The sequence below is a fragment of the Sphingobium sp. CCH11-B1 genome (assembly GCF_001556865.1).
Classification (GTDB): Bacteria; Pseudomonadota; Alphaproteobacteria; order Sphingomonadales; family Sphingomonadaceae; genus Sphingobium.
Map to the genome: position 1 here is coordinate 1 of NZ_LSJY01000112.1, position 57,060 is coordinate 57,060.

Below are 57,060 nucleotides of genomic sequence, written 5' to 3' on the forward strand. Positions count from 1 at the left end.
CCGATCACGCCTGCACCTCAGACCGTCGAGCCTTACCCGGCGCCGTCCGAACCGGATGTTGCGGAACCGGTGATTGCGGAGCCCGAAACGGCGGCGCAAAATCATCGGTTCGACGACATCTATGCCGGCGTTCGCGGGAGCGCCGAGGACGCGGAGGCATGGACAGATACGCCGCCCCCGGCGAAGCGGCGCCGCAACGTGCTGAAGCTATGGACCTATGCCGCCGCCGCTTTCTGCCTGATCGTCGCGGCGGCGGGCGGGGCGCTTTATTATTTCGGCACACCTGGATGGATGGTGTCGATGGGCCTGCTGTCGGAAGAGGGCGATCCCGACCTGCTATTCTATCTGTCGAAGCCCGCCGAGCGGCGCAAGCTGCCGACCGGGGAGGAATATTTCGCATTCGGCGCGCGGATCGTGAACAGCGGAGCGGAGACATTGCCCGTGCCGCCGGTGCTGGTGCAGTTGCGCGACCGGCAGAATCGCCTGGTGTTCAGCTGGACCACCAAGGCGGACAAGACCCGACTGAAACCCGGCGAGGAAGCGTCGATCAACGAGAGCCGGATCGACATTCCCAAAAATGCCGAAAACCTGTCGCTGACGTTCGTCCAGTAGCGCCATGCCGGGCGGCGTTCAGGGATAGCTGACCGTCTTAGGCCGGCCCTGAGGGATGGGAATGAATTCCTGATCGTCGCCGGGGATGAGGGGAAAGCGCAATGCTTCCCAATCTTCGCGCGCCTGCATCAGGCGGTCGGGGCGCGACGACACGAAATTCCACCAGACGTGGCGTGGCGAGGTGAAGGCGTCACCGCCGCACAGCACGATCCGTCCGCCGTCGACGCTCGACAGCGTCGCCGATATGCCGGGGCGCAACACGTAAAGCGTCTGCGGAGTCAGCATCAGCCCGTCCAGCATCGCGTCGCCACCGGACACATAGAGCGCGCGCTCGTCGGTCGAGGCGTCGATCGCGATGCGGCCGCCAGGCATGAGCTGAATATCGGCATAGATGGTGTGGGCGTAGGTCGTCACCGGCGAAGTCTCGCCCCAGAGCGACCCCATGATGACCCGCGCCCGCGCCGCGCCATCGTCGATCACCGGCAGCGCGTCGGCCGCCACATGCTCGAAGGCGGGGTCCATTTCCTCCACGGCGTCGGGCAGGGCAAGCCAGGTCTGGATCGCGGAGAGCTTGGACGCCTTGGCACGGTCCTCATCAGGTGAGCGCTCGGAATGGACGATGCCCTTCCCGGCCGTCATGAGGTTGACCGCGCCCGGCTCAATGCGTTGCTGCGTGCCCAGCGAGTCCCGGTGCAGGAAGGCGCCCTCGTACATATAGGTGACGGTGGCGAGGTTGATGTGCGGATGCGGGCGTACGTCTATCCCCTGCCCCGGCCCGAACTGCGCCGGCCCGGCCTGGTCGAAGAAGATGAAGGGGCCGACCATGGTGCGTCCCTTGACCGGGAGCGAGCGATGCACCTTGAAGTCGCCAAGGTCATGGGTGGTGGGCGTCACGGTCTGCATGAGGAGGTCGTCGAAGGTCATGGCGCGTCCAGTTCGGGATAGTGGCGGAATAGATCTTCGCCACTGAAGGGAAGCCGCCGGTCACTGCCGAGATAGTCCTGCAATTCAGGCAGGGCCGCAACCCTGTCATGGAGAACGGAGAGTTTCGGAAATGCGTCGCAAAGCGTCGCCATGCGCAGGGGGAATGCGTAGCGCAGCCCGGCCAGGAGATGGAAGAGCGAGAAGTCCGCATAGCTCCAGCGCCCGCCGCCCAGCCAGTCGCCTGGCTGGGCGGCAAGAGCGCGTTCGAACCAGTCCAGATATTTGGGGATGCGCCGGTTGCGAAACTCCTCCGTCCGGCGCAACGCTTCGGCCTTCTGGTCCTCATAATAGAGATCGACGCCGACCGGATGGTGCGCGTCATGCGCTTCGGCCACCATGTCCATGATGGTGAGTTGCACCTGTGCCAGCCAGTAGCGCGCCTTCATGCCGGAAGGGCCACATTCGTGCCGTTCCGACAGGTAGAAGAGGATGTTCGCGGTCTGGGACACCGTTGCGCCGTCGATCGACAGATAGGGCGGCGCGAAAGCCGGCCCACGATCATGACGCGCCATGTCGGCAATGAGGGCTTCGGCCCCCTGCTCTCGCGCGCAATCATGATAGGGGATGCCGCAGGCTTCGAGCGTCAGCCGGACGAATTCGCCCCGCCCCGTGATGCTCGGCCAGTACCAGAAATCATAGGCCATGGCTGTCATGCTCCTTGTCGGGGAGCAGAACCCGCGAGCGCGCCCGAAAGTCTCACGCCTCGCCGGGTGCGCGGGCTTTGATGGCGAGGGCGTGGACCTTGTCGCGCAGCAGGTCGGCAAGCGCGCTGTTCACCAACCGCTGGCGGGCGACCCGGCTCTCTCCGATGAACCGGCTGGCGGTGATGTCGACGGTGAAATGGCTTTCCCCCGATCCGTCATGCCCGGCATGGCCGCGATGCTTTTCGCTGTCGTCGATGACCGCGAGTTGCTCCGGCGACAGGGCAGCGCGCAGCCGCGCCTCGATTTCAGTGGCGATCGGGCCTGCCATTGGGCCTTTGAGGTCGGTGGTCATCTTTCCTATATAGACGGTTTGCCCAGACTTTCATCAGGACCATCTTGTCTACCGATCCTTTTTCGACCCGTCGCTTCAACCGTTTCCACGGGCGCGTGGAAAGCGACCGCCCCTGCGCGGTCGAGGGCTGCCCGGAACCCGGCGAGTTCCGGGCGCCGCCGCTGGAAGACGGCCCATCCCATCGGGAAGGGCCGCGCTGGCGCTGGCTGTGCCTGGACCATGTGCGCGCATTCAATCAGGGCTATAATTTCTTCACCGGCATGAGCCCGGAGGAGATCGCCGCAGCCCAGCGACCCTATGCGGGGTGGGAGAGGGAAACCCGCGCCTTCTCCTCCAACGCCACCAGCCCGCCACCCAAATGGTCGGACTTTCAGGATCCGCTCGACGCCATCGGCGCGAAGTTCCGCGAGCGGGTGGCCAAGGCGCGCGAGGCGAACCAGATGCGGCAGGATGGCAAGTTTCTGTCGGGCGAAGATCGCAAGCAACTGGCCGTCATGGGTCTGTCCATCGACGCGGACCGCAAGGCGCTGCGCACCCGCTACACCGAATTACTGCGGCGGTATCACCCCGATCATAATGGCGGCGACCGCAGCCATGAAGGCGCCTTGCAGGATGTAATCGAGGCCTATGGCCATCTGCGCAAGGCAGCCGCTTTCGCTTAACTTCGCATATTTCCCGCAGAATTCGACATTTCATTACGGGAATAGGATATTTTCTGTCCAATCGCCCCTGACCATCATCGTGGGGATCATGGCGAAAAAGCAGTGGATAGGACAGGAACAGGCCAGTTCGTGCCGAAGGGCCGCTTGATCGGTACGACCCGAGGCCCCACTCTATCGACACGCCCCGAATGGATCGGATAGGGGCGGATGACAGACTCGCAGAAAGATGATGTGCCGATGACCGACATTTCCAACGTCCAGCCGGACGCCCGCGCCGATACGCTGCTGGACGCGCCAGACCGCGAGGTGGACGCGCGGGAGGTTTTCGGCGTCGATGTGGATATGAAAATCCCCGCCTTTTCCCAGGCCGACGAGCGGGTGCCGGACCTCGACCCCGCCTATGTGTTCGATCCCGACACCACGCTCGCGATCCTGGCGGGTTTCGCGTTCAACCGCCGCGTGATGGTGCAGGGCTATCACGGCACCGGCAAGTCGAGCCATATCGAGCAGGTCGCCGCCCGCCTGAAATGGCCCTGTATCCGTATCAACCTCGACGCGCATATCAGCCGCATCGACCTGGTCGGCCGCGACGCCATCGTGCTTAAAGAAGGCCAGCAGGTGACGGAATTCCGCGAAGGATTGCTCCCCTGGGCGTTGCAGCGGCCGGTCGCGCTCGTGTTCGACGAATATGATGCGGGACGGCCCGACGTCATGTTCGTGATCCAACGCGTGCTGGAGACGGACGGCAAGATGACGCTGCTCGACCAGAACCGGGTGATCCGCCCCAACCCGCATTTCCGCCTGTTCGCGACCGCCAACACGGTGGGACTGGGCGACACGACCGGGCTTTATCACGGCACGCAGCAGATCAATCAGGGCCAGATGGACCGCTGGAACCTCGTGGTGGCGCTCAACTATCTGCCCGCCGCGACCGAAGCGCAGGTGGTGCTGGCGAAGTCGGGCGAATATGATCATGAGGGCGGCCGCAAGGAAGTCGAGAATATGATCAAGGTCGCCGAACTGACGCGGCAGGGCTTCATCAACGGCGACATCTCCACCGTCATGTCGCCGCGTACCGTGATCAGCTGGGCGCAGAATGCGCTCATCTTCAAGAATGTGGGCTTCGCCTTCCGCCTGTCCTTCCTCAACAAATGCGATGAGGCGGAACGGGCGCTGGTGGCCGAATATTATCAGCGGGTATTCGGGACGGACCTTCCCGAAAGCGTGGCGAGCCGGGCGAACTGAGGGTTCGCCCCGGCACTTCAACGGTCGGGAGATGAAAGCATGATCGTCGTCGAGCGGATCGATTCCACGGGCGGCACCGCGCACCGCGTCAGTATCCGCGGGCATGAGATCGTGGCGGATATGTCTGCGCCCGACGGCGATGACGCCGGGCCGGATCCGCATGACCTTTACGATTCGGCACTCGGCGCGTGCAAGGCGATGACGATGCTGTGGTATGCGCAGCGCAACGGCATTCCCGTGGAGGACATCCATGTCGGTGTCGTCCGCGACGCGAGCGGGGAGCGGCAGGGCGTCTACAAGCTGACGACCCGGATCGCCGTCACCGGCGCGATCACCGACGAACAGCATGACAAGCTGATCGCGGTCGCCGCCAAATGCCCGGTCCACAAGCTGATGAGCGAAGTGGAGACGCAGATCGAGACAATCGCCGTGCCGCGGGTCGGCGACCCGGAGCGGATATGAGCGTGGCCGCCGCAGCCGTCCTGCCGCTGGCCAGCGGGTTCAATCTGCGTGACTTCGGCGGGCACGCGACCCGTGACGGGCGGCGCGTTCGCCACGGGATGCTCTATCGGTCCGGCACCATGGCCTTGCTGACCGACACGGATGCGCAGACGCTTCGCACGCTGGGCATCCGCGCGATCTGCGATTTCCGTCGCCCCAGCGAGCGGCGCGAGGAGCCGACCTCCTGGCACGGCCCGGACGTCGATTATTATTGCCGGGACTATAGCGAGACGAGTGGGGTTCTTGGCGAGGTCCTGCGCGCAGAGAACGTCACCGCGGACGACATGCATGCCACGATGGTCGCCATCTACCGCACCATCGCGACCGATCACGCGGAATCCTACCGCGCCATGTTCCGTCAGGTGCTGGACGGGCGGCTGCCGATCCTCATCAACTGCGCTGCGGGCAAGGACCGGACCGGCGTGGGAGCGATGCTGATGCTCGCCGCTCTCGACGTGCCGAGGGAGACGATCCTCGCCGACTATCTCGCCACGAACGAGCATGCCGACTGGCACTGGCGGCTGGCGCAGAATGATTCCCGGCTGGCCCGGGCGCTGCGCGAACGGGCGGACGTGGTCGGGCCTGTTTTGCGCGCGGACGCCGCCTATCTGGAGGCGCTGTTCGATGCGCTGGATGCGCGCTACGGCGGCGTGGAGAAGTATCTGCGCGACATGCTGGGCGTCGATGAGGACGCTCGTTCGACCCTTCGCGCCCAGTTGCTGACGCCGTGACCGAACGATCCCCCCTCGACGCGTTCAAGGATGTGCTGGCCGGCGCGGCGCGGGCGATCACCCGTGACGCGGAGGTGGAGGTCGGCTTCACCGCCGACACCCCACATGCAGCGGGCAAGGCAATCAAGGTGCCGACCCCCGGCCGGGCGCTGCCCGCTGATCAGGTGGCGCTGGCGCGCGGTTTTGCCGACGCGTCGGCGCTGAAGCTGCGCCATCACGACGCGCGCGCCCATGCCGCCTCCGCGCCTGGCGAGGCCGTCGCGCGGGCTGTGTTCGACGCGGTCGAACAGGCACGCGTGGAGGCGATCGGGTCGCGGTCCATGGCGGGCGTGCGCGACAACCTCAACCATGCGCTCGACCTGCGCCTCAAGTCCGATGCGATCCGCCGCGCGCGCGCCGCCGACGAAGTGCCGCTGTCCACCGCGCTGGCCCTGAAAGTGCGCGAGCGGCTTACCGGACAGGCGATCCCCAAGGAGGCGGCGGCCGGCGTCGCCATGGTCGACCAGTGGATCGAGGACAAGGCCGGCGGCGATCTCGATTCGCTGATGCTGGCGATCGACGACCAGCGCGCCTTCCAGAAGCTGACGACCGCGATGCTGGAACATCTTCAGCTGATCGACGCCGACGTGCCGCCTGACACGGACGAGCCGGAGAGCGAAGACGAGGGCGAGGATCAGGAAGACCAGCAGGAGGAAGGCGAGAGCGGCCAGGAAGAGGCCGGCGACAGCGATATGAACGCCGAGGCCCGCGCCGAGGACAAGGGCGGCGATACAGAGGAAGGCGAAACCGACTATAGCGACGAGTTCGACGCTGACAGCGACGCGGGCGCGGACGACATGGGCGAAGAGGGCATGATGCCGGTTCGGCCCAACCGGCCGATGTCGGACCTGCCGCCCGGTTTCGATTATAAGCCCTATACGACGAAGTTCGACGAGGTGGTCGCGCCGGAGGACCTGTGCGACGAGGACGAATTGGTGCGGCTGCGCGGCTTCCTGGACCAGCAGCTCGTCAGCTTGCAAGGCGCGGTGACGAAGCTCGCCAACCGGCTCCAGCGCCGCCTGATGGCGCAGCAATCGCGGTCCTGGGATTTCGATCAGGAGGAAGGGCTGCTGGACGCGGCACGGCTGGCGCGGATCGTGATCGATCCGACCCGCTCGCTCTCCTACAAGATCGAGCGGGATACCGAATTCCGCGACACCGTCGTCACGCTGCTGATCGACAATAGCGGCTCCATGCGCGGTCGGCCGATCAGCATCGCGGCGATCAGCGCGGACATCATGGCGCGCACGCTGGAGCGCTGCGGAGTCAAGACCGAGATATTGGGCTTCACCACCCGCGCATGGAAAGGCGGACAGGCGCGCGAGGAATGGCTCGCCGCCGGACGGCCACCGATGCCGGGGCGTCTCAACGACCTGCGCCACATCATCTACAAGAAGGCGGACGACCCGTGGCGGCGCGCGCGCAAGAATCTCGGCCTCATGATGCGCGAGGGGCTGCTCAAGGAGAATATCGACGGCGAGGCGCTGCTGTGGGCGCATGCGCGGCTGATCGCGCGGCAGGAGGAACGGCGCATCCTGATGGTCATTTCCGATGGCGCGCCGGTGGATGATTCGACGCTGTCGGTCAACAGCGGAACCTATCTGGAGCGGCACTTGCGACAGGTGATCGAATGGATCGAGAACCGGTCGCCGGTGCAGCTCGTCGCGATCGGCATCGGTCATGACGTGACCCGCTATTATCGCCGCGCCGTGACCATCATGGATGCGGAACAACTGGGCGGCACGATGGTCGAGCAGCTTGCCGGGTTGTTCGACGAGGATTGACCGGCCCGTCGGCCGCTGTGCCCGCCATGTCAGGAGAGGACGATGAGCGTCGCCTTTCGTCGCGAGAGCGATGATGAGCATATGGAGCCCAAATTCGAGCTGCCGATCCCGCCCGGTCCCAACTGGGTGACGGCGCGGGGATTGCGGCTGACGCGGGAGAAGGTCGCGGCGCTGGAGGCGGTCGACACGGCCGCCATGGAAGAAGAAGCGGCCAAGAAGCATAAGCGGCTGCTGCGCTACTGGCGGACGCGGCTGGCGACGGCCCAGTTGCGGGCCGTGCCCGATGCCGCGGCGGTAGCGTTCGGGACGCGCGTCACATACCGGCTGAACGGGCAGGAAAAAACCGTCAGCTTGGTGGGAGATGATGAGGCGGACCCCAATGAGGGGCGGATCAGCTTCTCCTCTCCCCTCGCCCGCGCAATGATGGATGCCGAGGTCGGGGAACGGCTGGACTTTGCAGGGAAGCCCGAGGCGCTGGAGATCGTCGCGATCGACGTGGCGGAGGAGAACTGATCGTCTTGCCTTCGCTTCGAGCGCGGTCGAGGAATAGCGCTACTTCCGCTTTCCCGCCGACGCCCGAAACGAATGGAGATGGGATTTAGGCGCCGCGGGCCGCCTCGAACAGGAACCAGGCGCGCTGTTCGGCCTGATCGGTCCAGTCGTCGACAATGCCTTCGGTCGCGTTATCGCCCGCTTCGGTGGCGGCCGCCTTCACTGCGCGGAAGGTTTCGACCAGCGCCAGATTGTCGTCGCGCAACTCCTTCAGCATGTCAGCCGGGCTGACGAAATCTGCGTCATTGTCCTTCACGCTCTGGCGGCGGGCAATGTCGCCGATCGAGCGCAGGGTGGTATTGCCGGTCTTGCGCACCCGTTCGGCAATCAGGTCGGTCACCGCCAATATTTCCGTCGCCTGTTCGTCTAACATCAGATGATAGTCGCGGAAATGCGGCCCCGAGACGTGCCAGTGGAAATTCTTGGTCTTGAGATAGAGGGCATAGCTGTCCGCCAGCGCGCCGTTGAGCGCGTCTGCAACCGACTTGGTCTGGTTGCTCTTGAGGTCAGTGGGCGTCTTGAGATCGGGAGCCGTCATCCATGTTCTCCTGTCCAGAAATGATTTCGGATATATAATGATCGGGACAGGATTCGGTGCCCATTTTTTTGCCGCAGAATCGCGATCAGCCTGATGCAGATATTCGATCAGAGAAGGCCGGTCGCGGAGAGCGCGAGGGTCGCGCCGGTCAGCAGCAGGAGCGCGCCACCACTCAGCCGGATCGGGCGGATAGGCAGGAGAGCAAAGAGCCGGTCGCGCAAGAGGACCGCAGGCAGGAGCGCGGCAAGGATGCCGATCGTGCCGCCTATGCCGGCAAGCACGGGCTGGGCCGAGCGGGTGGCCGCGCCCAGGATCAGGAATTGCGGCCCGTCGCCGAATTGAAGGATGAAAAGGCCAAGCGCGGTGGTGAGAAAGGGGCCAGTCGGCCAGCCTGTCAGCAAGTCAGGCGACGAGGCCCGCCAGCACAGCCCCGCGCCAAGGAAGAGGATGGAAAGCGCCAGGAACAACAGCCGCGCGTCCGGCCCCATCATCGGGCCGATCCAGGCCCCGGCAAGGGTGGACAGGGCGGCATTGGCAATGGCTGCAGCGACAACGCCGGCGATCACCGCGCCATTCCGGTCGTAACGGGCGGCGAGCGCCGCGACCAGCAGCTGGCTTTTATCGCCCATCTCGCCCAGCAGGCAGCCGAGCAGCGCGGTCAGCAGGGCGTCCATCGGGCCGCGCGGTCAGGCGTGGAGAGGCCGGGCGGCGGCAAGGATATGGGGCGGGACCGGGATGATGGCGGCGCTCGTCCTCTCATCCCCGATCGCGTCGCGCATCAGGTCGAGATAGGACAGCATGATCGGCGCCAGTCCGTGCAGCGAAAGGGCGGTTTCCAGCGTGCCGGCCAATGCCTCAATCCTGTCGAAACCGGCGATTCGGGCGATGTGGCGGATCTGGTCGACCTCATCCTGTACCCGGGCGGCGGATATGTGGCCGCGCTGGTCGGCCACCCCGTCAACCCGGCGCATCAGGTCCGCCAAGATGGCCTGTATCGGATCATGTCGCATGGGTCGCTTCCCCTTGTGCCCCTGAGGGAGGATCATGGCGCGGATTGATTAAAGCCGCGTAAATCCTCGTCCGCAGCGGGAAAGATCCTTGTGCCAGCCTTGACATCGGGCCGAATCTGCATCATGGGGCACGGCTGAAACGGGGCGGTCCGCCACTCACCGATGGCGAGCCGCTTTTCTTTACGCATTTAAAGACCAGGGAATAGGGCCATGGCCAAGCCGGCAACCGTCAAGATCCGTCTCGTCAGCTCGGCTGACACTGGCTTCTTCTACGTCACCAAGAAGAACCCGCGCACCAAGACCGAGAAGCTGAGCTTCCGCAAATATGACCCGGTCGCGCGCAAGCATGTCGAGTTCAAGGAAGCCAAGATCAAGTAAGCCGCTGCGGGCTTCGCGCCCGCGCGCCTGATCGGACGTCCGGACAGCAAAAGGCCCGCCCTTTAGAGGAGCGGGCCTTTTGCTGTTTGCCGCCGCACCGGCTGGCCTGAGGGAAAGAGAGGGGGGAGCGTCCGCGGGGACGCTCCCCCTCTTTCCGTCATAAGTTGCGGCGGTCAGTTACCGACCGGCTGGCCATCCGTGCGACGCACCACGATGGTCGAGGAGCGCGGCGGCTGGCCCGATACCGGCCAGTTGCCGTCCGGGTGCTGGATGTTGATGAAGAAGGACTTGAGGTCCGGGGTATAGGCGATGCCGGTAATCTCGCAGCCGGTCGGTCCCACAAGGAAACGCTTCGACTGCTTGGTCGACTGATCGACATAATACATCGAGTTGTTGCCGAAGGCCTGCACCATGTTGGCTGCCGCGCCGTTCAGCGTGCCGGCGTTGCCGGTCAGATTATGGTCGGTCTGTACCCAGAGGCGACCCTGCGGATCGATGCGCAGGCCATCGGGGCTGGAGAAATAGTCCCCGTTGATGTTGCCCTTGAGATTGGCTTCGGCAAGCGAGGGATTGCCCGCCAGCAGGAAGATTTCCCAGGTGAAGCCGGTCGCCAGAGGCGAATCGCCGTTTTCACGGAACTTGATGATGTGGCCGTGCAGGTTCTGGACGCGCGGGTTGGGCGTGTCGGTAACGCGGCGACCGCTGTTGTTGGTGAGCGTCACGAAGATCGACTGCCCGTTGGGCGCAACCGTGATCCATTCAGGCCGGTCCATGATCGTGCCGCCAGCGACGCGGGCCGCCGACTGCGTGTTGATGAGCACATCCGACTGTGTTTCGAAATTGACGGTCACTGGCGCGGGGGGCGTGGTCGACTGGCTGACATTGCCGGGATCGACGGCGCCACGGACGAGGCCGTGCTGCCCCTGGACCAAAGCGCGCCATTCGCCCGTGCCATCCGCGTTGAAACGCGCGACATAGAGCGTGCCATAATCGAGCAGGTTGGTGTTGGCGGCACGGTTCGTCGTGCTGAACGCCTGATCGGGCACGAACTTGTAGATACAGCCCGGCGTCGAATCGTCCCCCATGTAGAAGGCGACGCGGTTGCTGGCATTGCTGAGATAAGCGACGTTTTCGTGGCTGAACCGGCCCATAGGGGTGCGCTTGGTCGGCGGCGCCAGTTCCTGATAGGGGTCGATTTCGACCACCCAGCCATATTGATTGTTCGGACGGGCGGTATCGAGATAGTTGTTCGTCGTCTCTTCGCAGGTGAGATAGGTGCCCCACGGCGTCCGGCCGCTGGAACAATTGTTGAGCATGCCGCGGATGGTCGTGCCGATCACGCCAGCAGCGGGGCCGCCGGTGCGATAATCGGTGTTGCCGCTGTAGCGCTTGTTGAAGCGCGAACCGGCTTTGACCGCAAATTTGCCATCGCTGCCCTTGGCGACTTCGACCACGGAGATGCCGACCGCCGACAGCACGATCTCCTTCTGCGCCTGGGTCGCGGTGGCGGCATTGTAGGACGCGCCGGAAAACAGGATATTGAGGTCGGGATATTCATGGTTGATCGCGAGCAGGCCGCCGACATTGGGATCCGTGCCGGACAGTTCGAAATATTCCATGCCGTCATGGTTGCCGCCCGCCCAGGCCGCGGTCTGGCTGACGCTGGTGGGGAAGGTGCCGGGCACGAAGGCGGTGCCCGCTTCCACCAGGTCACCCGCCTTCAACAGGACGTCCACGGTGTAGCCGGTGGGCACGGTGACGGTGTCGTTGGTGTTGATGGCGACCGACGCGAAATTGATCGCGTAGCTGGGCGCTGGAGCCGGGGTCGGCGTGGGGGTCGGGCTGGGACCGGCGGCGCCGTCATCGTCGTCGTCACAGGCAGCGAGCGAGCCGAGCAGCGGCAGCATCGACAGGCCGATGAGGCCGTTCTTGAGGACACTGCGGCGGCCGGGATTCGCCGCGACGATGGCTTCCAGGCTGTTGTCGCCCAATTCGATGGTTGGCTGGGCGTCGCGGAACAGCGCGCGCGCCTCGTCGGTCAGATGAGACATGGAAAACTACCCCTGTGTTCAGGCTGTCGGCGGAACGCCGCGCCTTGGCGGAGGGGAGGTGGCAGAGGGCGATGACGCCAGTGCTTCGAAACGAAGGCAGGAGCATGAAAGCCGCATGACAATAGGATGACGGCTAAAGCAGCGCGTTCACCTGTTCGATGAAGCGCAGGACGGAAATGGGTTTGGACACATAGGCTTGCGCGCCGGCAGCCCGGATCCTCTCCTCGTCGCCCTGCCCGGCATAGGCCGTCACCGCCATGATCGGCACCAAGGAAAGCCGATCATCCGCCTTCAGCGAAATGATGAGGTCGAGGCCGCTGACGTGCGGCAGATGGATGTCGGTAATGACAAGATCGGGCAGGAAGTCGCGTGCCTGATCAAGCACGTCGCGCCCATCGCGCAGAGGCAGCACGTCATGACCATGCGCACGCAGCAGGTCGCAAAAAAGTTTGAGGTTGAGTTCGTTGTCCTCGACAACGAGCACGCGCTTTGCCACCAGTCACCCGCGTTTCAGAAAAGCTCCGGAGCGCGCCCCATGACGCCCCACCCGCAGGGAAAGACAATGCGCCCCGACAATGCGAATGGCAAGCATGATAGCGGTCCGCAGGACGCCATCCTGGCGCTGATGGCGCTCGGTTGGACGGTGAGCGAAGAGGCACGAGCGGACCGTCTGCTGGCGCTGACAGGACTGGATGCGGGCGCGCTCCGCGCCGGTATCGACAATCCGGTCCTGCTGGCGGCGGTGCTGGCTTTCCTGGCAGACCATGAGCCGGATCTGATCGCCTGCGCCGACACGATCGGATCGACCCCCGCCGCGCTCATCGCCGCGCAGGAAAGATTGGCGCGTGAAGGGTCGAACCGATGACCCGTCCCCTCATCATCACCGATTGCGACGAGGTGCTGCTGCACATGGTGGTGCCATTCCGGCAATGGCTGGACGAGGCGCATGACGTGCATTTCGACATGCGCGAACGCGGATTCGGCGAAGCGTTGCGGCACAAGGACAGCGGGCAACCGCTGGAGCGGGCCGCGGTTTGGGAGCTGCTGCTGGGCTTCTTCGAAACCGAAATGCATCGACAGATGCCGATTGCCGGCGCAGTCGAGGCGCTGCATCGATTGTCCGACATCGCCGACATCGTCGTACTGACCAACATCACGGAACGGCATCAGCAAGCCCGCGCCCGTCAACTCGCGTCGCACGGGTTGCATCTGCCGGTGCAGTGGAACCAGGGCGGCAAGGGACGGCCGCTGGCCGCGATCGTCGCGGAACGCAGGCCGAGCGTGGCGCTGTTCATCGACGACCTGGCCGAACATCATCACTCGGTCGCGACCCATGCGGCGGGCATATGGCGGCTGCATCTGGTGGGCGAACCGGAAATCGCGGCCCAAGTGCCGCCAGCCCCCTATGCCCACGCCCGGATCGACAATTGGACCGCGGCGGAGCAATGGATCACCCAGCGACTGGCCGAAGGGCCGGCTCCCGACGATTTGCCGGCCACCCATGGAGCAACTATAGCATGAGCATCGAAGCCCGCCTTGCCGAACTCGGCATCACTCTTCCCCAGGCCGCCGCACCGGTGGCGGCCTATGTCCCGACTGTCGAGGTCAACGGCCTGCTCCACATCAGCGGACAGATAGCGCTGGGCCCCGATGGCCTTCTGACCGGCCGCCTGGGCGAGGACCGCGATCTGGACTATGGCGTCGCGGCGGCGCGCGTCTGCGGTCTCAACCTCATCGCCCAGATGAAGGCGGCGCTGGGATCGCTGGACCGGGTCGAACGGATCGTCAAGCTGGGCGCGTTCATTTCCAGCGCGCCGACCTTCACCGACCAGCCCAAGGTTGCGAACGGCGCGTCCGAACTGATGGTCGAAGTGTTCGGCGAAGCGGGCAAGCATGCCCGCAGCGCGGTGGGCGTGCCTGTGCTGCCGTTGGGCGCGGTGGTGGAAATCGACGCGGTGGTGCTTGTCAGGCCGGCGGCCTGACGCGCCTGTGGTATCCGGCCGGAGGGCTGATCCGGGCTGGCTGACCAACCGCCCTTTCGCCCATCGCGGATTGCACGGGCCGGACGCGAGCGAGAATGGGATGGCAGCCTTCAACGCCGCCATCGACGCAGGCTATGGCATCGAATGCGATGTCCGCGCCAGCCATGACGGCGTTCCCTTCGTCTTCCACGATGCCGACTTGCGGCGCATGAGCGGGCGGGCCGAAGCGATAGCCACACTGAACGCCGATGCGCTGGACGATGTGCGGCTGCCGGACGGAGGCGCGGTTCCGCGCCTCGCCGCCCTCCTTGCCTTGTGCGGCGACCGAACGCCGCTGCTGATCGAGATCAAGGCGGAAGGACCGCATGTCCGCACCCCCTGTCGGGCGGTCGCCGATGCCCTGACGGGCCGCGAGGCGGCGCCGGTCGCCATCATGTCGTTCAATCCGCATGTGGTGCGCTGGTTTGCGAGACAGCGAAATGGACAGCTGCGCGGCCTGGTGATAACCCGGCAGGGCAAGGGTCGATTGCGAAGGGCGGTGGAGCAGGCCCTTGCGCTTTGGATCGCCAGACCCGATTTCCTTGCCTGTGACGTTCGCGACCTTCCCACTGCTCTTTCCCGCCGCGCCCGGGCGCGAGGCATGCCCGTGCTGACGTGGACCGTACGCAGCGCCGCGGATCATGAGCGGGCCGCCAGGCACGCAGACCAGATCATTTTCGAGGCAGCGCGTGAGTGAGGTGACGGCGCGGATCGGATCGGGCGTGGCGGATTTTCCGCGCGACGAGTGGGATGCCTGCGCGGGCGGCGACAATCCGTTTGTCAGCTGGGACTTTCTCGTCGCCCTGGAACGATCCGGCAGCGTCGGCGGCGACAGCGGGTGGCAACCCTTGCCCATCGTGATCGACGGCGTGGGCGGGCGGATCGCCGCGGCGGCGCCAGCCTATGGCAAGAGCCACAGCCAGGGCGAATATGTGTTCGATCATGGATGGGCCGATGCCTGGGTCAGGGCCGGCGGGCGCTATTATCCCAAGATCCAGATCGCCGCCCCCTTCTCGCCGGTGCCCGGTCCGCGCCTGCTGCTGCGCGACCCTGCCGTAGCACCTGCCCTGATCGCCGGCATTGAAACGCTGGTCGAGCGGCATGGGCTGTCGTCCGCCCACGCGACGTTCATCGAGCCAGACCAGGTGCCGCTGTTCGAGGCGGCCGGCTGGCTGATCCGCGAGGACAGCCAGTTCCACTGGACCAACCGCGGCTATGCAAGCTTCGAGGATTTTCTGGCGCACCTGTCGAGCGAGAAGCGCAAGAATATCCGCAAGGAAAGGCGGCGCGCCGTCGAAGGCCTGGAAATCGCGCACCTGACCGGCCGTGATATTACCGAGGCGCACTGGGACATCTTCTGGCAATTTTATCAGGATACAGGCGCGCGCAAATGGGGGCGCCCCTATCTCACCCGCGCCTTCTTTTCCCTGCTGGGCGAAATGATGGGCGACAAGCTGTTGCTGATCCTTGCGCTGCGGGAGGGGCAAGCCATTGCGGGGGCGCTCAACCTGATCGGTGCAGATACGCTGTACGGCCGCTATTGGGGCTGCGTCGAGGACGTGCCCAACCTGCATTTCGAACTATGCTATTATCAGGCGATCGACGTCGCCATCGCGCGCGGGTTGCGCAAGGTGGAGGCCGGCGCACAGGGCGGGCACAAGCTGGCGCGCGGCTATGCGCCCGAACCGACATGGTCGGCACATCATATCCCGCATGACGGATTCCGGCGGGCTGTCGCCGAATTCCTGAAGCAGGAACGCGAAGGCGTGCGGCAGGACCGTGTCTGGCTGAACGAACGCACGCCGTTCAGGAAGGGCGGCTGATCAGGCGGCCCGCAGCTGGGTCGCAGCGATCATGGCGCGGGCAGCGCGCTGGGCTTCCGCAATTTCGCGCGCGGTCATTTCCTCGGCGATCTCGGCGCGCATCGCCTGCCCTTCCTCGCTGCCGCGCAGGGCCGCAAGGTTGAACCACTTGTGCGCTTCGATCAGGTCGATCGGCATGCCGCCGTCGCCGCAGCAATAGGCCATGCCCAGATCATAGCATTCGTCGGCCGAGCCATATGCCGCCCGCGAAAGGCGGGCTTCCATCAGAAATTGCGCGCTTTTGATGCCGTTACCCATGATGACTTCCCTGTTCCGTTCTAGCTCAATGGAATGAACCCCTTTTTCCACGAGCGGCAGGTTGGACCGGGAAGCGATAAAAAATGGTTAACGCAGCATTTGCCATCACCACGGCGATTTATCGTGGGTTGGCCGAAGGGATATTTTCTGACGATCCGTAGCGCATTAAGACTGGTACAAGCGGGTCATTGTCCGCATAGCCGCCTGCATGACCAGGACGCCTGCTTTCCCGACAGCGCCGGCGCGCGACATTCATTTCCGCGAATTCGTGCTGATTTGCGCCTCCCTGATGACGATGAACGCGCTGTCGATCGATCCGATGCTGCCGGCGCTGCCCGCGATCGGTCGAGACCTGGCAATCCCGCATCCCAACGACCGGCAGTTGATCATCAGCGTATATTTTGCCGGGCTGGGCATCGGATCGCTGTTGTTCGGCATCCTGTCCGATCGCTTTGGGCGCAAGAAGGTGCTTGGCACCGCCATGGCGCTGTTCATCCTGTCGAGCATCGCCTGCGCAGGCGCGCAAAGTTTCGCGATGATGCTGATCGGACGGGGCAGCGCGGGCTTCTTCGCCGGCGCAAGCCGCGTCATCACGGTCGGCATCATCCGAGACCGGTTCCAAGGCGATGCCATGGCGCGGGTCATGTCGCTGATCTTCGCGGTGTTCATGCTGATCCCGGTGATGGCGCCCAGTTTCGGGCAGGCGATATTGTGGGTGGCACCCTGGCGCTGGATCTTCTGGGCGCTGGTGATCCTCGCCAGCCTCGTCCTCTTATGGATGCTGGTGCGGTTGCCCGAAACGCTTTTGCCCGAAAATCGGGTGGCGATCACGCCAAAGGCGCTGCTGCATACCATCGGCACCATCCTCCGCACCCGCTCCGCGATCGGCTATATGCTGGCGAGCGGCGTGGTGATGAGCGGGCTGATCGGTTTCATCCTGTCGGTGCAGCAGATATTCTTCGACGTATTCCACGCGCAGAAAATCTTCCCGATCGGCTTTGCCGTCATTGCCGGCTGCATGGGCATAGGGAGCCTGGTGAACAGCCGGCTGGTATCGCGATTCGGCGCGCGGCGGATGAGCCAGGGGGCGTTGCTGGCCTTCATCCTGATCGCGCTGATCCACCTGGCCATCATCCTGGCCGGGCGCGAGACGTTGGTAACATTCATGCTGCTGCAGGCGATGACGATGATGACCGTCGCCTTCACCGCGTCCAACTTCAGCGCCATATCGATGGAATCCTTCCACAAGGGCGCGGGAGCCGCTTCCTCCTTTCAGGCGTTCCTGACCACCGGCGTGTCAGTGACGCTGGGCAGCTTCGTCGGTCGCGCCTTCGACGGCACGACCCTTCCCTTCACGCTGGGGCTGCTGGTCTTTGGCAGCCTGTCTTTCCTGACCGTCGTCTGGGCGGAGCGGGGGAAGATGTTCACCCGGCCGCATCGGGCGGCGCTGCGCGACCCGGAGGTCGAGTTCCATTGAAGAGGGGCGGTTTCCCGCTCCTCTTCGATAAGTCGGTCAGGCGTCGCGGCCGCCCGGCGTGTGCGCGCCCGGCATGGGCGGAACCGGCTGCGGCGGGATGTCCTCGTCACGCTCATGCGTGTCGATGATGCCGCGCCCCACATAGCTGCGGCTACGGCTGTAGGCGAAATACACAACGAGGCCGACCGCCGCCCACCCCACAAACATAAGCTTGGTTTCCGTACCCAGGCTGATGAACAGGTAGAGGCAGCCGATGATCGCGATCGGCGCGGTGATGTTGATCGCCGGGGTGCGGAACGGACGGGCGCGGCCCGCGTCGGTCTTGCGTAGCACCATGACCGCGATCGACACGGCGGCGAAGGCGAAGAGCGTGCCGGAGTTAGAGATATCGGCAAGAATGCCGACCGGGAAGAAGGCGGCGAAGAGCGCGACGAAGATGCCGGTCAGGATCGTGATGACATGCGGCGTCTTGTAGGTCGGGTGGACCTTTGAGAACATCGCGGGCAGCAGGCCATCGCGGCTCATCACGAAAAAGATGCGGGTCTGGCCGAACATCATCATCAGGATGACCGAAGGCAGCGCAAGGCCGGCGGCAAGGCCTAGCAGGTTGCCGATCTGTGGCCAACCAATCTCGCGCAGGGTCCAGGCGAGCGCCTCCTTCGAGCAGGTGACAGCCTCGGTCCCGGCAGCGGCCAGCGCCGCGCACTGCTGCGACAGGGCGGCCGAACCGGGCGCGAGCGCTTCGCCGCCGGGGCCGAAAACAGGTTGCGCGCCTACGGTGCCGATGACGCCGGCTGCGACCAGCATGTAGAAAATGGTGCAGATGCCAAGCGAGCCGATGAGGCCGATCGGCATGTTACGCTGCGGGTTCTTGGTCTCCTCCGCTGCGGTGGAGACGGCGTCGAAGCCGACATAGGCGAAGAAGATCGAGGCTGCCGCCGCCGATATTCCGGAAAAGCCGAGCGGGGCGAAGGGCGTGAAGCCGTCCATGTTCATGACCGGCACGGACAGGACGATGAACAGCGTCAGCGCCGACACCTTGATGAGCACCAGTACCGCGTTGACGGTCGCGCTTTCCTTTGTGCCGATGACCAGCAGCCAGGTGACGAGCGCCGCGATCAGCATCGCGGGCAGGTTGACCATGCCACCGTCGAACGGCCCGCGCGTTAGCAGATCGGGTATGTCGATATGGAAGCTGTGTTCGAGCAGGCCGACGACGTAGCCGGACCAGCCAACCGACACCGCGCCCGCCGCCACCGCATATTCGAGGATCAGCGCCCAGCCCACCATCCAGGCGATCAGTTCGCCCATGACGGCGTAGCTATAGGTGTAGGCAGAACCGGACACCGGCACCATCGCCGCCATCTCGGCATAGCAGAGCGCCGCCACCGCGCAGACGAAGCCGGCGATTACGAACGACAGCATCATGCCCGGCCCGGCCTTCTGCGCCGCCTCCGCCGTCAGCACGAAGATGCCGGTGCCGATGACGGCGCCAATGCCCAGCATGGTCAGCTGAAACGCCCCGAGCGACCGGTGGAGCGATTTTTTCTCGGCCGTCGCCAATATGGCGTCCAAAGGCTTGATGCGCCCGAAAATCATGAATGATGCCCTTTATGCTCTTTGCTGTGCGCGGACGGCCAAGCTGCCCGCCCCCTCTGCGCTATGGGACCGGAGACTATCGCCTAATCCGCCATGCGCAAGTATGTTGCGTGTCTGCGACATGCTCGTCCAAAGGGGGATCGGACGAAATAGGGACGGGACGATGATCGAATTGCTGCGGACACCCCTGCTTGCGGACCTGCCGCATGGCTTTGCCGGCCGCCGGGGCGGCGTATCGACCGGTGTCCACGCGGGCCTCAATGTCGGGCTGGGATCGGAAGACGAGCGGGAGGCAGTGCTGCGCAACCGCGATCTGGCGCGCGACGCCCTGCTGCCCGGCACCAGCCTGGTCACCGTGCGGCAGGTGCATTCGGCGGACGTGGTTACAGTGACGCAGGCGATCGCAGAGGACCAGCGCCCTGCGGCCGATGCCATGGTGACCGACCGGCCCGCCATGGTGCTGGGCATCCTGACTGCCGATTGCGTGCCGGTACTGTTCGCTGACGGGCATGCCGGCATCGTTGGCGCGGCCCATGCCGGATGGAAGGGTGCGATCGGCGGCGTGACCGACGCCACCATAGGGGCGATGGTGGCGCTCGGCGCGCAGGTGGACCGGATTGCCTGCGCGATCGGCCCATGCATCGGCCGCGCCTCCTATGAGGTGACGGACGCGTTCGCGGCTCGATTCGAGGCGGAGGACCGGGCCAATGAGCGCTTCTTCACGCCGGGTCGGGCGGGGCATTGCCAGTTCGACATCGCCGCCTATGTCGCCGCACGACTGGCCCAGGCTGGCATTGAGCGGATCGCGATGCTGGACGAAGACACCTACAGCCAGCCGGACCGCTTCTACAGCTATCGGCGGTCATGCCACCGCGGCGAAAGCGATTATGGGCGGCAGATTTCAATGATCGCGCTGCCGGCCTGACGCTGCGCACCTGGCGTTAGAAGACAGATTGCAGATGCGCGGCTCCAAGGGCGCGCTACCCTTCTTTTGCACCGGGATATTCTGAGTGGCAGCGCATGCGCAAAAATCATCATATGTCCGGCACTTTTGATGACATTCTTGCGGTCAGGCCGGATATCACAGGCTTTCTGATAAGAATATTCGGGCGTGAATGCTATTCTTGCATCAAACGTCCAGCAACGCCGCCGCCTTGCGACGCGGCAGGACGATGACCCTGCATGCACAGGAATTGCCGAGAGGATGCCATCATGACCAGCCCAGACAATCCCATCGGCCTCGACGGCTTCGAGTTCGTGGAATTCAGTGCGCCGGAGAAGGGCCTGCTGGAACCCGTCTTTGCCGCCATGGGCTTCACCCTGATCGCGCGCCACCGTTCCAAGGACGTGCAGCTGTGGCGGCAAGGCGGCATCAACCTCATCGCCAATTACGAACAACGCAGCCCCGCCGCCTATTTCGCCGCCGAGCATGGGGCGTCCGCCTGCGGCATGGGATGGCGGGTCAAGGACGCGAAGAAAGCCTATGAACTCGCCATCGAACGCGGCGCGGAGCCGGTGGAGGTCCGCACCGGGCCGATGGAGCTGCGCCTGCCCGCCGTGCGCGGCATCGGCGGGTCGATCATCTACCTGATCGACCGATACGAAGATGAGAATGGCGGCCTGTCGATCTACGACATCGATTTCGTGTACGAACCGGGCGTCGACCGGCATCCGCAAGGCGCAGGCTTCAGGATCATCGATCACCTGACCCACAATGTCTATGGTGGTCGCATGGCGCACTGGGCGAGCTTCTACGAGCGCGTCTTCGGCTTCCGCGAAATCCGCTATTTCGACATCAAGGGCGAGTATACCGGCCTCACGAGCAAGGCGATGACAGCGCCCGACGGCAAGATCCGCATTCCGCTCAACGAAGAGGGCAAGGCCGGCGGCGGCCAGATCGAGGAGTTCCTGCGCGCCTATAATGGCGAGGGTATCCAGCATATCGCGCTGCTGTGCGACGATTTGATCGCTGCATGGGACAAGCTCAAAGCACTGGGCGTGCCGCTCATGGCCGCGCCGCCCGCCACCTATTATGAGATGCTGGACGAGCGCCTCCCCGGCCATGGCGAACCGGTGGGCGAATTGCAGGCGCGCGGCATCCTGCTCGACGGATCGACGCAGGACGGCGACCCCCGCCTCCTCCTCCAGATTTTCGCGCAGCCGCAGATCGGCCCGGTGTTCTTCGAATTCATCCAGCGCAAAAAGGACGAGGGCTTTGGCGAAGGCAATTTCACCGCGCTGTTCCAGAGCATCGAGCGCGACCAGTTGCAGCGCGGCGCGTTGAATGTCGGAGAACCGGCATGAGCACGGCCGCGCCGAAACTAAAGCGCATCCACCATGTCGCCTATCGCTGCAACGACGCGAAGGAGACGGTGGAGTGGTACGAGCGCGTATTGGGCATGACTTACATGACAGCGTTTGCCGAGGATAAGGTGCCCTCCACGGGGGAGGACGACCCGTACATGCATGTCTTCCTCGATTGCGGCGGGGGCAATGTGCTGGCCTTCTTCGAATTGCCGAACCAGCCGGCGATGGGGCGCGACCCCAATACCCCGGCCTGGGTGCAGCATCTCGCCTTCGAGGTGGAGGATGAGGCTGCGCTGCTGGCCGCCAAGGCGCATGTCGAGGCGCAGGGCATCGACGTGCTCGGCCCGACCTTCCATGGCGTGTTCCGATCGATCTATTTCTTCGATCCCAATGGCCACCGCGTCGAACTCGCCTGCAATATCGGGACGGACGAGCAATATGCTGAGCTCAAGCGGGTCGCGCCGCTGATGCTGGAGGAATGGAGCCAGACCAGGCGCGCGCCCCGCCACGCCGAATGGCTGCACAAGGATCCCGACGCATGAAGCTCGCCAGCCTGAAGCATGGGCGCGACGGTCGTCTGATCGTCGTGTCGGACGATCTTTCCCGATATGTCGGGGCAGGAGCAGTTGCCTCCACCTTGCAGGCGGCGTTGGACGACTGGGCTGCTGTCGAGCCGAAGCTGAGGGAACTGGCCGACGATCTGGCAAGTGGATCGGTCGCGGGCGCGCCGCTCGATGCCACGGCGCTCGCTGCCCCGCTGCCGCGCGCCTATCAATGGGCGGACGGCTCCGCTTATGTGAACCATGTCGAACTGGTCCGCCGGGCGCGCGGGGCCGAGCTGCCTGAAAGTTTCTGGCACGATCCGCTCGTCTATCAGGGTGGCTCCGACAGATTTCTCGGGCCGTGCGACGCCATCCCGCTCGCCGACGAGGCCTGGGGCTGTGACATGGAGGCCGAGGTGGTTGTCGTTACCGACGATGTGCCGCAGGGCGTGTCGCCGGAAGACGCGCGCGGCCTTATCCGGCTTGTCGGTCTCGTCAATGACGTGTCGCTGCGCAACCTCATCCCCGGCGAACTGGCCAAAGGGTTCGGCTTTTATCAGTCCAAGCCCGCGAGCGCGCTGTCGCCCGTCTTCGTGACGCCCGACGCGCTGGGCGATCGATGGCAGCACGGAAAGCTGCATGGCGGCCTCAATGTCGATCTCAATGGCAAGCCCTTCGGGCGCGCCAATGCAGGCGTTGACATGACATTCGATTTCGGGACGCTGATCGCGCATCTCGCCAAGACCCGTTCTCTTGGCGCCGGGACGATCGTGGGATCAGGCACCGTCTCCAACCGCGATGCCGATGGAGGGCCCGGAAAGCCCGTGGCCGATGGCGGCCGGGGCTATAGCTGCATCGCCGAAGTGCGGATGGTCGAGACGATTCGCGATGGCGCGCCGGCAACGCCTTTTCTCAGGCATGGCGACAAGGTTCGCATCTGGATGGACGATGAGCGGGGCATGTCGATCTTTGGAGCGATCGATCAGAGGGTTCGTCCCTGAGGCTCAGGCATTTGATGTCTTGGAGGCCCGCGGCCGTCGCAAGATAATATTCGGCTCTCTCATATGAAATGCAGCCGCGATTTACCCTTCGGTAATGACGTTTGGGCTAGGTCTGCCGGACCAGGTCAGGCTTGAGGGGGTTCCCGTGTCGTCGGTTGTGCATAGTGCCAGGAGTTTCGATCGCCGCGCGGACATGCGCTTGAGCATCGATCGACCCGCCGTGCTGCGCACGGAAGAGCGGGTCTATGAGATCCGCGTCGACGATCTGACGCGCAACGGGTGCCGAATCACTTCTGACGTCGACTTGCAGGTCGATACCGTCGTGACGCTTGGCTTTGCCGGTGTAGGCCAGAGCCGCGCCCAGATCGTCCGCCGGGAGGAGCTTGGCGATGCGTTCGTCTATGGCTGCTATTTCGAACAGCCGCTTCCGTCCGGTGCGGTGACGGCATCGACGCGCAACAATATCGGCCGATTGGCCAACGAAGGCCGGACCACCGACGCTTTCTCTCCGGCGGAGGTGAAGCTCGGAGCGCGGCACCGCATGCTGCTGATCCTAGGCATTTCCAGCGCCTTGTGGGCGGCCATAGCCGGCGGCGTGTTGGTCTTCCTGATCGTTTGAAGGCCACCCGCGCAAGCGACGTTCGTTACGAAGACCGTAACGCATCCTCGCCGGGCGCGATTGCAGGATCCTGTTCCAAATCGCTCCGCACGAGCCGCAGCCGATCACAATAATTATAGTCTCCGCTCTGCGATGACGGTATCGAGGCGCGTCACGAAGCGGAGCGAGTAACCCTGGATGAAAATCGCAGTTTTTGGCTTGGGCTATGTGGGCCTCTCGAACGCCGTCTTGCTGGCCCAGCATAATGAGGTGGTGGCGGTCGATATTTCGCAGGACCGCGTCGACAAGCTGAACGCGCGCCAGTCGCCCATCATCGATGCGGAACTGGAGGATTTCCTGGCCAATCGTCCGCTCAATCTGCGCGCCACGACCGACGCGCAGGACGCGTTGGCCGGTGCCGACTTCGCGATCGTGGCGACGCCCACCAATTATGATGTCGACACCAACAAGTTCGACACCAGCTCCGTGCAGGCCGTCATCGCCACCGCGATCCGCGCCAATCCCGATGTGACGGTGGTCGTCAAATCGACCATCCCGGTGGGATTCGTGGACGATGTGCGAGCCAGCCTTGGCACGACGCAGGTCGTCTTCAGCCCTGAATTTCTCCGCGAAGGCCGGGCGCTTTATGACAATCTGCATCCGTCTCGAATCATCGTGGGCGAACGATCGGAGCGCGCGCGCATCTTCGCCGATCTGCTGCTGCGGGGCGCGGAGAAGAAGGATGTCGATGTCCTGTTCACAGACGCCCGCGAAGCAGAGGCCATCAAGCTGTTCGCCAACACCTACCTCGCCATGCGCGTGGCCTTCTTCAACGAACTGGACAGCTATGCCATCGCCGGCGGCATGGATACCCGCCAGATCATCGAAGGGGTGAGCCTGGACCCCCGCATCGGGCCGCATTATAATAATCCGAGCTTCGGCTATGGCGGCTATTGCCTGCCCAAGGACACCAAGCAACTGCTCGCAAACTACGCGCAGGTGCCACAGAATCTGATCCATGCGATCGTCGAGGCGAACCGTACGCGCAAGGATTTCCTTGCGGAGCAGATTATTGCCCGGCGGCCCCACACAGTGGGCGTGTTCCGCCTGGTGATGAAGGCGGGATCGGACAATTTCCGCCAATCCTCGATCCAGGGCATCATGAAGCGGATCAAGGCCAAGGGCATTTCGGTCATCGTATATGAACCCGCGCTGTCAGAAAACGACTTCTTCGGATCGCCGGTGATACCCGATCTCGACGGCTTCCTTCAAAAAGCGGATGTCATCATCGCCAACCGCATGACGGCGGAACTGGAGCCGGCACGGGAGAAGGTATTCACGCGCGATATCTTCGGTTCCGACTGACCATCGTGGCGCTTCTTGGCAAAGCCACCGGCGGCGTCCCATATGATCAAGTCGAAGGCCTAAATTCCATGTGAGCGGTTCATGTTCAGCCTGTTGTCGAGAAAGGGAAAAGCCGGCGATACAAGGCCACCGAGAGGCGGGCTTGGACGGACCTACGCCATTGGGGACGTTCATGGGCGGTTCGACCTGTTCGTCGGGATGCTCCGGCTGATCGAAGACGATCTTGCCAAGCGTCCCATCGACATCTTCAAGATCATATTCCTGGGCGACCTGATCGACCGCGGTCCGCAATCAGCGGATATCATCGAGCTGGCCGAGGCCCTGTCCCGTTCGACGTCGCATCTTCAGTTCCTCAAGGGCAATCATGAGGAACTGTTCCTGCGCGCCTTTGCGGGCGATGCACAAGCCGCCAGCTTCTTCTATTCCGTTGGCGGCCGCGAAACGCTGATGAGCTACGGTCTCGATTGCGCGGAAGGGGACGCAATGTCCGGCGAGCAGCTGGTTGCGTGGATGAAGCTCCACATTACCGATTCGCATATCAGGTTCATTTCCCGATTTGACGACATGATACAGTCGGGCGACTTCATTTTCGTGCATGCCGGCATCAAGCCGCATGTTCCCCTGCATCGCCAGACCATCTCCGATCTTCGCTGGATCCGGAACGAATTCCTGAATTGCGAGACCCTGCACCCCGGCGTCATCGTCCATGGCCATTCGATCACCCAGGAAGTCGAGGAGCGGCCCAATCGCATCGGCATAGATACCGGCGCCTATTTCAGCGGGCGGCTGACCGCGATCGCGATCGAGGGGGACGACCGCTGGTATCTGACGGCCACCGACGACGCGGCGGTCACCACGGCTTCGGCCGAGACCGTCGAGACGCCCTGAACGAAGGGGAGACGTTCCAGAGCGTCGCGACAGGGGATGCAGCGGGGCCGAAGTGCGAAGTCCCTTTCCCCTCGGTGCGCCGAAGCGGCGCTTTTTAACGATATATGAGGCACTTGCCCCTTCGCCAGCCTTGGCGGAGACATGTATGGCAACGCCAGTAACAGAGCGTTAGTTATTGTGCTGCAACGCAGCATGGGCTAGGAAAGAGACTGTCGATCATGTTAGGCGAGCAGAAATAGCGACGAAATGTGCATGACAAGCGGCGATTAACTTTTGTTCGCTACACTGCACACAAACGCATGGTTCCATCCATCCCGTTGAACATCGGATTTTTTCAATGTTCTGAAAGACTATTGAAGAATTTCGTTGAAAAAACTTCCTTTCAGGCGCTGAGAAAGAAGAAACTGTGCTGGACGCTTGGCAAATGACCGGAGACGCGGGGAAGTCCGAGACAAGGTCCAAATGGGACCTGCGGTTACGCATGTATGTCATGTTGGCCGCGGTGGACGCCCTGGCGATATCGGCCAGTTTCTTGGCCGCATGCTATTTGCTCTACCTGCGTCAGCCCAGCGCCATGGCGTTCGAGCAGTTGGCGATGTTCATTCCGCTGTTCCTGATCATCGCCCACCTCAACCGATCCTATTCGACGCCCGCTATACATGACCGATGGGCGAGCGTGGGGCTTGCCGTCAATGCTCTGGTCCTGGCGGCCGGCGCGGTCATCTTGATGGCCTTCTTCATGAAGGTCAGCGCCGAATGGTCCAGGCTGACCTTCGTGGGCGGCGTATGCTTGTCGCTTATCGCTGTCAGCGTATGCCGCTACATGCTTGTTCGCCATGCCCACCATATAGTGGGTAACGATCCCTATAATGTGATGCACATATTTGATGGAGTCGATCCGGGCGATACGGGCAGCCTGCGCGGAAAGTCGATCATATATTCGAGCGACATGCTCGACCCTGCAAGGCTCGATCCATCGACCTACGACCGGCTGGCCAAGGAAATCCGGCACGCCGACCGCGTGATCGTGCACTGCCCCGAAGCCAAGCGGAAGATATGGGCAAGGGTGCTGAAAGGGGCCAATGTGCAGGGCGAGGTAATCGCGCCGGAACTGTCGGACCTGCAACCCCTGGGTATCGCGCAACGGGCCAACACACCGACGCTGATCGTGTCCCGCGGGCCGCTCGGCCTCAAGGACAGGCTGGTCAAGCGGGTATTCGACCTTGTCGTCGCGGGCAGCCTGCTGCTGTTGCTGGCGCCGATGCTGATCGTCGTCGCGCTCATCATCTTCTTGCAGGATAGGGGCCCGATCTTCTTCGTGCAGATCCGCGTCGGCCGATCGAACCAGATGTTCCACATCTACAAGTTCCGCAGCATGTATGTGGAAAATTCGGATCTTGCAGGCAACCGTTCCGCCAGTCGCGGCGACGATCGCATCACGCCGTTCGGACGCTTCATCCGTGCGACCAGCATCGATGAAATCCCGCAGCTGCTCAACGTCATGAAGGGCGAGATGAGCATCGTCGGGCCACGCCCCCACGCCCTGGGTTCGATGGCCGAAAACAAGCTGTTCTGGCATATCGACGATCGCTACTGGCATCGCCACATCATCAAGCCCGGCCTCACGGGCCTGGCGCAGGTGCGCGGCTATCGCGGGGCCACCATCGTCGAAAGCGATCTGGTGAACAGGCTGCAGTCGGACCTTGAATATGTGCAGAACTGGACGTTATGGCGTGACATCACGATCCTGGTGAGAACCGCCGGGGTGGTGCTGCACAAGAACGCCTATTGACATCCACCGGGCGAGGCGCGGCGGATACATGCGCGTCCTTGCCGAGCGACGCACGGGAGGTCAGCCGCCCGGCTCCAGGCATCCGACGCCCACGCGCTTACTCTACATCATAATGACACCGCAGCGGCGTCGCGGGCCCTTGTGCGCTCAAGCGAATCGGACTTGTCAGGCAAGGCGGACCGTGCAGCGGCCTGATCCCCTGGCCGCGCGGCGCGCCGGGATGGTTAAGAGAATGGAAAACATTCTGTGAGAAGCAAGCGATAGCCCGGACCGGACTGCCGGACCACAGCAAGGATCAGCTATCGCCATGGCCACGGATGTCGCCGCCCTCAATCCGCTCAGGCAGGCCCTGCGCGCATGCCGCAAACATATCATGTGGGCCGGCATTTTCAGCGCCGTCCTGAACCTCCTCTACCTCGCGCCGTCCATCTATATGATGCAGATCTACGACCGGGTCGTGCCGGGCGGCAGCGTCGGCACGCTGATCGCGGTCAGCGCGATCACGATCCTGTGCCTGGCCACGCTGAGCATGCTGGACTGGCTGCGGCAGCGCATCCTCTTCCGGGCCGGCGCGCAGCTGGAAACGGAACTGGTTGGCCGCACCCTGCGGCTGCTCAATGCCACGCCCCAGATCAACCGAGTCGAACGCACCGAAGCGATGCGGCAGTTCGACACGTTGCGCCAAAGCATATCCAGCAGCGTGTCCATGGCTCTGCTGGATGCGCCATGGGCGCCGATCTACATTGGCGCGGCCTTTCTTCTCCACCCGCTGCTCGGTCTTTTGACGCTGGCTGCCTCCCTTCTGCTGCTGGCGCTTGCGATCCACAACGACCGGGCAACCGCCCAGCCGATGAAAGCGGCAGGTCATGCGACCAGCCTGGCCTATGCCAAACAGGCCCATGTCGCCGCCCACGCGGCCGAAGTCCACGCCCTTGGCATGAGCGAGGCGTTGGCCCGCCGCCAGCTGGCGGACCGGGAAAACCTGAACCTGCTGCAAATGGAAGCAACGTTCATCGGCGGAACGCACGGTAGCGTCATCAAATTCTTCCGGCTGGTGCTCCAATCCTCCGCCATCGGCGTGGGCGCGTTGCTGGTCGTCGAGGGCAGCCTGTCCGCCGGCGCGATGTTCGCGTCGTCGCTGCTCCTGTCGCGCGCGCTGGCGCCGATCGAGCAGATCGTCGCGTCGTGGCGTCCGCTGCTCGGCGCCCGGGCCGCCTATGCCGCGCTCAACAAGCTGTATGAAATGGAACGGCTGGAACAGCATACGCGCTTGCCCGCCCCTTCAGGCGCGGTGACGATCGACAATCTGACCATGGCGAAGCCGATGAGCGATCGCATCGCCGTCGCCAATGTCAGCGCCACCATCGAGGCGGGCGAAGTGATCGGCGTCGTCGGTCCCAGCGGTTCGGGAAAATCGACGCTGCTCCGCGCCTTGACCGGCTGCGAGCCGCCGGTGCGTGGCACCGTGCGCTATGACGGCGCGTCCCTGTCACAATGGGACCCGGAACAGCTTGCCCAACATATCGGCTATGTCCCGCAGAATTTCATTCTGTTCGCCGGAACAGTGCGCGACAATATCTCTCGGTTCGCGGGAATGGACGGCGGCGACGACCGCATAATCGATGAAGCGACAGTGAAGGCGGCCAAGATCGCCATGGCCCACGACACGATCCTGCGCCTGCCGGACGGCTATGACACGCTGATCGGCGCAGGCGGCATCGGCCTGTCGGCGGGCCAAATGCAGCGCATAGCGCTCGCCCGCGCGCTTTATGGCGATCCCAAGATCCTGGTACTGGATGAACCGACGGCGCATCTGGACATAGAAGCGAAGCAGGCTTTCATGTCGATGCTGTCGGCGAACAGGGCGCGCGGGATCACCGTGATCCTGGCGACACATTGCCGCGACACGCTGGCGTCGGTGGACAAGCTGATGGTCCTTCGCGACGGAAAACTCGAACATTTCGGCCCGCTTCTCAAGACGGCCTCGCTCGCCGACGCAACCAACGCCAGCCCCAAATCCCATGACTCCAGAAAGGCCGTCGGATGACAAGCTCCAGCCTCGCTATCGCCGCGCCCCTGCCCCCAATCGGACGGCCGATCCATGACGCGCGGACGGAAACCCGAATCGGCATGGCGATCATCGGCCTGTTCGTGATCGGCCTGGCCGGATGGGCCAGCTTTGCGCGACTTGATTCAGCCATCCACGCGCCCGGCGTCGTCCGCGTCGCAGGAAACCGCCAGGCAGTCCAGAGCGCGACCGGCGGCGTCATATCGGCCATCAACGTGAAGGAAGGCAGCCGAGTGAAGACCGGCCAAGTCCTCATCGAGATGGCCGGCGCCGAAGCCATCGCGCAGGAACGTTCTCTCGCCAGCAGGGCCTTTGGCCTTCAGGCCGAAATCGCCCGGCTGGAGGCGGAACAGAGCGGATCGGGCACGATCGCCACGCCCCATGACTGGCACAGCCTTTCCGACGAGGATCGCCAGATGGCCCAGGCGATGCTGGCGGCCGAGCAAGCCAACCTCAACGCCCAGCGCGCCGCCGACGGATCGCAAAGCAGCGTGATCGAGCAGCGGGTGCGCCAGTTGCGCGACCAGATTTCGGGCTATGGCCTGCGCCAACAATCGAACCGTCGCCAGAGCGATCTGTTCGCCGACGAACTTCAGGCCGCCAAATCGCTGCTGGACAAGGGACTGACCACCAAGACCCGGGTGTCGGCGCTCGAACGGTCCAGCGCCGCGGTATCAGGCGACATCGGGACGACATCATCGGAAATCGCCCGGCTCAACAATTCCATCGGCGAGGCCCGGCTGCAACTCATCCAGTCCCGCATGCAGGATCGCCAGCAGCGAATCGACCGACTGCGGACGGCCCAGACCGAACTCCAGTCCCTGTTGCCGCAGTTGCACGCCGCCCGCGCCCAGCTTGAACTCACGCGCGTGCGCGCGCCGGTTTCCGGCACGGTCCTTGGCCTTGCCGCCAATACACTGGGCGGCGTGGTCGCACCGGGCGCGCGCCTGATGGACATTGTTCCGCAGAATGCGAACCTGGAGGTGGAAACGCAGGTCGCCATCGACGCGGCCAATGACCTGCATGCCGGCCAGGCGGCCGAAGTGCAGATCAGCGTCGCTGGCAATTATAATCTGCCAAAGCTGCACGGCCGGATAACGCGCGTGTCCGAAGACAGCGTGACCGACACCAACAGCAATCGCAGCTATTACACCGCCACCGTCAGCGTCCCGCGATCGGAACTTGCGCAGCTCAGCCAGGCAGCCGGATTCAACCGCATGGTAAGGGCCGGCACGCCCGCGACGGTCGTGGTGCCACTCAAGGCGCGGACGGCGCTCGAATATTGGGTACAACCACTCCTGCACCGTTTTGACGGCGCATTGTCGGAAAGATAAGGGAGAAGCATCTTCGTCCCGGCGAACGGTCGTCTGGCGCCTTGAATGAAGGAAGGGGAGCCGCCGTGAAGGATCAAGCTTCGGATGGATAGCCCGCTTCGGACGCGCAACAGGAGACGTCAACCCATGGCGGCGGCGATCCTGTTGCCATCGGCTGTCATCGTGCAGATGGTCGCACTGGGGGCCAACGGCGCTGCCCTGGCGGTGGTCGCGGCGATGGCAAATCTCTGCGTTGCTATCGCATGCCAGTTCCTGTTGCGGACCGAGGAGGAATTCTGGCGCAGGACCGCCTGGGCGACAGGGGTTTTCGCTCTGATAGTCCTGTGGATCGCGGCGCCGGCGATCGTGCCGCGATGGATGCCGGGCCGGGCATCCGTGCTGATCGCGCCTGACCTCATCCAGCCCGCCGTCGCCCGCCTGATGGGCCTATATGCCGCCATGATCGCCGCCGCGATGATCGGCTATCGGCATGGCCTGATGCGATTTTCGATCGACATGCTCCTGCTCTTCGCCATTTTTCATATCAGCCTTTCGCTGCTGATGCGCAGCGCCGATCCTGAACATATATGGGGATTTGAGAAGGGGTTGTTGCTGACCCGCTTCACCGGGACCTTCCTCAACGCCAATGCAAGCGGCTGCCTTTTCGGCGTGTTCGCCCTGCTCGCCTGCGGACGTGGGCTTGGGTTGATCCGGGAAAGCACAGTGCTCACGGGCGACCCACGAGCCGTTGCGCGGCTGCTGCTCTACATCGTCGCATTCATCCTGAGCATCGGCGCATGCCTTATCACCCATTCGCGCGCGGCATTGACCCTGACAGTCCTGCTGCTGATCTGGATGGGCGTAAACGACCGGCACATGCGCGGCTTTGCCCGGCGAACCGCAGGGAAAGTCAGCATCGGCCTGTTGGCCGCCGGCTCCCTGATCCTGTTTGTGATGTTCGCTGGCGACGTCATCGACCGCTTCCAGTTGATCGGGCAGGATTCGGTGGACCGCGTCATGATCTGGTCGCGCTATGCCCGGCTCGCCTTCGCCGCCATTCACACCGGCTATGGTCCCTTGAGTTTTCAGGAACTCAACCTGCAACAGCTGGCGAACCCCGCCGACGCGGCCATATTCTGGTACATCAACGCGCCGCATAACGCGCTTTTATCGATCCTGATCGAAGGCGGATGGCCCTATCTGGCGATGTGGTGCGGTCTGCTTGCCGGCATTACGTGGCAGGTCTGGCGATGGCGAAGGAGCGAACGGCAGGACGCGGTCGTCAACGCCATCGCAGCAGCCTGCATATTGATACTTGGCTGTTCAATGGTGGACATCACGCTGGACGTGCCCGCGATGGCGGGCCTGTTCATGATCCTGATCGGCTTCATATGGGGACATGCTCTTCGGCGTGCCAGCGATCATCAGGCGATCCAGTCGCGATTCTACCTGCCGCGCCACGACGCATCCGTAAGGTGAAAGGGCGATCGGCTTCAGGTTCGAAGCGCGATCAATGCCGCCATACATCGTCGCGCGTGACCATATATTTTTGGCGAGTGGCGAAATAATCGTTCAGCGCCATGGGCGCTTCCGCGATGATGCTGCGCATCAGCGAGTCATGCTGCAACGAAAGATTGCCCAGCCAAACGGCTTCCTCGATGACATGCCGGCGTGTCGCGGGGTTGAGCGACGCCCATTGATTGATGCCAAGGCGGACCCGCCAGACACCCGAACGTCGGGAAAAGCGCAAAATGCGGTAGCTTCGCTCCAGTGACGCGTGCGTGACCGGAGCCGCCGCGCCATATTGCACAAAGTCGATAAAGGCGGCCACGATCAGCGCATCGCCCCAACGCGAACGGCCAGCCGTGGCGTCGGACAGGCTGGCGCGCGCCTGCCGGATCCTTTCCGACCTGGCCAGGCCCTGGCGCAACGCGAAGGCGTCCCGCGCCAGCATTTCGGCCCGCATCAAGGACGCGCGGGGAGGCAGTCCCGTACGGTCCGCCAGCGCGCCAATATCGGGGGCGCGCCCATCGCCAGCGGAAAGCTGCAGATCCTCGTCCGCCTCCATGCGTTTGACCTGCCATTCGCCATAAGCGGCCCGGGCAGCAAAGAGGAACATGGCGCAAAGCGCGACGACGGCCAGTACCGGGATCAGGCTCCATCGGCGACCGGCGGCCCGACGCATCGGTCAGTTTGAGTAATATTGGTTGTATTTGCGCGAATAATAGAGCGCGCCATACACCTCGGACCCCGGGGCGGCCATGGTGTAGATCGCGCCGGCGAGCGGCGTCTGGTCCAGCGCCATCAGGGACAGCGCGTGGCGGACCGCGCCTGCAGAGGTCGAGTTCCAACGCACCGCCAGCACGGCCGCATCAGCCCGCGCCGCGATGGTGCGGGCATCGGTCACGCCCAGGAAGGGCGGAGTGTCGAGAATGATGCGATCATAATTTTCGCGCGCCTGCTGCAGCAGCTTGGCAAAGCTTTCGCCACTGAACACGTCTTCCGGGCTGAACAGCGAGCTGGTGACGACCAGCAAGTCCAGATTGCTGTCCGGATCCTTTACGATCGCCTGGTCGAGCCGCGCTTCGCCATGCAGAACCTCAACCAGGCCCGCCTTGGCGGTCACTCCCGCCGTGTGCTGCATCGTCGCCCGGCGCAAATCCGTATCGATGAGCAGCGTCCGTTCGCCCGACAGGGCCAGGACCCGCGCCAGGGAAAGGGACGACACGGTCTTGCCTTCGTCCGGCAGGGTGGAAATCACTGCCACGACCTGCGGCGCCTTGTCCGTCGTCTGGGACAGGGATCTGCGAATGGTGCGGAAGGATTCCGCATAGGCGCTCATGGGATGTAGGATCACATAGCTGGCCGGGGAAATATTCCCGTCAGCGGTCTTGAGCGCCTTTGCGTCCAGGCGAGGGACGCTGGCCATGAGATAGAGGCCAAGCTTGCTCATGTCGGCGATCGACGTCATGCCGCTAGACAGGAGTTCAACGCCGGTAATCGTTCCCACGCCCGCCGCGACGGCGAACATCAATGCGACCGCCAGGAACAACGCCTTCTTCGGCTGGGCGGGCTTGATCGGAGGACTGGCCTTCTCGATGATCTGAGCCTGCGAAATCGAGCTGTTCTGGGCCTGCGATGCAAGCTGGGCCTGTTCAGCGATGCGATTATAATTGGCTTCGGCCATTTCGGCCTGACGCTTGTAGGTGTCCGCCTGGGCCGAGGACCGGGTCGCGGCGGTCTGCTCCCCGCGCAGCCGCCCGAGGTTGGCGGACAGGCTGCCCGCGCGCGCCGCAGCGGCGCTGGCCTCGCTGCGCAGGCCTCCGATTACGCGGCGCGCTTCTTCCTGAATCTGACGGTCCAGGGACGCGAGCTGCTCAGTCACTTTCTGGGTTTCAGGATGTTTGGGGCCGTAGCGCGTCAGAACCTCACCCTGCTCCGCGACGATCTGCGCGCGTTGGGTACGCAGATTGCGAATGACTTCCGAGTTGAGGACGGCTGACACATTGTCCATGCCCCCGCTGCGGATCTGCGCCTCCGCAGCGGCGACCTTGGCCGAAGCGGCGGCGGCTTCCGACTGCGCCGTTGCGAGCTGGGCGGATAGCGGCGCGATCTGCTGATCGATCAGCGACGAGCCGCCACGTTCCGAATCGACCACGCCGGCAGCGGCGCGATATTGAGCGAGACGCTCGTCCGCCGAAGCAGCTTCCGCCGCCAAGTCCTTCATCTTCTTGTCGAGGAACTGCGACTGCCGTTCTGCAGTGCCAGTGCGGCGACCAAGGCTAGCCTCGATATATTCGGCGGCGAAGGCATTGGCGATCGTCGCTGCCTTTTCCGGGTTTACCGACTTGGCCGACAGTTGGACGACATAGGTCGCCTTTTCGCGATCCGCCGATGTCGCGCGCAACAAGGCGTCGGCAAGAGCATCTTCCTCCGACAAGCCGCCTTCTTCGTCGCGGCGCAAATCCTTGGTAAATTCGGGGTCATGGGACAGGTTGAGCTTGCGCGCGACAATGCGTGCAATGTCGCGCGAGCGCATCACGCTGACTTCGGTATCGACGATCGCCTGATCGGGGTAGCTGTTGCTTTCGCCCAGCTTGCCGATGGCGGCGCTCTGAGACGGGTCAATCTTCAGCCGCGTCACCGCGACATATTTCGGCGTCATCATGAAAATGAGACTGGCGCCGATCAGGAACAATCCTCCGCTCACGATCGCCAGCAAGAGCCAGCGACGGCGAAGGATGGTGAAAACGCTGCGCATCATCCCCGTGAGAGTTTCATTTTCGCGGAGATGATCTTCCTGAAAAGATTCAGGGGTAGCGCTTGTCAGCATATTTGCATGTGCCTCAAAAACTTAAGCAACAATTGGGGGTCGCGTTACGGATGGATCGACACCCCGAAAGTCATCCGGAACTCGTCCAGTCTGGGTCCGTTCAGAGCATTGTCGCTCGTGCGGCGTCCATAAGCGAGGTTGCCATTGAACCAGATCAGGCGGTTCGCCTGATATTGGCCACCGCCGGACATGCGCAGGATGGTCGCGCTGCCATCGATACCCTTGTAATCATCATGCTCATAATCGACGCCGGCATTGACGATCAGGTTCCTGAGCAGTTCGTGATCGATGCGCATCGCAACGCCGTTATTGAAATAACCGCTGCTTCCGCCCAGGATCGAATCCTCGACCTGGCGACGACCGGTCAGGGTGACGGTCGTCAGGTCCGTGGGGAAATATTCCAGCTTCGCGTCGAGGGAGAAACCCTTCACATCCGGCAAGCCGGGTGCGAGGTAGCGACGTTTGACATAGCCCACGCCAACGCTTCCGCGCAGAAGGGCCGTGACGTCCATCGTCAGGCCAGAGAGGAAGCGCCATTCATGGGAGTCGCGGTTGATGGCGCCCACCTGCTGGATGTTCCTGTAATCCGTGTCGGTATAGCCCGCCCGGACGAACACGCCGGCATCGGGCGTAATGCCATATTCTACCTGGCCGATGGCGCGCGTGATTTTCCGGTCGCGATCAGCCTGATCGTAGAAGGTGCCGTTCAGCAGTTGTACGGTCTGATAATCGTAAATCGAATGATCGACCGTCGCGACGGTGCGGAAGCGGGCGAACTTCATGTCGCCCAGGATCTTGAAGATCGACGCCTGCACCGGGATCGAGCTGCGCGCATCGGGCACGGATGCGCCGGTAAGCTGGCTTTCGTAGATATGGCTGGTCCGAGCGCCGCCGGTGATGGAGCCACGGCCGATGTCAAGCCGGCCGGTGCCGCCCACCGTCCAACCATCCTCGTCGCGGGGGCTTTCGTCGAAATAACGAACGAAGGTGCCGCCGGCATCCAGATTGAGAGCATGGCGGCTCCAGTCGGAGGTCAGGACCAGCCGGGGCGCGACGGTCAGCAGCCCGTCCCCCTTCTCGTCATTTTCCGTCTGGTAAACATTGTCGTCATAACCCAACGACACATCGAGAAACGGATTAAGCACTACGCCGCCGAGACGGAAGCCGATCGGAGCCCATGCCGGCCGGGGGCGATCGACGACACTTTCGTTCCGACCGCGGTCATATGTGATGGGGATGGTCGTATCGAAGATACGTGTACTTACAACCTGCGCCTCAGCGCTAGCGGCTTGCATCAGGATGACGGCGAACAGGCTGCTCCCGACCTTGGACAGGACGCGTGTCATAAGATGATCCCCAATCATGTTTTGCTCTTTTACCCGGCAACACCCTGATGATGCCGGCATTCTTCTTGCGCACAGCAGAACGCGCCTCGGAACAACCTTAAGGCGTCGAATAATCCGTCGCGCCGCCACCGCCGCCACCGCCGCCAGGCCCAGCGCCAAGCGACGCGCCGCTTCCCGGCAGCGCGCCTGTACCGCAACTGCGAACACGCAGCAAGTTTTGGATCGCCAAGCGCTGAACCGGGGTTAATTTTTCATTCAGCAATTGGGTCAATGCCGCGACGACGACAGCGTCGCCGGCCCCCGACTGATCGATCGCAAATGCGGCGACACCCTGAATATCGTCCACGGTTGCGGTCTTTGGCTGCGCCTGAATGCGGGCCAGGATGTTGCTTGCCAGCGCGCTTGCCTGCGCGGGGTCGGCGACGGTTCCATCGGGGCGGCATCCGCGCTCCTTGGTTCCGGTGACAGCCGGTTTGGACGGCTGTGCAATAGCGGCGGTGCCGACACTGAGAAGTGCGGCTGCAATCACGTAGCGCATCGCGCCCCTTCCTTCGCTCAACATGTCCCGCCCCTTGGCTACACAGTTTTTCTAAAAATATCGTTCACCGATGCGCACGGTGTCGCCCGGCATCACTTCGAGGTCGGGAGTCAATTTGACCGCCTTCTCCTCTTTTTCTCCCGCACGCTTCAGGAAAACCTTCCCTTTGTTCGCACGATAAGTGAATCCCTCTGCACGAGCGATCGCATTCATCACGGTGAGATTACTGGAATATGGATATTCCCCCGGCTTCGCCACTTCACCAAGTATATAGAAGGGACGATAGGTCAGAACGTCCAGACTGACCCTGGGTTCCTTGAGATAGCCATCAGCAAGGCGTGCCTGGATATCTTCGGTGACGACCTTTTGCGAACGGCCCTTCGCGACGACCTCGCCGATCAGCGGGAGGGAAAGGGATCCATTGTCCCCTACGATGAATTCGCCCGACAGACTGGGCTCGTTGTAAACGATTATACGCACCTTGTCGGCAACGCCGAGCAGATAGTTGCCCGAGGAAGGATCGCTGGACGGCGAGGCCGCAGCCTGATCTTGCGCTGCAGCAATTCCATATGACGACCCCGAAAGGACCATCAGGAGAACAGCAATCAGCGAAAAAAACTTGCGTAGAGCCAGTCTTTTGGATTCCATTTGAGGGGTTACCCATTTCCAATTTGTTGCAAAGCACATATACCACCTGGGGCTTGCCCGCAAGATCAGCCTAAAAGGCGGAACCTTGCCGGAAAGAATCACCGGATTGCTGTTCAGCTTTTCGAGCCGTCCTTAAAGAAGCCATTCTGCGAACATACCATCAAAGAGGTTGTGATTTTTGCAGATGCGAAATAGCTGTGTCATCCTATTGGCGTGAACGACATCATCCCGCAAAGGATATCGGACCCATCATGAACGGCAACGATACGGCTGTGAGAAAAAAGCGCATCCTTGCGGTGGCTTCCGGCGGCGGCCATTGGGAACAGTTGATGTTGATGCGACCGGCATTCGACGGAAATCAGGCGTTTTTCGCGACCACGCTCAAAGGCGCGGGCGATCTGGCAGCGTTGCCGCACGTGCACATCGTTCCGGATTGCAACCGCAACAAACCGGTGAAAGCGGCCATTTCGGCGTTGCGGATCGCCCTTTTGATCCTTCGTTTGCGGCCGGACGTCATCATATCGACCGGCGCGCTGCCCGGAGTCATAGCGCTGGCGATCGGCCGCAAGACGGGGGCCCGAACGATCTGGGTCGACAGCATCGCCAATGCGGAGGAGTTTTCCATGGCCGGTAAAAAGGCGCAGCGTCATGCCGACCTCTGGGTCAGCCAATGGCCCAATGTGGCACAGGAGGAAGGCGCAGAATTTCTGGGGTCGGTACTATGATCTTCGCGACGGTGGGTACGCAGCTCCCTTTTCCACGCTTTCTGGAGGCTGTCGACCGAGTCGCGGGCAGGCGGGGGCTGAAGGTCATCGCCCAGACATGCGATCCAGGTTGTAGCTACGCCCATATGGAAACACATGCCACCCTTGCCCCGTCCCAGTTCGACCGTCTGGTGCGGTCGGCCGACATCATCGTCGGTCACGCCGGCATTGGTACGATCCTGAGCGCGGCGCGAGCAGAAAAGCCCGCCGTGCTGTTCGCAAGACGTGCCGATCTGGGCGAACATCGCAACGATCATCAAATGGCCACGTTGTCGTCGTTTCGCGACCGTCCGGGCATCTACGCCGCCACGACGGAAGACGAGCTGGACCATTATATGACCGCGTCCAACCTCAAGCCTTTCACCACGCATGACGTGACGGCCCGGCAACCACTGATCGACGGCCTGCGCGCTTTCATCAATCGCTGAAGGGCTGTCCTACAGCATTGCGCCATGCATATTACGGACACTCCCATATGAAGGAGTGCCGTATGACAAGATGGATAGGCTTTGCCCTTCTGGCCTGTTGCGTGGTCGGAAGCAGCGCCGGAGCGCAGTCGGTGCGACTGCCCGGCAACTTCGCGCCGGGGGCGAGCATCGGCTATGGCGCCGCCGACGACAACTGGACCGCTGTGACGGAGGCGACACCTTTGCCGACTGCCCCGAAACAGGAATCCCACGTGCTCGTATCGGCCAATGCGTCCACAGGGCCGGCAACGCTCTATGGCGGCACCTATGTGGTTACACAGGGATGCGCCGGCTATGGCACCGTCACCCTCCGCTATCGCGGCCCCGATGGCGCGACGATGCTCCCACTGCTAAGCCGGACCGCTTCCGACAGTAGCGGCGGAACCGTGGTCGCGCTGGGTTCGAACGCGATGGTCGACGCGACGCTCGTCGGAACCACCGGATGCAACGTCCAGATCGCGAGGTTGCCATGATCCGTTTGCTCTCTTCCCTCACGGTTGCCTTCTGCCTGCTGTCCGTCGGTCCTGCCTTCGCGCAGGTTTTGAGCAGCGCGCCGGTCGCTTACGGCGCGGGATCATCGGACGACCGGATCCCGGCGGCGGCGCGCATGCTGCCGCCGCTTCCGCTGCCCGCAGGTGCCAAGGTCATGGCGTTTTGCGACAGCCATTCCGCCTTCAACAATGTTGCGGCCAATTCGGGCGTGCTGGCTGCGCCGGTTACGGCGAAAGGTCTGATCGAGGCGGCATGGTCAATCGATCCACGGTTCAATTTCGACAGCTGGTATGACCCCACTGATCCATGGCGCCGGGCCGATAACGGTTCGATCAACGCGGTCAGCATCAACGGCGCCAACCAGGGCATACCGTCCGATCATCTGATGAAGGGATCGGTCAGCGACGGGGCAATGACGCGGCTGCGCTACGCCCTGTCGCGGGATCCGGCGGTCATCATCCTGAACTGCGGCACCAACAGCATCGCGACCGGCGATGTCGTGGGCAGCAACACGCCGGCAGACTCCGCCTATGTCATCGCCCAGTTGGACAGGATGTTGACGCGCATCCGCCAGCAGGGGGTGTGGACCGTCCTGTCCACCCTTTATCCGCGCGCGGACTGGCCCCAGGGCGACGCACGCCACCAGACCACCCGTGAGGTGAATGCGTGGATCCGGGCGCAGAGCATGAGGGAAGGCGTGGCCGGGATCATCGACCCGGCCCCAGCATTGACCAGCGCCACTAACCCCGATGGCATCGACCAGACGCTGTACATGGATGCGGTTCACCTCAACGCCAAAGGCGTCAATCTGGTGGCCAAGGATTATCTGCTGCCGCTGCTGCGGACATTGATCGCCCCCGGCAACGTCTTTGACGAAAATGCAGCCAGCAACAATCTTTGGCCCTCCTCGACCTATGGCTTGACCGGAACGGCGGGCACCCGGACGGGCGCGGCGACCACGGGATCGGTGGCGACCGGCTATAATCTCTACATGAGCCGGTCAGGCGGCGGATCGACACAGGTGGGCAGCAAGGACAGCAGCAACGCCACCTTCAATCGACAGATCATCACGATCAGCCCAGGCGCGACCGGCGCATGGGACCAGAGCAGGCTGACATTCCCTGTCCTGGCGACGGGATTGCCGCAGGCGGGCCAGTGGGTCCGCGCCTACGTCCGCATAGAGGCGGCGGACGCAAGGTCGGCCGTGCCGGTATTAACGGTTTCGCTGCTCGACGGCGGCGGCGCGACGATCGTGCAGGCGCAAGCAGGCGTGATCGATAGCAACCAATATGGGTCGGCCCAATATGGCGCGAACCCGCCTTCGGGTCGTGGCGTCTTCTGGCTGGCGACCAAGCCGTTCCAGGTGCCGCAGGGTGCTATGGTGGCACAGGTAACAACCACGCTGGTCATGAACTTCTGGACCGGTGGCTATACGCCAGGATCGAGCTTCACGGTGGCGGTGGACCGACCCATCCTGCGCCTGTCAGCCGACCCGCGCCCGGCGTGGAATCTGCCCTGATCGATTTCAGGCGTCCCGGACGTGCAGGTCCGGGGCGCGTGGATCATTGTTCGAACCGGCCATAGGGACCGACGCGGATATCGGACCGGACCACTTTGGCGGGATTACCGGCGACGATACTGCGCGGCGGAACATCATGTACGACGACCGCGCCAGCGGCAACGATCGACCCTTCGCCGACAGTGACGCCGGGCATGATGAGCGACCGCGCCCCGATGAAGCAATGTCTTTCGATCCGGGTGTCGCGATAGAGGCGACGGGTGGTATCGTGCGTCAGGATCATCACACCGAGCGCGACATAGCTTTCCTCCGCCACGTGCACGCCCTTTGGATAGGTCTTGTCGAAATGGGTGCTAAGCGAAAATTCGGCGGTGGGATGGATATCCATGCCCCACACCCGGTTGAACCACAGGCGTTTCGCGCCAACCACCACCGTGCGCAGCTTTTTCAGCTTATTAAGGCTTGCCATGGACGATTCGACACCTTGTCTAGGAGATCATGAAGTACGCAGCACCCCGACCTGATAAGGCTGGCGCGGGCGCGGCACGCGCGTGGCTCCGGAGGCCAGCACAAGCACGACGCACATGTCCGCCCAGAGCGGGAAATAGAGGATCGACGGGAACGGATCGGTATATTGCACTTCCGTCATCGAGCGCACCAGCAGCAGGATGACAAGGCCCATAATTGCCGGACCCAGCGGATGCCGGGTGGTCAATATGAGGCGCAACGTGTGATAGATATTGCGAACCACGATGGCGATCATGATGCCCAGACCGGCAAGGCCCAATTGAAGCCACAGGTCGAGCCAGCTGTTGTGCGAATGGCCGACGGCATAGCCAAGCTGGCGCCAGATCGAGTTGCGGGCAGGGTTGTCGGCGGTCCAGAAGGCATAGCCAAATCCCCGGATGGGATGCGCCTCAAGTGTGCGGATGGCAATTTCCCACACATCCGTTCGGCCGGTAAGAGTGGCGTCCCGGCCTGCCATGCCAAACAGCAGGTCAGACACGGCATATGCAAGTAGGCCCAGCATGGCGAGAGACAGGATGGCCAGCAGGATGAGCAGGATCCGTGTTTCCATCTTCGCGCGCTGAATCATCGTCATGAAGGCGATCACGGCGATCGCCTGCGCCAGGCTGGCTGCTGCCGTGCCGGATTGCGACATGATGACGATAAACACGCAGCCCAATGCGGTCACCGCCGCCAGCGGCAGGCTGACGCCATTCATCCGCCATGCGGCATAGGTCACGACTGCGCCGATGGCGAACATGATCCCGGTCAGGTTCTTCTGGATCATCGCGCCGCGCCAGGCAAGGTCATAGGCCCCCCCGATGCGACCGACGCCCATGCCCGGCTCGAGGATGCAGACCAAGATCGAGAGGATGACGCTGACCAGAAAGGCGACCGTCATCAGGCGCAAGATCTTCGCCGGCCCGTACAGTTGCGGAAAAATGATCGCGAAGATCGTGAACGGCATCAGCCGTGCGGCGCGCTGGATACTCATCACCGGGTCGAAGGCCCAGAGCGCGGACAGGAAGGCGACGGCAATCAGACCATAGGCCAGGAAGTCATGACGGAACCGGTTGCCGGTTTGCACTGTCTTCCACACGAAAAAGGCAGCGATCATCATGATAATGATGAGACTGACGGTGGTCACCGGGAACGGCAGCGCCGTATATCCCTCCGCACCGATCTTGGAAGGCAACGACACGTAGGATTCGAACGGAAAGAAACAGCCGTAAATGGGTGAGATCAATATGAGGATCGCGATGAAATCCATCACGATGTCGCTCGGCTTCCTCGGCCGCTCCACCGGCGCATCCGAATCCATCATGGTCGCTCCATTCACCGATTTCACGCTTCGCCGGCAGCGCGACGCGCAGACCCCCGCTGCATCAAGAAAGTGGCGGCCATCGTCAAGCGCTTCTCCACCAAGAGGTGATAAAGGCTGCCCGCGACCAGCGCCCCGGCGAACATCAGGAACACCGTCAGTTCAATGGGCAGCAACCGCCCCAGCGCCAGCCGGATAGCGTGCGCGGCCACCAGGACCGCCAACGGATGGATGAGATATAGCGAATAAGACGCCGCGCCCAGGAAAGACATGGGCCGGGGCACGGGCACGGCCCTGCGCCGTTCCAGTTCAACGGCGCCCAGCACGAACAGGACGGACGCTGTGCCGAAGACGAGCCGGCCACGCAGCGAAACATCCTGTATGTGGGGAGCGAACCACATGAAGCCGACGAACAGAACCGTGCCCGCGATCATCATGAACATCGGGGCCGGCAGACGCGGATATCGGCGCAGAAGCGCCGCCGCCGTCATCCCCATGACGAATTCGAGGTTGAAGGGACTGAACAGGAAACTGAGTGGGAAGACCGGTTCCATGCTGAGTTGGACAACGACGATTGCCGCCGCCCAAAGCCAGAACAACATGATCTTGTCCCGGCCCTTGAGCAGCACGATCAGGAACAAGGCGTAGAAGAATATCTCGAACGTCAAAGTCCAGGCGACGCCCAGAACGGGATGTTCGGGCGAAGGGATGAGAAAGATCGATTGGAGAATGTGGAGCGGATCATTTTCCAGCGGGTCGCGCGGATCCGGGAACAACGCATGTCCAATGATCAGCGGGAACAGCAGTCCCCAATAGGGCGGGAAGATGCGGAAGAAGCGCTTGGCCGCATAGCCGCCCAGCGTTTCGGGCCGTCCCATGTCGCGCCAGTGGACCCAGGTGATGATGAAGCCACTGAGGACGAAGAAGAAATCTACACCCACATTGAAGTTACGGAAATGCTGGGCAAATGGCTCCACGCCGTAGAAACGAGGCTCGGCCAGCATGCTGCCGATATGGTGAAATACCACCAGCATCGCCGCGACGCCGCGCGCCGCCTCGATCAACTGGAATTTTGGCTTGGTAGGAGGCGTGGATGCCAAGCGACCTGTTTCCTCAGCCCGATGTGATGCGGTTGAAAAGCGCCGCATAATCAGCGGCGCAGCGTTGAACCGAAAAATGACGCCCGCGCCGGATCAGCCTGTCTGCGTCGTCGGGATCGGCAATGCTGGCGAGGATGGCGTCCGCCAGAGCATCATCGTCCCCGACCGGAACCAGCCTGCCATAGGCACCGCCATCCAGAATTTCGGCGGGACCGTGGGGGCAATCGGTACTGACGACCGGCGTCCCAACCGCCAGTGCTTCGACAAGGACATTGCCGAACCCTTCAAAGCGGGAGGACATCACGAAAACGGACGCCTTCCGAACCGCGGGCAGCGGGTTGGCGAGGAAACCGGGCAGGGCCACACGGTCGGAAAGGCCATGTTCTTCGATCCACGCCTCCAACGCGGGCCGTTCTTCGCCTTCGCCCAGGATCATGAGTCGCGCATCGGACCGTTCCGCAAGACGGCCGAACGCACGCAGCAGAGACGGAAAGTCCTTTTGCGGCACCAGGCGACCCATGCCGACGATGACCGGGGGTGACCCGGGACGGAACCATGGATGATCCCAGTCCCGTTGCGATCGGGCGTCAAAATGCTCATCTATGACGCCATTGTGGATGACGTCGATGGACTCACGCCGTATCCCGGCGGTTTTCGCAAGATCATCGGCCACGCCTTCCGACACGGCGACGATGGCGTCCGCGTGCGGCAATATCCGACGGTAGAGAGCGGGAATGACGCGCCATTGGGCCGACCGGCGCTTGACCTGTTGGGACAGGGCGTTGTGCTGCGTCACCACGACTCGCGTCGGCGCACGCGCCAGCATCTTCGCGACCACCGCGATGATGTTCATATGTTCCATGTTGGAAATCAGCACATCAGGCGGGTTTCGACGCAGATGACGAACCAGCTTGGGCAGTGCGGCCAGCGTACGAGACGCCTCCAGCACATGCACGGATACATCGGACGGCACCGTGCCCATCAGCGCGCCCCCCTCCTGATCCAGCAGAAAACTGGGCTTTATGCCCAGACTGCGAAACGGCGCGACGAGGAGCGTATGAAGCCTTTCAGCACCGCCGCCGGACAGGTCCGGAAAATAGCTGGCGGCGGTCAACCGTCGGGCACCCCCATCCGAAAGCTTGAGACCAACAGACATGTTCGTCAATTCCTCTGATTAGCCCGTTCGGCGAGGAGGCTATCGAATATATCTTCCGTCTCTTTGGCGGCCTTCTTCCAACTAAACCGCTTACAATTCAACCTCCCTTTGGTGCGCAGATCGGCCCGCATGGCCGGTTGCTCCACCAGAGACCGCAGGACGCCCGCAAGCGACCTGGGATCCTCTGGATCGATAAAGGCGGCTCCCTCCCCCGCGACCTCGCGTAGCACAGGTATATCCGTGCAAACGACCGGCAGGCCAAGGGTCTGCGCCTCCAGAATCGGCAGGCAGAACCCTTCAACGGTTGAAGTGTTGATGTAGGCCGATGCGGTGGCATAGAGTTCGGCCAGGCTTTCTTCCGATTGGCTGCCTGCCTGGACCACATCGGCATGGGGATAGCGCGCCATCAATCCGGGCAGGAGGCCCACATCGTCGCGCCCTACCAACATGATCCGCGGACGCAATCCTTCCTGAGCGAGAAGCGTGAGCGCCCTGAACAGCAATTCGATATTCTTGTTGCGGGTGATGTTCGCGACCATCAGGCCGAACGCCCACTCCCTTTCTTCGTTTCGCAACAATTCTTCCGGCCCCCCGTCGATCGGTGACGCTTCGTGGACCACCGAGATTCGACCCGCCAGCGCAGGGTAACAGCGAAGAGCGGTCGTGCGGGTCGCTTCCGAAACGGCAATCAGCCGGCCGGACTTGCAAAACCCCCGGCTGGTCACATGCCGCCATTGCAGCACTTGCGCGCTGTCGAACAAATGGGGATGGCTTGCGCGGTAGAGGTCGTGGAGGACCGTGACGCTGTCCTGCATTCCTGCGAACATGGCGACCGGCTGGGTGTGGAAGATCAGCGACGCCCCCACTTCCCGCATCAGGCGGGGAAGGCAGAATGTGTTCGTCGCCAGCGCCAGCGTCTCGTTGATGGGCAAGGTGCGATGGACGATCGGCAGGCCCAACTTCACGATCGCCGCTGGTATGTGATCGATGGTCCAGTTGGTCGCCAGAACATAATCATGGCGGCCGTGGACGTGCAGCGCCTCCACAATCCGCCAGACATAGGTCGATATGCCGGTCAGCTTGTTGGGATAGGGTGAGGTGAAATTGATGAGAATCCGCGCCATCAGCTGCGCACCGTGCGCGAATGGGCGACGACCTGTTCCAGAAAGCGATCCAGTTTGCCGCAGACCGACAGTTCGGGCGCATCCCCATCGGCTGAACGAAGCGAGAAAAGCCGGCGCACGCGCTGCGCCCCTTCCCTGGCGAGCCGTTCGCGCAACGGCGCGTCATCAATCAGCGTGCGCAAGGCGTCTTCCACCGCTTTGCCTGTCACTTCCGGCAGATAGAGCGCGGCGTCGCCGCTGATCTGTCGCAACCCGCCTGTCCCCGAGGAGATGAGCGCCACACCCGCGGCATGGGCCTCCAGCGCGGTGCGGCCGAACGGTTCCACCCATTTCGACGCGACGATCGAAATGGCGCTGCGTTCGACGATCGCCTTCACCTGGGCATAAGGGATGTTGGTCTTGATTTCCGCCCTGTCCCCCAACGGGGCAAGCGCCGCATGAACGCGGGCCATGTAATCGGGATAAATGGTTTCGGACAGGATGAGCACGGCGCGCCAGCCGGGATGGTCGATCAGGCTGTCCCGGATCCCTTCCGCGCATTCGACGATGCCCTTGGTGTCATTGGCGCGCCCGGTCACGACGATGAGCGGTTCTTTCTCCCGATCCATGTCCCAGGAAGAGAAATCGAAGCCGTTCGTCACGACCGCGCGAGGTATGGCAACCTGAGGCCAGTCCTGATCGAAGCGGGCCAGGGTCGCGTCGCTGATAAGGGTGATGCCCGACAGGCGGTTGAGCGATGCCGCCGTCAGCTTGTTTCGCACGCCAGCGAAACGTCCCTTGACCGGCGCGTCCACGAAATTATGCGTCTGAAGCACCACAGGCGTACGGGGGTTGAACAGCGCGATGCGGCCTGCCGTCGGGATATGCTGCTGGGTAACGATGACGTCGACGCCCGCCCGCTTCACAAACCCGCGCAGAAATGTGGCGAGGCGCCAGGACGTCAACTTTCGCGCCGGCGGCAGCCGTTCAACCGCGACATCGAGGATCGGCGGCTGTTCGCTGGCCTCGGCGACGACGATGGTGTCGTTCCGGTAGCGACTGCCCGCCACCCATTCCGACACGCATAGCTCAACAGACGAGGCGGCCGATTTTTCGAACCGCATCCTGCGGGGGATTGCCTGGACCACCTTCATGCGGCGAACTCCGGTTCGGGCGCGACCTTGGGCTTTCGAACAAGAGCGACGTAGCCCTTGATCGTCCTTACCGATATCGGCATCGCCAGCGCGACGAAGGGAACAGCGATCGCCCACAGGCCCAGTTCACGCCAGAACAGGCCGATGGCGCAAGCCACCCACCACAAGGCGGCGACGCTGTAATTGGGCGACCCCACCGCGCGCGTCAGCACGATATGCATGACGAGATAGGTCGGGATGGCCGCGAGTTCCGCGTACCCATAGCCTATCGCGCCGACCTGGCGCACCGCGAACCATGTGGTTCCCGCAAATACCGCGACATGGATCAGATGATAGATGGCAAGGTCGCGATTGCGGTCGATGACCGACATCACCGCCGAATGGACGTTGAACGTCGCGATCGTGACATAGGACAGCGCGATATAGGGGAAATAGGTCATGACCGGCGCCCAGCGGGCCCCGAACACCAGCGGCACGACATAGCTGCCGGTCCAGCTGAAGCCCAGCAGCAGCGCCCCCACCACAAGGGTCTGGAGCGCCATTCCTTCCGTCACCGCCTGCCGCAACTTGTCCAGATTGTCCTGCACACGCCCCAGGATCGATACGGACAGCCGCCAGGCGATGGTCTTGGCGATGGAAAGCATCTCAAGAATCCCGACCGTCATGCCGATAAGGCCCACGCCATGCGCGCCGATTACAGGGGCGGCGATCAGCGGGTTGACCAGCATTCGCAGCTGCCACACCCAGTTGGCGAAGGAAAAGGTGGCGGCATAGCGGACCGTTTCCTTGACGGTGGCCCGGTCGAAGCCGAACCGCGGCAGCGTGCGCGCCATGTAGAGGGCGAGCGCACAGAACATCATCTTCTGGACAAGCAGCGCCACCCCCAGGGCAAACGCGCCATATCCCATCAGCGCCAGCGGCGCGGCGATCGCATAATAGGCAACGTCGCCGCCGATTTCGATAACGGCGACGTTGCGGTAGTTAAGATCGCGCTCCAGCCCGATCGTCGCGGGAATGGACAGGAGCTGGAACGGCAGCGCCACCGCCACCACCGCCATGACGGAATAATAGCCCGACACGCCGCTCCATCCGGCGACCAGGCCACGCGTCCCTTCCATCGCAATGAACAGGATGGCCGCCGTGAACATCAGCAGCGAATAGGATGTCCGTATCGCAATGTCCGGCACGGTGCCGGGGTAGCGCAGCAGATACACGCCCACCCCCGCCTGTCCCAACAACAGCGCATATTGATAGACATTGAAGGCTGTCACGTAGGAGCCATATTCGCTTGGCCCCAAGACGCGCGTGATCAGCATCACGCCGATGAGCTTGAGGCAAACCCCAAGAGCCTGTCGCCCGATAAGATAAACGCCGCCGCGCATCGCGCTGCGTCGCAAGGAGTTATCTGCCGCCATCACACCCTTCTATGGAGCCCTGCCCTGCCTGCCCCGATCCTGACACGTCCCCCGACATGCCCAGCATCGTTAAATGCATCATTGTGGTTAATGCGTAATGTTCCAAATCATAAAAAAGAAAATTTAATCCAAGGTGACGATCTTCGCCCTTCTTCGCGCCATTTCAGACAGGATCATCCTTAACAGTGCCGGCGTGTTGGATTGTCCGTCATGCAATAGAATGACCCCGCGGTCGGGCAGGCGACCCAGCAGGCGCTTGAAACTGACATCGGGTGGATCGTTGCGCCAATCCTCCGGGCTGGCATCCACACCGGCCAGGATCAGACCATTATCCCTGGCAATGGCGCGCCACGGCTGGGGCGGGATGAGCGGAACGCCCGGCCCACCCGGCAGTCGCATCAGCCGTCGCTCACCCTTGCTCCGCGCGCGCCCGTAAACCGCTCTTTCCACTGAATCCGCGCCGTCGACGATTTCATCGCGGACCTGGTCCAGCGACATCCCCGAGAAGTTGCGATGATTCTGCGAATGGCTTCCGATGCCATTGCCTTCCGCGACGATCCGCTTCGCCAGGTCGGGCGTCGCCGTCGCGCGACGACCGATGAGGAAGAAGGTCGCATGGACGCAATTTTGCCGCAGCAAGTCCAACAGCACGGGAGTGGACGTGCGATCGGGACCGTCGTCGATCGTCAGCACATATTCTCCCGCCTTCAGCGGCAAAGGAGGCAGACGCTGCGCGGAACCGAACGCATCCTGACGCGGCGGCACAGTGATGCGCCTGCCGGTAAGCGCAGACGCGCACGACTTGAAGGGCGCAGCTACCGACCGGGCGGACGGGGCGATCATGTTTCCGCCCCCAATGAACAAGGCAATCGCCACAAGGACAGGCGCTAGCAGCACGCACATCCGGCGGAGATGCGAAGCGCGAGAGCGGGAAGTTGCTGCCATTCCCGATCCATATCGCAACTGCGAAAAAATTCCTATAACATTCCGGAACGAGGCACTATAGTCGCGATGGGGGTTCAGGAACTGGTTGCGGTTCCGAAAACATCTGTCGCTGCTGCTGGTCACATGACAAAAGGGGTTCCTTGCTTGATGGCCGCTTCCAGACGCACGATCGTCGCTGGTCTATGCTGCGTCATGTCAGTGGGAGCAAGCAGCGGCATGCGTGCCGCGCGGCATTTCGCAACGCCCGAAGCCAAGGCGCAAGGCCTTCGCTGGCGCGCGCGAAGGCGCGGAATGAGCTTTGGCAGCATGATGCTGGCGACCCAGACGGCAGGCCCGCTTGCATCGGTGATCCAGCAGGAATGCGACATCGTCGTTCCCGGCATCGAAATGAAATGGGGCGAGACGGAAAAGCGCCGCGGCAAGCCGGATTATGCCCGCGCCGACCAGATCGTGGATTTCGCGCATCGGTCGGGCATCGAGGTGCGCGGCCATGCGGGTTTTTGGTATCGCAATATACCGGGCTGGTCTCGCCCGCTTCTGCAAGAACCCGGCGCAGACGCGCTGATCGTGGCGCGGGTCGGCGACATCGTGCGGCATTTCCGCGGCAAGGTCGCCGAATGGGATGTCGTGAATGAAGCGGTGCAGCCGGGGGACGGACTGCCCTGGGCTATGCGACGCGCGCCCTTCGGCAAGGCGATCGATCCCGGCTGGATCGCCGATTGCTTCCATGCGGCCAGGGATGCGGATCCGAAAACACTCCTCGCCTACAATGATTATGGGCTGGAAAATGCGGTCCCTGACGACGAAAGCCGCCGGCGCGCGACGCTCGGGCTGCTGGAAGAGTTGAAGCGGCGAAACGCGCCGGTGCAGGTCATGGGCCTTCAGACCCATATCGGCGTGGGCCAGCGGTTCGACGCCGACGTCTACCGGCGTTTCCTGGCAGACGTCGCGGCGATGGGGATGAAATTGCGCATCACCGAATTCGACATCAATGACCGTCGAGCACCCACTGATCCCGCCGCACGCGATCAGGCAGTGGCGGACCGGGCGCTTCAACTGCTGGAGGTCGCCTTTGCCGAACCGGCGATGCTGGGCATGATGACCTGGGGTCTGAGCGACGCTGACAGCCAGTTCCAGGGTCAGCCGGCGATGGCGCGTGAAGACGGACAGCCGCAACGCCCCCTCCCCTTCGACAGCCAACTGCGCCGCAAGCCTCTGTGGGAGGCAATTGCGCGCGCCTATGACGGTGCCCCAAAACGATGAGCAAGACGCGTCGCACGATCATGATCTGGAACGCCGCGCGCGGCGGCATGCGCAGCGTGGTGGAGGCTTATGAGCGAGACGGCTTTCTGGCGCAGGAGGGCGTTACCCTGATCGCCGCCTATGCCGATGGCGGTTTCCTGAAGCGCCAGGTCGTGCTGCTGAAAGGCCTGCTACGCTTCCTGCTCCTCGCGATCGGCGGCCATGTCGAGCTGGTCCATATTCATGCAGCCATGCGCGGCAGTTTTTGGCGCAAGGGGCTGTTCGCCTCCATCGCGCGCGCCTTCGGCATTCCCGTGCTGCTTCATCTCCACGGCTCGGAGATGAAGCTCTTCTATGGGTCGCTGCCCGATTGGGCGAAGAAGAAGGCCCGGCGACATCTGGAACGCGCGAGCCGGGTCCTCGTGCTGTCTGAAAGCTGGCGGGATTTCATCCTGACTATCGCGCCCCGCGCGCACATCATTGTCGTACCCAATTATGTGACGGTGCCGCCCCTTCCCGATGCTTCGGCGCGGGTGCCCGGCGAAGTGCTGTTCCTGGGCCTGGTGGGCGACCGCAAAGGCGTCTTTGACCTGATCCCAGCCTTTGCGCAGGTTGCCGGGGCTCATCCAGACGCGCGGCTGGTGATCGGCGGCAACGGCGAACTGGACCGCGCACGCCAGGCGATCCAGGCAGCAGGCGCGGATAGGTCCATCGATCTGGCTGGCTGGATAGAGGGAGCGGCCAAGGAAGCGCTGCTCGCCCGTGCGTCGGTCTACGTGCTGCCGTCGCATAATGAAGGCCTGCCGATGAGCGTGCTCGAAGCCATGGCGCGTGGCCTTCCGGTTGTCACCACCCGCGTCGGCGGCATACCCGAACTGATCACCGACGGCGTGGACGGGCTGCTGATCGACGCAGGCGATCAGGCAGCGCTCGCCCAGCGCATCGATGCGCTGCTTGCGGACGAAGCCTTGCGGACGCGCATCGCCGCGGCTGGACGATCCCGGATCGAAACCCACTACAGTGACAAGGCCATCCTTCCTCTGTTGCGTGACATCTATCGCGATGCCCGGAAAAAGACGGGGTCTTGAGGTGATCGGACCGCTTGCACTTTGGGCGTCGCTGGACGATCACCACGTATAATGATCAACAGCCCACGCCCTGCCCCTTCCCATCCCGCGCTTGGCAGGCATTCGCACTTCATCGCCCTGGACGGTTTGCGAGGGGTGGCGGCGGGCTGCGTGTTTCTATTCCATGGACTCGCCTCGCCCACGCTGGAATGGCCGATGTTCAACAACGGCCTGTTGATGGTCGATCTGTTCTTTCTGCTCAGCGGATTCGTCATCGCCCATGCCTATGAGCGCCCGTTGACGGAAGGGATGCGGTTCGGCGATTTTGCCGTTCGTCGTTTCGTGCGCCTGTACCCGATGATTTTCCTGGGCGCGGCGCTGGCCGGGGCGGTCGGGATATTCGACCTCTATTTCAGGCGGAACAGTCCTCTCGCCATGAGCGCGGGAGAATTGGCGACTGCTGTTGGGCTGTCCTTCTTTCTTCTGCCTTTCACCTTCGGCAATCCGACACGCGAAATCTTTCCGACGAACACGGTGCTATGGTCGCTGATGTTCGAAACCATCATCAATTTTGTCTATGCGGCATTTGCGCGCCACCTGACGACGCCGCGCCTTTACATCGTCGTGGCGCTTTCGCTTGCAGCGATCGCGATGGGCGGTTTTGGCGGCGGGGGGACCGATAATGCCTGGATGGGCATACCGCGCGTCTCGGCGGGCTTCTTCGGCGGCGTCATCCTTTACCGCTGGTGGCGCAACGGCGCGATCCGGGTGCCCGCCATGTCATTTTCGACCGCGTCGCTGCTGCTCATCCTCGTCTCACTGCTGCCCTGGCCGTTGCCGGCGGCGGCCTTTCCCCCAGTTTTCCTGCTGTTCTCGTTCATCATCCTTTCCACTGCCGGCCGGCAAGCGGGCGATGTCGAGCGACGCATCTGCGTCATGCTGGGCGGCTTATCCTATCCCCTTTATGTGCTGCATCGCCCGATCCTCTCAACCGTGCTTTCGCTGGCGCGCCGCGTGGTGGGTGACGGATGGCCGGCGGTGCATCTGACGGTGGCCGTCACGTTGCTGATCTGCGCAATCCTGAGCCATTATGTGGTCCGCTTCTATGAGGGGCCTACACGTCGCACTTTGGGCAAGCGTCTGCGCATTGGCCGTACCGACCCCCAGGACCCGGAAATCCTGCAAAGCAGCAGATAGAGAGACATCTTCGCCGCGCGGGAACCGGACACCGCCTGATAGGCGGGCCTGATACCCTTCACTCAGGCCGAAACTCAGCCATTTTGTTTGTCGATGGCGAACCAGCGCATGGGATTGTTGAAATCCTGTATGCCTATGAAGCTATATTCCGAGTCCGACCAGCGACGGATAGCGATCGTACGGTTGTCGAGGACCACATCCGCATGGTCCAGCCGAGCGACCAGAACGGTATGCAGCCCCGCCGCCTGCGAATAGACGATCGCAAAGGCGAGACGATCTTCCGGAAAACCGGCTTCGGCCAGTTCGATCCGCTTCTCGATGGCGAGATCTTCGCAATCGCCGACCGCTTGTGGGCCAACGCCGCTTCGCGTCCAATATTCGTCACGACCGTAGAGCGCGATGTCCGTATCCTGCCGTACCCGGCCGTTCACGGCGCGGTTGACCTTTTTCAGCATCGCCATCGCGTCGGCCGCAGCGACAGCCTGCGGAGCGCTGGGGCGAACTGGCCGCGCGACGGCGGCAACTTCGACCCTGGGCGCCCCAGCCTCGTCGGGCGCGGCCAGCGACGCAACCGCGGGAAGCGGCGCGAAGATGGGGAATCTTTCGATCAACGGCATCGAAGCGAAGGAAGGCTCCTTCGAAAATTGCGGCGCGAACTGCAAATCAGGCAAGGGCCGGAGCGCGTTCAGAAAGCGGGCGGCTTCGGCCTTCATCCCGCGGTCGTGCGCGGCGGCAGATGCGCCGCCACGGACCACGATGCCGCCCGTTTCTATTTGAGGGTCGCCCTGCGATTTGGTGTCGGCGCACAGCCGCGTGTCTGCGGTGCGATCGCACATCATCACGAAGCCGCGTGGCGGCTCGATCTGCGCGCCTGTCGCGAGAAAGGACTGTGCCGGGCTTTTGGCGTAGGCGTCAGCGTGCGTCAGCCCCAGCGCCCCGAGCGCGATTACTGCGCTCCAATGACCTAACTTCCTGATCCGCACCGATTCACTCCTGCTTCAGGAGTGGTATGGCGAGGAATCATGCAAAGCCGGTTGAGGCGCAAAGTTAAAGCGAGGTTAACCTTGCTATTATTAGCAACTCACCTTTCGCTCATCGGCGTAGCTACATAATATTTGCTGAAAGAAAGCGCATAGTAGATGCAACGCACCTTGTCGGTCGGCAATGTTTGCGATCGCGTAACGAGAACGCCTTTCTCGTCTTTTTGCTTCAGGGAAAACTGCCAGCCCTGAACATTGCAGGCAGTTGCAACAAGCGTTTCGAGTTCATCGATGTTGCGGGCGGCCTTGGCAGCGTAGGCAAGCCGGTTCTTTTCGTCCACCGTCATCTGCGGCGGCGGGAGGACGGGCCGCTCGTCGCGCAGGCCACGGGGGCCATAGGGCCGGTTGGGTGCGGCGGACTGTGCATGCGCCACGCCGCCGGCCAATGTCAGGATGGAAGCAGCAGCCAGCATCTTCCAAGCATTGTGCATGTGCAAACTCCTCCGCAGATCAAATGCCGCTACTACAGGATCGAAGCTGAACAAACGCCTATCGCAAAAGGGGCCGGATTTTCACCCGGCCCCTCATAATGCTGCTCTGTCCCGTACTTAGAGTATCAGGCTGTTCGCGCCAAGCGGCAGGCCATTCAGATTGTCGACCCGGATCACGAAGTCGACCACGCCGTCCCCGTTCAGATCGCCATGCAACTGGGCGAAATTGCCATTGTTCACGAACCAGACCGAATGGTCCATCGGCGTCGTCGGGCGATCGGCATAGTATGTCAGCGCCTGGCGACCGTGCATATCTGGATTGGCATCGAACTCGCTCAGGTCGATCTTGTCACCCTGCGTCACGGAAAAGTCCGCGATGCGCGTGGTGTTGCCGCCTTTCGAGCCAGCCTCGCCATAGCGGAAGACGAAGCGATCCGCACCCGCGCCGCCATAAAGCATGTCGTTCCCCGATCCGCCGATCAGAACGTCATTGCCATCGCCACCCATGAGAAGGTCATCGCCGGCACCCCCGATCAGGATATCATTGCCGCCATTGCCGACGAGCTTGTCATTGCCGTCGCCGCCCTCCAGCCGGTTCGCTGCATTGTTGCCTGTGATGAGATTATCGAGCGTGTTGCCGATGCCGTTGATGGCCCCGGCGGTGGACGCCAGCGTCAGATTCTCGACGTTAGCGGACAGGGCGTAGGACACATAGGCGGCGACCGTGTCGAGCCCGCCGTTCGCATATTCAGTCACCTGATCGTTCACATCATCAACGATGTAGCGATCGTCGCCATTACCCCCATAGAGGATGTCCGCGCCACGGCCGCCATTCAGCTGGTCGTTGCCGTCCCCTCCATAGAGGATGTCGTTGCCCATCCCGCCATCCAGGCTGTCGTCGCCCGCACCGCCAATGATGACGTTGTCGCGTTGGTTGCCGATCAGCGTGGCGTTCCCGCTTCCCGTGAAGGTCAGCTTTTCCAAGCCGTCGCCCAGCACATAATTGCGCAGGCCCGTCAGCACGGTATCGCCCCCGCTGCTGTCGACGATGTGATCGCCGGCATGATCGACATAATAGGTATCGTCGCCCGCGCCGCCGTCCATCCGGTCGGCCCCTGCGCCGCCATCGAGAATGTCGTTCCCGTTGCCGCCGACCAGATTGTCGTCGCCTGCTCCACCGAACAGGGATCCGCCATGATGATCGGAAAGCGACAGGGCTTCGTCCGCAGCGGTTCCAATGACCGAACGATGCAGAAGCGAACCGTCGATCGCCATCTGGTCGAGCGTCGTCACGCCATGCGCGTCGACAATCGACTGCTGTTCCAAAGTGCCGTCGGCGCGATATTGGTGCACCGTATCGACGCCATCGGGACCGATGGACCGGTCATATTGCACCGCGCCGTCCGGATAGTATCGGACCACCTTCACAAGCCGGCCATCGGCCGTGTACATGTCGATCTGCGATGCATAATCCTCTCCGTTGTGGGAGAAGCTCTGCACCTGACGCGCGACCGCGCCAGCAGCGGCCTTCGGGTTCTCGATGATCTCCTGCACCAGCGCGTTGCCGTCCATCACGCGCTCCACCATGAGCAGCTTGGTGCCGTGCGAGTCGTAGGTCGTGCGAATGAGGTTGGCCGGCGTCCCTGTGGTGACGACGAACTCGAACGCGCCGTTAATGGCCGACAGTGCTATCTGCTCGTTAGACAGGATGTCCCTCAGCTGGGCTTCCGACGTCAGGTTCAGCACCTGGCCGTCCGTCAGGACGACACCAGCCAGATTGGGCGCGGCATCGATCGCGGCGATGTTGGCGACGAAGTCCGCGGCAGTGCCGACGAACATCGACGCAGCGGTCGATGCCGGGGATGTCACGCCGGTCGCATGGACGGAAACGGCAGTGATATTATGCAGGCCAGAACCCATCGTCAGATCAAAGCTGAAATGCCCGTTGCCGTCGATCGTGGCGCTGCCCAGCAAGTTGCCGCCATCATAAATCTGCACACGGGCCGCGCCTGAAGCAGTGCCGGCAATGGTGGTCTGGGCATGGCCGTCCGACCCGATCGGCGCGCTTAGGGTGAGCGACGGCGCGTCTACATGAACGGGT

General features: G+C 62.9%; 58 protein-coding genes (1 of these 58 only partly in view). 32 read left to right on the top strand and 26 right to left on the bottom strand.

The window, feature by feature from the left end:
• Positions 1–612, top strand: a 612-nt coding sequence (locus AX724_RS24045) for a thioredoxin (protein ID WP_066766457.1), incomplete at its 5' end; no start/stop codon positions are given.
• Between the two features lie 18 nt (positions 613–630).
• On the opposite strand, the gene AX724_RS11670 is transcribed toward AX724_RS24045, so the two are convergent.
• The 3 genes from AX724_RS11670 to AX724_RS11680 are packed head-to-tail and all read right to left on the bottom strand — an operon-like array spanning position 631 to position 2,592.
• Entirely contained in the window at positions 631–1,536 is a 906-nt protein-coding gene (locus AX724_RS11670; protein ID WP_066766460.1) for a pirin family protein, read from the bottom strand.
• Positions 1,533–2,240, bottom strand: a complete 708-nt coding sequence (locus AX724_RS11675; RefSeq protein ID WP_066766462.1) for a glutathione S-transferase — start codon at positions 2,238–2,240, stop codon at positions 1,533–1,535. The genes AX724_RS11670 and AX724_RS11675 overlap by 4 nt, the downstream gene beginning before the upstream one ends.
• A 52-nt stretch (positions 2,241–2,292) precedes the next feature.
• Positions 2,293–2,592, bottom strand: coding sequence for a BolA family protein (locus AX724_RS11680; protein ID WP_066766463.1), 300 nt, complete (start codon positions 2,590–2,592; stop codon positions 2,293–2,295).
• 44 nt (positions 2,593–2,636) lie between these two features.
• Here AX724_RS11680 and AX724_RS11685 point away from each other — a divergent pair, with 44 nt between their 5' ends.
• From AX724_RS11685 to AX724_RS11710, 6 genes are all read left to right on the top strand, one after another.
• Positions 2,637–3,254 carry a J domain-containing protein gene (locus AX724_RS11685; RefSeq protein WP_066766470.1) on the top strand — a complete coding sequence of 206 codons (618 nt, stop codon included), beginning with the start codon at positions 2,637–2,639 and terminating at the stop codon, positions 3,252–3,254.
• Positions 3,255–3,491: 237 nt separating this feature from the next.
• A complete protein-coding gene (gene cobS, locus AX724_RS11690; protein WP_066766704.1) occupies positions 3,492–4,499 on the top strand; it encodes a cobaltochelatase subunit CobS in 1,008 nt (335 codons plus the stop codon).
• A 39-nt stretch (positions 4,500–4,538) separates the two neighbouring features.
• Positions 4,539–4,961, top strand: a complete 423-nt coding sequence (locus tag AX724_RS11695; RefSeq protein WP_066766489.1) for an OsmC family protein — start codon at positions 4,539–4,541, stop codon at positions 4,959–4,961.
• On the top strand, positions 4,958–5,731 hold the full coding sequence (locus AX724_RS11700) for a tyrosine-protein phosphatase (RefSeq protein ID WP_066766492.1): 774 nt from the start codon (positions 4,958–4,960) through the stop codon (positions 5,729–5,731). The genes AX724_RS11695 and AX724_RS11700 overlap by 4 nt, the downstream gene beginning before the upstream one ends.
• Complete coding sequence (cobT, locus tag AX724_RS11705) at positions 5,728–7,554, top strand: cobaltochelatase subunit CobT (RefSeq protein ID WP_066766495.1); 1,827 nt, start codon at positions 5,728–5,730, stop codon at positions 7,552–7,554. Before AX724_RS11700 ends, cobT begins: the two co-directional genes overlap by 4 nt.
• A 42-nt stretch (positions 7,555–7,596) precedes the next feature.
• Entirely contained in the window at positions 7,597–8,067 is a 471-nt protein-coding gene (locus tag AX724_RS11710) for a GreA/GreB family elongation factor (RefSeq protein WP_066766498.1), read from the top strand.
• An 85-nt stretch (positions 8,068–8,152) separates the two neighbouring features.
• Here AX724_RS11710 and AX724_RS11715 read toward each other — a convergent pair whose 3' ends face one another.
• The 3 genes from AX724_RS11715 to AX724_RS11725 form a co-directional block, all read right to left on the bottom strand.
• On the bottom strand, positions 8,153–8,644 hold the full coding sequence (locus AX724_RS11715; RefSeq protein WP_066766501.1) for a Dps family protein: 492 nt from the start codon (positions 8,642–8,644) through the stop codon (positions 8,153–8,155).
• A 107-nt stretch (positions 8,645–8,751) separates the two neighbouring features.
• A complete protein-coding gene (locus AX724_RS11720; protein ID WP_066766503.1) occupies positions 8,752–9,318 on the bottom strand; it encodes a TMEM165/GDT1 family protein in 567 nt (188 codons plus the stop codon).
• 12 nt (positions 9,319–9,330) lie between these two features.
• Complete coding sequence (locus AX724_RS11725; protein ID WP_066766506.1) at positions 9,331–9,654, bottom strand: hypothetical protein; 324 nt, start codon at positions 9,652–9,654, stop codon at positions 9,331–9,333.
• A gap of 210 nt (positions 9,655–9,864) precedes the next feature.
• On the opposite strand from AX724_RS11725, the gene rpmG reads away from it, so the two are divergent.
• Entirely contained in the window at positions 9,865–10,032 is a 168-nt protein-coding gene (gene rpmG, locus AX724_RS11730) for a 50S ribosomal protein L33 (RefSeq protein ID WP_021226203.1), read from the top strand.
• A 173-nt stretch (positions 10,033–10,205) separates the two neighbouring features.
• On the opposite strand, the gene AX724_RS11735 is transcribed toward rpmG, so the two are convergent.
• Positions 10,206–12,083, bottom strand: a complete 1,878-nt coding sequence (locus AX724_RS11735) for a PhoX family protein (RefSeq protein ID WP_066766508.1) — start codon at positions 12,081–12,083, stop codon at positions 10,206–10,208.
• 133 nt (positions 12,084–12,216) lie between these two features.
• Positions 12,217–12,579 carry a response regulator gene (locus AX724_RS11740; protein ID WP_197421556.1) on the bottom strand — a complete coding sequence of 121 codons (363 nt, stop codon included), beginning with the start codon at positions 12,577–12,579 and terminating at the stop codon, positions 12,217–12,219.
• Positions 12,580–12,645: 66 nt separating this feature from the next.
• Here AX724_RS11740 and AX724_RS11745 point away from each other — a divergent pair, with 66 nt between their 5' ends.
• Genes AX724_RS11745 through AX724_RS11765 form a run of 5 tightly spaced genes read left to right on the top strand, consistent with a single transcriptional unit; the run spans position 12,646 to position 15,927 of the window.
• Positions 12,646–12,948 (top strand): DUF3572 family protein, encoded by a 303-nt coding sequence (locus tag AX724_RS11745; protein WP_066766512.1) that lies wholly within the window; start codon positions 12,646–12,648, stop codon positions 12,946–12,948.
• Positions 12,945–13,604 (top strand): hypothetical protein, encoded by a 660-nt coding sequence (locus AX724_RS11750; RefSeq protein ID WP_066766514.1) that lies wholly within the window; start codon positions 12,945–12,947, stop codon positions 13,602–13,604. Before AX724_RS11745 ends, AX724_RS11750 begins: the two co-directional genes overlap by 4 nt.
• Entirely contained in the window at positions 13,601–14,065 is a 465-nt protein-coding gene (locus AX724_RS11755) for a RidA family protein (RefSeq protein WP_066766518.1), read from the top strand. Before AX724_RS11750 ends, AX724_RS11755 begins: the two co-directional genes overlap by 4 nt.
• 40 nt (positions 14,066–14,105) lie before the next feature.
• Positions 14,106–14,801: a glycerophosphodiester phosphodiesterase family protein gene (locus tag AX724_RS11760; RefSeq protein ID WP_269454153.1), complete on the top strand. Its 696-nt coding sequence runs from the start codon at positions 14,106–14,108 to the stop codon at positions 14,799–14,801.
• Positions 14,794–15,927, top strand: a complete 1,134-nt coding sequence (locus tag AX724_RS11765) for a GNAT family N-acetyltransferase (RefSeq protein WP_066766521.1) — start codon at positions 14,794–14,796, stop codon at positions 15,925–15,927. Before AX724_RS11760 ends, AX724_RS11765 begins: the two co-directional genes overlap by 8 nt.
• Here AX724_RS11765 and AX724_RS11770 read toward each other — a convergent pair whose 3' ends face one another.
• Positions 15,928–16,224 (bottom strand): SEL1-like repeat protein, encoded by a 297-nt coding sequence (locus tag AX724_RS11770; RefSeq protein WP_066766523.1) that lies wholly within the window; start codon positions 16,222–16,224, stop codon positions 15,928–15,930.
• A 208-nt stretch (positions 16,225–16,432) separates the two neighbouring features.
• On the opposite strand from AX724_RS11770, the gene AX724_RS11775 reads away from it, so the two are divergent.
• Complete coding sequence (locus tag AX724_RS11775) at positions 16,433–17,701, top strand: multidrug effflux MFS transporter (protein ID WP_066766525.1); 1,269 nt, start codon at positions 16,433–16,435, stop codon at positions 17,699–17,701.
• A 36-nt stretch (positions 17,702–17,737) separates the two neighbouring features.
• On the opposite strand, the gene AX724_RS11780 is transcribed toward AX724_RS11775, so the two are convergent.
• Positions 17,738–19,300, bottom strand: a complete 1,563-nt coding sequence (locus AX724_RS11780) for an amino acid permease (protein ID WP_066766528.1) — start codon at positions 19,298–19,300, stop codon at positions 17,738–17,740.
• Between the two features lie 163 nt (positions 19,301–19,463).
• Between AX724_RS11780 and pgeF the strand changes: the two genes are divergently transcribed.
• From pgeF to AX724_RS11835, 11 genes are all read left to right on the top strand, one after another.
• Positions 19,464–20,225, top strand: a complete 762-nt coding sequence (pgeF, locus tag AX724_RS11785; protein WP_066766532.1) for a peptidoglycan editing factor PgeF — start codon at positions 19,464–19,466, stop codon at positions 20,223–20,225.
• A gap of 287 nt (positions 20,226–20,512) precedes the next feature.
• Positions 20,513–21,604, top strand: a complete 1,092-nt coding sequence (gene hppD, locus AX724_RS11790) for a 4-hydroxyphenylpyruvate dioxygenase (protein ID WP_066766541.1) — start codon at positions 20,513–20,515, stop codon at positions 21,602–21,604.
• Positions 21,601–22,149, top strand: coding sequence for a VOC family protein (locus tag AX724_RS11795; RefSeq protein ID WP_066766544.1), 549 nt, complete (start codon positions 21,601–21,603; stop codon positions 22,147–22,149). The genes hppD and AX724_RS11795 overlap by 4 nt, the downstream gene beginning before the upstream one ends.
• Positions 22,146–23,150 (top strand): fumarylacetoacetate hydrolase family protein, encoded by a 1,005-nt coding sequence (locus AX724_RS11800; protein ID WP_066766545.1) that lies wholly within the window; start codon positions 22,146–22,148, stop codon positions 23,148–23,150. The genes AX724_RS11795 and AX724_RS11800 overlap by 4 nt, the downstream gene beginning before the upstream one ends.
• Before the next feature lie 94 nt (positions 23,151–23,244).
• On the top strand, positions 23,245–23,769 hold the full coding sequence (locus AX724_RS11805; protein WP_082733498.1) for a PilZ domain-containing protein: 525 nt from the start codon (positions 23,245–23,247) through the stop codon (positions 23,767–23,769).
• 177 nt (positions 23,770–23,946) lie between these two features.
• Positions 23,947–25,113 carry a nucleotide sugar dehydrogenase gene (locus AX724_RS11810; protein WP_066766554.1) on the top strand — a complete coding sequence of 389 codons (1,167 nt, stop codon included), beginning with the start codon at positions 23,947–23,949 and terminating at the stop codon, positions 25,111–25,113.
• An 81-nt stretch (positions 25,114–25,194) separates the two neighbouring features.
• Positions 25,195–26,001: a metallophosphoesterase family protein gene (locus AX724_RS11815; RefSeq protein ID WP_066766556.1), complete on the top strand. Its 807-nt coding sequence runs from the start codon at positions 25,195–25,197 to the stop codon at positions 25,999–26,001.
• A 481-nt stretch (positions 26,002–26,482) separates the two neighbouring features.
• Positions 26,483–27,793, top strand: coding sequence for a sugar transferase (locus tag AX724_RS11820; RefSeq protein WP_066766558.1), 1,311 nt, complete (start codon positions 26,483–26,485; stop codon positions 27,791–27,793).
• Between the two features lie 307 nt (positions 27,794–28,100).
• Complete coding sequence (locus AX724_RS11825; RefSeq protein ID WP_066766562.1) at positions 28,101–29,840, top strand: type I secretion system permease/ATPase; 1,740 nt, start codon at positions 28,101–28,103, stop codon at positions 29,838–29,840.
• Positions 29,837–31,195 (top strand): HlyD family type I secretion periplasmic adaptor subunit, encoded by a 1,359-nt coding sequence (locus AX724_RS11830; protein ID WP_066766565.1) that lies wholly within the window; start codon positions 29,837–29,839, stop codon positions 31,193–31,195. The genes AX724_RS11825 and AX724_RS11830 overlap by 4 nt, the downstream gene beginning before the upstream one ends.
• Positions 31,196–31,321: 126 nt before the next feature.
• On the top strand, positions 31,322–32,653 hold the full coding sequence (locus AX724_RS11835; protein WP_066766569.1) for an O-antigen ligase family protein: 1,332 nt from the start codon (positions 31,322–31,324) through the stop codon (positions 32,651–32,653).
• Between the two features lie 31 nt (positions 32,654–32,684).
• On the opposite strand, the gene AX724_RS11840 is transcribed toward AX724_RS11835, so the two are convergent.
• The 5 genes from AX724_RS11840 to AX724_RS11860 form a co-directional block, all read right to left on the bottom strand.
• Complete coding sequence (locus AX724_RS11840) at positions 32,685–33,359, bottom strand: hypothetical protein (protein WP_066766572.1); 675 nt, start codon at positions 33,357–33,359, stop codon at positions 32,685–32,687.
• A gap of 3 nt (positions 33,360–33,362) precedes the next feature.
• The gene (locus AX724_RS11845; protein ID WP_066766574.1) at positions 33,363–35,438 is read right to left on the bottom strand and encodes a GumC family protein; all 2,076 of its coding nucleotides are present in this window, start codon (positions 35,436–35,438) and stop codon (positions 33,363–33,365) included.
• Positions 35,439–35,551: 113 nt separating this feature from the next.
• Complete coding sequence (locus AX724_RS11850; protein WP_197421558.1) at positions 35,552–36,853, bottom strand: outer membrane beta-barrel protein; 1,302 nt, start codon at positions 36,851–36,853, stop codon at positions 35,552–35,554.
• A gap of 97 nt (positions 36,854–36,950) precedes the next feature.
• A complete protein-coding gene (locus AX724_RS11855; protein ID WP_156448067.1) occupies positions 36,951–37,415 on the bottom strand; it encodes a hypothetical protein in 465 nt (154 codons plus the stop codon).
• A gap of 27 nt (positions 37,416–37,442) precedes the next feature.
• Positions 37,443–38,141, bottom strand: coding sequence for a polysaccharide biosynthesis/export family protein (locus AX724_RS11860; protein ID WP_231736667.1), 699 nt, complete (start codon positions 38,139–38,141; stop codon positions 37,443–37,445).
• A 149-nt stretch (positions 38,142–38,290) separates the two neighbouring features.
• Here AX724_RS11860 and AX724_RS11865 point away from each other — a divergent pair, with 149 nt between their 5' ends.
• The 4 genes from AX724_RS11865 to AX724_RS11880 all read left to right on the top strand — a co-directional run bounded on the left by AX724_RS11865 (position 38,291) and on the right by AX724_RS11880 (position 41,281).
• Positions 38,291–38,764 carry a glycosyl transferase gene (locus AX724_RS11865; RefSeq protein ID WP_066766588.1) on the top strand — a complete coding sequence of 158 codons (474 nt, stop codon included), beginning with the start codon at positions 38,291–38,293 and terminating at the stop codon, positions 38,762–38,764.
• Positions 38,765–38,889: 125 nt separating this feature from the next.
• Complete coding sequence (locus tag AX724_RS11870) at positions 38,890–39,231, top strand: glycosyltransferase (RefSeq protein ID WP_197421559.1); 342 nt, start codon at positions 38,890–38,892, stop codon at positions 39,229–39,231.
• Positions 39,232–39,293: 62 nt separating this feature from the next.
• A complete protein-coding gene (locus AX724_RS11875; protein WP_066766594.1) occupies positions 39,294–39,743 on the top strand; it encodes a hypothetical protein in 450 nt (149 codons plus the stop codon).
• Positions 39,740–41,281 (top strand): SGNH/GDSL hydrolase family protein, encoded by a 1,542-nt coding sequence (locus AX724_RS11880; RefSeq protein WP_066766599.1) that lies wholly within the window; start codon positions 39,740–39,742, stop codon positions 41,279–41,281. The genes AX724_RS11875 and AX724_RS11880 overlap by 4 nt, the downstream gene beginning before the upstream one ends.
• A gap of 43 nt (positions 41,282–41,324) precedes the next feature.
• On the opposite strand, the gene AX724_RS11885 is transcribed toward AX724_RS11880, so the two are convergent.
• The 8 genes from AX724_RS11885 to AX724_RS11920 form a co-directional block, all read right to left on the bottom strand.
• Positions 41,325–41,750 carry an acyltransferase gene (locus tag AX724_RS11885; RefSeq protein ID WP_066766601.1) on the bottom strand — a complete coding sequence of 142 codons (426 nt, stop codon included), beginning with the start codon at positions 41,748–41,750 and terminating at the stop codon, positions 41,325–41,327.
• A gap of 27 nt (positions 41,751–41,777) precedes the next feature.
• Positions 41,778–43,112 (bottom strand): O-antigen ligase family protein, encoded by a 1,335-nt coding sequence (locus tag AX724_RS11890; protein WP_066766602.1) that lies wholly within the window; start codon positions 43,110–43,112, stop codon positions 41,778–41,780.
• Between the two features lie 20 nt (positions 43,113–43,132).
• Positions 43,133–44,209, bottom strand: a complete 1,077-nt coding sequence (locus tag AX724_RS11895; protein WP_197421560.1) for an acyltransferase family protein — start codon at positions 44,207–44,209, stop codon at positions 43,133–43,135.
• 13 nt (positions 44,210–44,222) lie between these two features.
• Positions 44,223–45,365: a glycosyltransferase gene (locus AX724_RS11900; protein WP_066766604.1), complete on the bottom strand. Its 1,143-nt coding sequence runs from the start codon at positions 45,363–45,365 to the stop codon at positions 44,223–44,225.
• A gap of 5 nt (positions 45,366–45,370) precedes the next feature.
• Positions 45,371–46,489, bottom strand: a complete 1,119-nt coding sequence (locus tag AX724_RS11905; RefSeq protein WP_066766607.1) for a glycosyltransferase family 4 protein — start codon at positions 46,487–46,489, stop codon at positions 45,371–45,373.
• On the bottom strand, positions 46,489–47,622 hold the full coding sequence (locus AX724_RS11910) for a glycosyltransferase family 4 protein (protein ID WP_082733505.1): 1,134 nt from the start codon (positions 47,620–47,622) through the stop codon (positions 46,489–46,491). Before AX724_RS11910 ends, AX724_RS11905 begins: the two co-directional genes overlap by 1 nt.
• Positions 47,619–49,037: an oligosaccharide flippase family protein gene (locus tag AX724_RS11915; RefSeq protein ID WP_066766613.1), complete on the bottom strand. Its 1,419-nt coding sequence runs from the start codon at positions 49,035–49,037 to the stop codon at positions 47,619–47,621. The genes AX724_RS11910 and AX724_RS11915 overlap by 4 nt, the downstream gene beginning before the upstream one ends.
• A gap of 123 nt (positions 49,038–49,160) precedes the next feature.
• Complete coding sequence (locus tag AX724_RS11920; protein ID WP_197421561.1) at positions 49,161–49,880, bottom strand: polysaccharide deacetylase family protein; 720 nt, start codon at positions 49,878–49,880, stop codon at positions 49,161–49,163.
• Between the two features lie 249 nt (positions 49,881–50,129).
• On the opposite strand from AX724_RS11920, the gene AX724_RS11925 reads away from it, so the two are divergent.
• Genes AX724_RS11925 through AX724_RS11935 form a run of 3 tightly spaced genes read left to right on the top strand, consistent with a single transcriptional unit; the run spans position 50,130 to position 53,488 of the window.
• Positions 50,130–51,245 (top strand): endo-1,4-beta-xylanase, encoded by a 1,116-nt coding sequence (locus tag AX724_RS11925; RefSeq protein ID WP_197421562.1) that lies wholly within the window; start codon positions 50,130–50,132, stop codon positions 51,243–51,245.
• Positions 51,242–52,312, top strand: coding sequence for a glycosyltransferase family 4 protein (locus AX724_RS11930; protein WP_066766621.1), 1,071 nt, complete (start codon positions 51,242–51,244; stop codon positions 52,310–52,312). Before AX724_RS11925 ends, AX724_RS11930 begins: the two co-directional genes overlap by 4 nt.
• Before the next feature lie 51 nt (positions 52,313–52,363).
• On the top strand, positions 52,364–53,488 hold the full coding sequence (locus tag AX724_RS11935) for an acyltransferase family protein (protein WP_066766623.1): 1,125 nt from the start codon (positions 52,364–52,366) through the stop codon (positions 53,486–53,488).
• A gap of 74 nt (positions 53,489–53,562) precedes the next feature.
• On the opposite strand, the gene AX724_RS11940 is transcribed toward AX724_RS11935, so the two are convergent.
• The 3 genes from AX724_RS11940 to AX724_RS23375 all read right to left on the bottom strand — a co-directional run.
• Complete coding sequence (locus tag AX724_RS11940) at positions 53,563–54,471, bottom strand: transglutaminase-like cysteine peptidase (protein ID WP_066766625.1); 909 nt, start codon at positions 54,469–54,471, stop codon at positions 53,563–53,565.
• A gap of 98 nt (positions 54,472–54,569) precedes the next feature.
• On the bottom strand, positions 54,570–55,013 hold the full coding sequence (locus AX724_RS11945; protein ID WP_156448069.1) for a hypothetical protein: 444 nt from the start codon (positions 55,011–55,013) through the stop codon (positions 54,570–54,572).
• A gap of 63 nt (positions 55,014–55,076) precedes the next feature.
• Positions 55,077–57,060, bottom strand: the final stretch of a protein-coding gene (locus AX724_RS23375; RefSeq protein ID WP_197421564.1) for a heparin lyase I family protein. The gene runs 2,546 nt beyond the window's last position; 1,984 of the gene's 4,530 nt are visible here — the last part of the coding sequence; its start codon lies off the right edge, out of view; it ends in the stop codon at positions 55,077–55,079.

Coding starts and splice junctions, on each gene's coding strand:
- AX724_RS11835 (WP_066766569.1), top strand. CDS start 31,322: ATGGCGGCGGCGATCCTGTTGCCATCGGCTGTCATCGTGCAGATGGTC.
- AX724_RS11905 (WP_066766607.1), bottom strand. CDS start 46,489: ATGGCGCGGATTCTCATCAATTTCACCTCACCCTATCCCAACAAGCTG.
- AX724_RS11745 (WP_066766512.1), top strand. CDS start 12,646: ATGCGCCCCGACAATGCGAATGGCAAGCATGATAGCGGTCCGCAGGAC.
- AX724_RS11830 (WP_066766565.1), top strand. CDS start 29,837: ATGACAAGCTCCAGCCTCGCTATCGCCGCGCCCCTGCCCCCAATCGGA.
- AX724_RS11840 (WP_066766572.1), bottom strand. CDS start 33,359: ATGCGTCGGGCCGCCGGTCGCCGATGGAGCCTGATCCCGGTACTGGCC.
- pgeF (WP_066766532.1), top strand. CDS start 19,464: ATGATCGAATTGCTGCGGACACCCCTGCTTGCGGACCTGCCGCATGGC.
- AX724_RS11815 (WP_066766556.1), top strand. CDS start 25,195: ATGTTCAGCCTGTTGTCGAGAAAGGGAAAAGCCGGCGATACAAGGCCA.
- AX724_RS11820 (WP_066766558.1), top strand. CDS start 26,483: ATGTATGTCATGTTGGCCGCGGTGGACGCCCTGGCGATATCGGCCAGT.
- AX724_RS11755 (WP_066766518.1), top strand. CDS start 13,601: ATGAGCATCGAAGCCCGCCTTGCCGAACTCGGCATCACTCTTCCCCAG.
- hppD (WP_066766541.1), top strand. CDS start 20,513: ATGACCAGCCCAGACAATCCCATCGGCCTCGACGGCTTCGAGTTCGTG.
- rpmG (WP_021226203.1), top strand. CDS start 9,865: ATGGCCAAGCCGGCAACCGTCAAGATCCGTCTCGTCAGCTCGGCTGAC.
- AX724_RS11675 (WP_066766462.1), bottom strand. CDS start 2,240: ATGGCCTATGATTTCTGGTACTGGCCGAGCATCACGGGGCGGGGCGAA.
- AX724_RS11845 (WP_066766574.1), bottom strand. CDS start 35,438: ATGATGCGCAGCGTTTTCACCATCCTTCGCCGTCGCTGGCTCTTGCTG.
- AX724_RS11880 (WP_066766599.1), top strand. CDS start 39,740: ATGATCCGTTTGCTCTCTTCCCTCACGGTTGCCTTCTGCCTGCTGTCC.
- AX724_RS11720 (WP_066766503.1), bottom strand. CDS start 9,318: ATGGACGCCCTGCTGACCGCGCTGCTCGGCTGCCTGCTGGGCGAGATG.
- AX724_RS11695 (WP_066766489.1), top strand. CDS start 4,539: ATGATCGTCGTCGAGCGGATCGATTCCACGGGCGGCACCGCGCACCGC.
- AX724_RS11885 (WP_066766601.1), bottom strand. CDS start 41,750: ATGGCAAGCCTTAATAAGCTGAAAAAGCTGCGCACGGTGGTGGTTGGC.
- AX724_RS11925 (WP_197421562.1), top strand. CDS start 50,130: ATGGCCGCTTCCAGACGCACGATCGTCGCTGGTCTATGCTGCGTCATG.
- cobS (WP_066766704.1), top strand. CDS start 3,492: ATGACCGACATTTCCAACGTCCAGCCGGACGCCCGCGCCGATACGCTG.
- AX724_RS11735 (WP_066766508.1), bottom strand. CDS start 12,083: ATGTCTCATCTGACCGACGAGGCGCGCGCGCTGTTCCGCGACGCCCAG.
- AX724_RS11680 (WP_066766463.1), bottom strand. CDS start 2,592: ATGACCACCGACCTCAAAGGCCCAATGGCAGGCCCGATCGCCACTGAA.
- AX724_RS11900 (WP_066766604.1), bottom strand. CDS start 45,365: ATGTCTGTTGGTCTCAAGCTTTCGGATGGGGGTGCCCGACGGTTGACC.
- AX724_RS11710 (WP_066766498.1), top strand. CDS start 7,597: ATGAGCGTCGCCTTTCGTCGCGAGAGCGATGATGAGCATATGGAGCCC.
- AX724_RS11875 (WP_066766594.1), top strand. CDS start 39,294: ATGACAAGATGGATAGGCTTTGCCCTTCTGGCCTGTTGCGTGGTCGGA.
- AX724_RS11715 (WP_066766501.1), bottom strand. CDS start 8,644: ATGACGGCTCCCGATCTCAAGACGCCCACTGACCTCAAGAGCAACCAG.
- AX724_RS11670 (WP_066766460.1), bottom strand. CDS start 1,536: ATGACCTTCGACGACCTCCTCATGCAGACCGTGACGCCCACCACCCAT.
- AX724_RS11770 (WP_066766523.1), bottom strand. CDS start 16,224: ATGGGTAACGGCATCAAAAGCGCGCAATTTCTGATGGAAGCCCGCCTT.
- AX724_RS11890 (WP_066766602.1), bottom strand. CDS start 43,112: ATGATGGATTCGGATGCGCCGGTGGAGCGGCCGAGGAAGCCGAGCGAC.
- AX724_RS11800 (WP_066766545.1), top strand. CDS start 22,146: ATGAAGCTCGCCAGCCTGAAGCATGGGCGCGACGGTCGTCTGATCGTC.
- AX724_RS11775 (WP_066766525.1), top strand. CDS start 16,433: ATGACCAGGACGCCTGCTTTCCCGACAGCGCCGGCGCGCGACATTCAT.
- AX724_RS11700 (WP_066766492.1), top strand. CDS start 4,958: ATGAGCGTGGCCGCCGCAGCCGTCCTGCCGCTGGCCAGCGGGTTCAAT.
- AX724_RS11910 (WP_082733505.1), bottom strand. CDS start 47,622: ATGAAGGTGGTCCAGGCAATCCCCCGCAGGATGCGGTTCGAAAAATCG.
- AX724_RS11920 (WP_197421561.1), bottom strand. CDS start 49,880: ATGATCGCCCCGTCCGCCCGGTCGGTAGCTGCGCCCTTCAAGTCGTGC.
- AX724_RS11780 (WP_066766528.1), bottom strand. CDS start 19,300: ATGATTTTCGGGCGCATCAAGCCTTTGGACGCCATATTGGCGACGGCC.
- AX724_RS11750 (WP_066766514.1), top strand. CDS start 12,945: ATGACCCGTCCCCTCATCATCACCGATTGCGACGAGGTGCTGCTGCAC.
- AX724_RS11865 (WP_066766588.1), top strand. CDS start 38,291: ATGAACGGCAACGATACGGCTGTGAGAAAAAAGCGCATCCTTGCGGTG.
- AX724_RS11935 (WP_066766623.1), top strand. CDS start 52,364: ATGATCAACAGCCCACGCCCTGCCCCTTCCCATCCCGCGCTTGGCAGG.
- AX724_RS11725 (WP_066766506.1), bottom strand. CDS start 9,654: ATGCGACATGATCCGATACAGGCCATCTTGGCGGACCTGATGCGCCGG.
- AX724_RS11810 (WP_066766554.1), top strand. CDS start 23,947: ATGAAAATCGCAGTTTTTGGCTTGGGCTATGTGGGCCTCTCGAACGCC.
- AX724_RS11915 (WP_066766613.1), bottom strand. CDS start 49,037: ATGGCGGCAGATAACTCCTTGCGACGCAGCGCGATGCGCGGCGGCGTT.
- AX724_RS11855 (WP_156448067.1), bottom strand. CDS start 37,415: ATGTTGAGCGAAGGAAGGGGCGCGATGCGCTACGTGATTGCAGCCGCA.
- AX724_RS11930 (WP_066766621.1), top strand. CDS start 51,242: ATGAGCAAGACGCGTCGCACGATCATGATCTGGAACGCCGCGCGCGGC.
- AX724_RS11870 (WP_197421559.1), top strand. CDS start 38,890: ATGGAAACACATGCCACCCTTGCCCCGTCCCAGTTCGACCGTCTGGTG.
- AX724_RS11825 (WP_066766562.1), top strand. CDS start 28,101: ATGGCCACGGATGTCGCCGCCCTCAATCCGCTCAGGCAGGCCCTGCGC.
- AX724_RS11795 (WP_066766544.1), top strand. CDS start 21,601: ATGAGCACGGCCGCGCCGAAACTAAAGCGCATCCACCATGTCGCCTAT.
- AX724_RS11850 (WP_197421558.1), bottom strand. CDS start 36,853: ATGACACGCGTCCTGTCCAAGGTCGGGAGCAGCCTGTTCGCCGTCATC.
- AX724_RS11805 (WP_082733498.1), top strand. CDS start 23,245: ATGACGTTTGGGCTAGGTCTGCCGGACCAGGTCAGGCTTGAGGGGGTT.